The sequence below is a fragment of the Capnocytophaga sp. oral taxon 336 str. F0502 genome, assembly GCF_000411575.1.
GTDB classification, from domain to species: domain Bacteria; phylum Bacteroidota; class Bacteroidia; order Flavobacteriales; family Flavobacteriaceae; genus Capnocytophaga; species Capnocytophaga ochracea.
Window position 1 is genome coordinate 369,499 of record NZ_KE150491.1, and the last position, 57,671, is coordinate 427,169.

Below are 57,671 nucleotides of genomic sequence, written 5' to 3' on the forward strand. Positions count from 1 at the left end.
ACCCACTGTAGACCCACTGTAGACCCACTGTAGACCCACTGTAGACCCACTGTAGACCCACTGTAGACCCACTGTAGACCCACTGTAGACCCACTCATTGTTCGTCTATTCTATAAGTTTCCTATAAGCCCCACCTAATTAGCCATTAATCATTAACCATTCACCATTAATCTATTTTCAATGTCGATAAATCCAAGTGATTTTTAATATAATCTCTATCAATAGCTGAACTTATAAACTTCGATAAAACATCTTCTTTATGTCCGTATTTTTTAGATAAATCATCAATCTCAGCAATATAAGGCACAAACGAGATTTGTCCATTCTCCAAAACTTCCTTATAAAGAATACCTACATCATTACCACGATGGGTGTCGTCTCTTAAAATAATATCGTAAAAACATTTATCGTTTTCAGGTATACTGAAGTAATCTTTATGGTTCACATTTGTAACATCACAAGTGGCAATATATTGTAGAGCTCTAAATATAGCCATAGCAATATATACTCTCGTTTGTTCACGATTGTAATCATTAGAAAAGTGCCCTGCTTCAAAAAGAATAGTGGGTGTACCTAATTGTGTATACTTATCTCCCGTACAATTGATATTAAAACTATCGTCAAAACGCGCTACCTGATTAGGTATATGGTGCTGTAAAGTGTTATTCATTACTATAATCACTTCCATTGCCTTCTGCCGTACTTCATTAATACTGCGCTCTTCATTATAAGCAGGTGCTAAGAAAGAAACTGTAGCTGGCAAAGGTGTCTGTCCTACACTGAAAATAGTGCGCTGGTCGTGCAGATTAAAGCAATAATTGGGCTGTACAAGTTCATAAGCTTTCCGTAAACACTTACTCTCAGGTTGTGTAAGTTCATCGGCATCACGGTTAAGGTCTACGCCGTTATGATTTACACGTGTAAACACCTCAGCACCGTCGGGATTAAGCATAGGAATGCAATAAACACTTAATTCCGATAAGAAATCAGCTGTTTTAAGCTTGTTTAAAACATCAAAAAGCGCTTTGGTAGTAGTTGATTCATTACCGTGCATTTGCGACCACATAAGTATCTTTTTATTGCCTTTTCCTACTCTGTACAGGTCAATAGCTGTCCCTTTAACTGAAGTACCTAAGGATATTACCTCCTCAAAAGGGTATTTATCTAAAAGTGGGGCTATCATCGGATAAGTGATATAACGCCCAAAAAGCTGTTTTTTCATCTGTATATTAATATTTAAAAGCAAAAGTAATAAATATTCATTAAAGTACAACCTGTAATAAAGTAAAAGTTTCCTTATATTTAAGCGTTATATTTGTATCATTTAATATTCACAATTGTAAAACTATCAACTATACTAAATATACTAATCAACGATTATTATGCTCTATAAAAAGGCTTTCCCTCCTATTCTGAAATACCATTTTCACAATAATTATACCTATAGATTATTTTTATAGTAGTTTTATATAATACTATAAACGAATGATTTACGTTGTAATCATAAATAAACACTTTAATATGATTGAAAATATCCTTGTTTATACTTGTATATCTCAAAATATTGATTTACATTTGTGCATTCTTAGAAAAATAAACAAACGTTACAATGTTAAACACATCAGACTTTGCCATTCGCTTACAACAAGTGATGGATTATTACGGTTTAAATGCTGCAGCCTTTGCTGATAGCTTAGAGATTCAGCGTTCAGGAATTTCTCATCTCTTATCAGAACGCAACAAACCGAGCTTGGATTTTATCCTAAAGCTCATCGAAAAATTTCCTGAAGTAGATATGTATTGGATTACACAAGGAAAAGGAAGTTTCCCTCGTAAGGAAGATAAAGAACTTGCTAGCGCTAAAAAAACGCAACAACCTGACCTTTTCAGTGATATTCCTGAAATAGAAATGCAAGCCCCTACTCCTGCTCCACCTTCTGCTGCAATAGAAGAAAAGCAAGTAGAGACAAAAGCTTTACCATTATCCACTGATAAGCATATTAAACGAATTATTTTCTTTTATGAAGATAATCGCTTTGAGGTTTTTGAAAATTAGTAGATTGATAGTAATGAAAAAATCACTACATTTGCACCAATTTTCAATAACATAGAATGAAGAGAGATAATTCGTTATATATAAATGATACGATTGTAGCTTTGGCAACTGCTTCAGGGGTCGGTGCTATTGCTGTAATTCGCCTTTCGGGAAAAGAAGCCATTGCCATTGCCGACTCGGTGTTCAAACCTTATACTGGAAAATCTTTACTTGAAGCTCCGTCACATACAGTTCATTTAGGAACTCTCGAAAGTAAAGACCAAGTAATCGATGAGTGTTTGGCTACTATTTTCAAAGGAACTAAATCTTATACAGGTGAGCCCGTAGTTGAGTTTTCGTGTCACGGAAGTAATTATATCGTAGAAGAAGTTATCAAGCTGTGCTTGGCAAAAGGAGCTCGTTTAGCCGATGCTGGGGAGTTCACCAAACGTGCTTTTCTCAATGGTAAATTAGCGCTCAATCAAGCGGAAGCCGTTGCCGATTTGATTGCCTCCGATAGTAAGGCTTCTCATCAGGTAGCATTACAGCAAATGCGAGGTGGTTTTACTTCTGAGATAGAAGGATTACGACAAGAATTATTAAACTTTACCTCATTATTAGAACTTGAATTAGACTTTTCGGAAGAAGATGTAGAGTTCGCCGATAGAACTCAGTTTAAAGCGCTTTTGAGCACTATTAAAACCACTGTTTTATCTCTCTTACAATCATTTTCAGTAGGTAATGTACTAAAAAATGGTATTCCTGTGGCTATTGTAGGGAAGCCCAATGCGGGCAAATCTACTTTATTAAATGCCCTTCTGAACGAAGAACGCGCTATTGTATCGGATATTGCAGGTACTACCCGCGATACTATTGAAGAAACGCTTCATATAGGAGGCATTGCTTTTCGTTTTATTGATACCGCAGGAATTCGTGATACTCAAGACCAAATCGAGGCTATAGGTGTACAAAAAGCTAAAGAAAAGATAGAAAAAGCCTCTATTGTGCTCTACTTATTCGATGTAAAAGATAGCTCTGCCCAAGAGATTATTTCCTTTGTAAAAGAAAATTACCGCGAAGGAACCAAATTTGTACTATTACACAACAAAACTGACTTATCAACAGAAAGTAATATAACTCCTTTTGATAATGAGATTTTACAATCCTTGAAAGGCTATACTGATACACTACTAAGAATATCAGCTAAAGAAGGAAACAATATTTTAGCCCTTAAAGATTTTCTCTCTCACTATGCTCAAAGTCTTAATAATACAGGTAAAGCAACTATTATTACTAATATCCGCCACTACGAAGCTCTACACAATACCTTACAAAGTATTGAAAGAATAGAACAAGGATTACAATTACAACTTTCAGGTGACCTATTAGCTATCGATATCCGCGAAGCTCTCTATCATTTAGGTTCTATCACAGGAGCTGTAAGCAATGAAGAGGTCTTAGGAAACATCTTTTCCCGCTTCTGTATCGGCAAATAAGATATCTTGCTGAATATTATCCTCTTTTTTCTTCTTCTTGAACAACAAATAATAAAAGCAAGTGATAAACCACCCTACCCAAAAGAGATAAAACCCTAAATGAAAGCTCAACTTCATCATTTTATGTGAAGTAGTTGTGAAGTCAATATAGGTAAAGTAAGCTCCTATTCCTCCTAAAACAATAAGTAAAAAGGCTAATAATCTACTAAACGATACGCTTACTTTTGCTTTAAACAGTTGTAATACAGCAATAAGTACTAACTGTATTACCAATAATAAAAGAGCCGTTTTCCACCAAGTTTTGAAAATGGTATACTCACGGTACATTGTACTTATGCCTATTTTCCCTATAAACGACATTTTGGATATTAAAACCCCAGATATAAGGCTTAATAATGCTTGTACCAAACCAAGTATAGTTACGTTTTTCATAAGTTTATTTCTTTATAATCTTCCAGCCATTTTTCTCATTGTATTTCAGCTTAAATTTCTGAGTAATAAAGGTTGTATTAGGATACGGGTCTTTACCAAAATTATAAAAAGGTGTTTTCTCTTTATCTAATACTACATTACAAATAACCACCTTTTCTGAGTTCTTCTCAATAGTAATCCCTTTATCATTTAATTTATAAATGATTGTTTTAACATTAGCACTGTTCTTGTTCTGTTTCACAAGGTAAGGAAGTGCTTCTTTAGTAAGAGTAGGAGAGATTATATATACGCTATCCTTTGAAAACCATCTCTTCCTACTTTTCTCATTATTAATATCAATAAGCCCTTCATCTGCTAATTCCTGTATAGTAATTAGCAAATCTTTGTCTTTAGTACTGTCTAACTTCTGCTTATTGGTATTAAATTTCCCTGTCTCAAATAAAGGGTTCTCTTCTAAATAATCAGCAATAAGGTTAGATACCTCATCTTTACTTATTTGATTGCTCGAATTACAAGCTGTAAAAAAGCTTAAAGCTAAAACTATGAGTGAAAAATAAAACTTCATATATCTAAATTTTTAATTATTATCTTATTAAATACTTGCCATTGCCTCATAAAAGTCGGCTTCGTCTATGCCCATATTCTGGCATACCCATTTGGCTGCTTCTATATAGCTCAATTGTTCATCACTTGTTTCACCCAAGGGCAATTCGCCTTCGGGGGTAATGAGGTAAGTCTCACCATTATGAGTTTCAAACGCTGGAATACTATACTCCATCTTGCGAATAGGACTCTCATTATTCCCTACTAACTCATTTAATAGCAGGTCTTCTTCATTGTAAATGAGTATTCCTCCTTTGGTTATCCCCTCTATAAATTGTTTATAAATATCTTTATTTTCTTCTATCATATCGCTGATAAGAGCTACTGTGGGGTGCAACATAGCCCCCTCTTCATTACCTTCTATAAGCACAAATTCAGTATCAGCAAAATGCACTTGCTTCCCTTGGATAGGACTTTCAAAGTAGTAGCTCACTGGTTGATTACAAAAATCCATAGTGTGGAGCACCCTTGCCAATACTTCTTTTCTTCCTTTGTTACCTGTAATTACTACACGAGTTTTGTGTTTAAAGTATTCGTATAGAAAAGAGGTAGGCGATAGAATATTAAGTCCTAAGTGTTGCGCTTGTAATAAGTCTGGGTGTGTATGAGAAAGATGTGAGTCTACCACCACGTAATCAATTGTAGCCGTCATCTCTTCGGGGAGTGTAGTGATATGATGTCTTTTGTGTAGCTCAGCCATTAACGGACGCAAATGCGTACTGGGAGCTACTATAAAATGAATGTTCATAATTTACGAATCTACTAATTTGCTAATTTTGAATATTAAAGACTCCAAAGGCGCTATATCTACTCGCAATCTTCCTTTGCCGTTTACAATCTGTAAGGTAGTGTGTTTTTCATTGTAAAGAGCATCGGTAAGCGTATAAGTACCATCGTTTAAGAACCAACTACCCAACAAGTAAGCTGGCAACTGCAAGTCAAAACCAAAGTAGTCATGCTCACTAAAGTTGCTCACAATCACCCACTGTTCGTCCTCATTGCCTCTTGCAAAACTGTACACCCTATCGTTGTAATACTCTGTATGCTGCCGATTGTATTGGTGCAAATCAATATAAGCCCCATTCACTTTTAAGTTGAGCAATCGCTGGTAGAAATTGCGTAAAGAACGTTCTGCCTCTGATAACTGACCGCCGTCAAAGCACTTATTATTCACCCAGCGTTGGTGTGCAGGAACACCTATATAATCAAAAATAGACGTACGCGACGGACTACCAAATCCTGCTACTTCCGCTGCTTTCTCCCCTACTTCCTGACCAAAATACAGCATCACCGGCGACTCGCTAATAAACGTAGAGACTGTCATCGCTGGTTTAGCTTTTTCAGCATATCCCGCAAACTCAGGCGAAGCTATACGCTGTTCGTCGTGGTTCTCCAAGAAGTGTAACATACGATGTGCAATATCAGCAAGGTTGTGCTGTATAGGGGCAATGGCATCAGTGCTGTGTCCGTGAGTTACAATATTGCGCAAAGTGTCGTACAGTTGCACCTTGTCGTATAGATAGTCCATCTTGCCTAAATGCAGATAAGGACGATATTCATTAGGATTGTATACTTCAGCCAATAAAAATGCCTTTGGATTCTGGTGCTTGATAGCCGAATTGAGATAACTCCAGAACTCCACCGGCACCATTTCAGCCATATCATAACGGAAGCCGTCTACTCCTTTCCCGAGCCAATACAAGGCTATATCTTTAAATTTTCTCCAAGTGTCGGGTACTGTTTTATCAGCCCAAAAGTGGTAATGTGCTTCAGTATCTTCATTTTCAAAGCTTGCAGGTAGTTCAGCAAAATCTTTAGTACCGTTGGGACGTACCCCGTAGTTGAGTTTTACCGTTTCATACCAGTCATTGCGGTCGGGTTTAGAAGCACGTGCTCCATTGCCCGTCCATTTAGCAGGAAACTCGTGATACTCACCATAAATACCCTCAGGCAACTGAAAAGCTTCATTAGGATTGTAATAGAAATTGTTATTTACCGCATATTGTACAGTGGTATCATCGTCTTCACCAAAACCGCGTGTGCCTTCCGGCTTGGCTATACTCTCATACCGACGCGCCACGTGGTTAGGCACTATGTCCATTATTACTTTCAATCCGCATTGGTGGGTACGGGCGATGAGGGCTTCCCATTCCTCCAAGCGTTGTGTAGGGTCATCGGCAAGGTCGGGGTTTACAGTGTAGTAATCCTTAATAGCATAAGGCGAACCCGCACGACCTTTTACCACTGCGGGAAAGTCGTTGCTGATGCCATAAGCTGTATAGTCGGTAGTAAGAGCGTGGTGTAACACCCCCGTAAACCAAATATGTGTTACTCCTAATGCTTTGAGTTCTTCAAGAGCTTTTGTAGTAAAGTCAGCAAACTTACCTACACCGTTCTCTTCTATCGTCCCCCAAGGTTTATTAGTGGTATTAGTATTGCCAAAAAGCCTTGTAAGCACCTGATAAACTACTATTTTATTATCATTCATTACCCCCATATTCCAAAAGTATTAACCACTAACCATTAATTCGTTAACCATTACAAATCGCCCGTACGGCTCGTACCCATAAGCATTAGGTAGGCTTTGAGAAACTCATCTAATTCACCGTTCATTACGCTATCTACATCAGTAGATTCGTAATTGGTGCGTACGTCTTTCACAAGTTTGTAGGGGTGCATTACATAGTTGCGTATTTGTGAGCCCCATTCTATCTTCATCTTTCCTGCCTCTATCTCATCACGCTTGGCTTGACGCTTTTTGAGCTCTATCTCATACAACTGCGATTTGAGTAGTTGCAACGCCTTGTTCTTATTATCCAACTGACTGCGGGTTTCGGAATTCTCAATAATGATACCCGTAGGGTGGTGACGCAAACGTACAGCTGTCTCTACCTTGTTTACATTCTGCCCGCCAGCACCACTGGAGCGCATCGTCTCAAAGGTAATATCAGCGGGATTAATGTCTATTTCAATAGTATCATCTACCAAAGGATACACGTATACCGAGGCAAAAGAAGTATGGCGTTTAGCATTACTATCAAAAGGTGAGATACGTACCAATCGGTGTACGCCATTTTCACCTTTTAGGTAGCCAAAAGCGTATTCGCCTTCAATCTCTATGGTAACCGTTTTTACTCCTGCCACATCACCTTCTTGGAAGTTAAGTGTTTTTACCTTATATTTTTGGTTATTGCACCACATCGTGTACATACGTAGTAGCATCGATGCCCAGTCACAGCTTTCAGTACCACCTGCGCCTGCCGTAATTTGCAATACCGCACTCATCGTATCGCCCTCGTCCGAAAGCATATTGCGGAACTCCAATGCTTCAATAGCGTGTAAAGCTTGGGTGTATTGGTGGTCTACATCCTCCGCAGTAGCTTCGCCTTCTTTAAAAAAGTCAAGTAGTACTTCTATATCCGAGGTAAGATTTTCGGCTTCCTCATAGTCTTCCACCCATTTCTTTTTAGTGCGAAGCTCGCGCATCACTTTCTCAGCTTCTTTCGCATTATCCCAAAAGTCAGGTGCAAAAGTCTTTTCTTCTTCGTTGCTTATTTCAATACGTTTGGCATCTACGTCAAAGATACCTCCTTAACGCACCCAGGCGATTCACTAAATCCTTTACTTGTTCGTTATTTGTCATTTCTTATTACTTATTGTATTACTATACCCTCTTACCTCTTATCTCTTATCTCTTACCTAAACTAAACTTTTAGGATCTCAGCTTCTTTTACAGCTAATACTTCTTCTACTTTCTTAATGTATTTGTCGGTGAGCTTTTGCACACGTTCTTCAGCTTCTTTCTTCACATCGTCCGAAGCTTCTACCTTTTTAATCTCTTTATTAGCGTCTTGGCGGGCGTTACGCACACTTATTTTAGCGTCTTCACCTTCACCTTTGGCTTGTTTCACGAGCTCTCTACGGCGTTCTTCGGTAAGTGGTGGTACGGTAATAATCACCATTTCGCCATTGTTCATTGGGTTAAAGCCCAAATTAGCTATTTGGATAGCTTTCTCAATAGGCTGAATCATTTTCTTTTCCCAAGGTTGAATAGAGATAGTACGTGAGTCGGGAGCTGATACATTGGCTACCTGACTAAGAGGTGTTTGCGCCCCGTAATAGTCCACCATTACACTACTTACCATTTGCGGACTCGCCTTGCCAGCGCGGATATTGGCTAAAGCCTTATCTAAGTGTTGCAAAGCCTCTTGCATCGCTTCGCTTGTAGTTTCTAAGATAATATTAATTTCTTCGTTCATTGTATATTGTTTTTAATTATTTGTTAGTTGTTAGTCTTCAATTGTTAAAGAAGCATCGCAATATAACCATTAATCATTGACCGTCGTTCCTACATTTTCGCCTGCTACTACTTTAGCGAGGTTGCCTTTTTTGTTCATATCGAATACGATGATAGGCAAATGGTTTTCTTGGCTAAGGGTAAAAGCCGTCATATCCATCACTTTAAGGTTTTTATCAATACACTCATTAAAAGAGATATGGTCGAACTTCACCGCATTAGGGTCTTTTTCAGGGTCGGCATTGTAGATACCATCTACACGAGTACCTTTAAGGATTACATCAGCATTGATTTCGATAGCGCGAAGTACCGCTGCCGAATCGGTTGTAAAGTAAGGATTACCCGTTCCCGCTCCAAAAATCACTACGCGTCCTTTTTCTAAGTGGCGTACTGCACGGCGTTTGATAAAAGGTTCAGCTATAGCTTCCATCTTGATAGCTGTTTGCAAACGGCTAAAAAGTCCTTCGTCTTCTAAGGCACTTTGTAGGGCAAGCGAGTTGATAACGGTAGCCAGCATACCCATATAGTCGCCTTGCACTCTATCCATACCATTGCTAGCACCAGCTACCCCGCGGAAGATATTCCCCCCGCCAATTACTATAGCCACTTGCACGCCTTGGTTCACTACCTCCTTAATTTCGGCAGCGTATTCTTTTAAACGTGCGGGGTCAATGCCGTACTGGCGACTTCCCATAAGGGCTTCCCCGCTGAGTTTTAGTAAAATTCGTTTGTATTTCATATATGAAAAATGTATTTTATCTAAAGAGTCTGTTTTATAACAAATCGTATATACGTACTTATTTTGGGGGCAAAGATAATGATTAATTAACAATTAACAACATACCATTGAGAATTAAATTCGCAAAATGCGTTCTTTTTTTCTTTCATTTCCACTTTGTCCCCCTCTTATTCTTAATTTTTCTTTGTCTTTCCCCTATCTATCCGTGTGGCTTGCACCGTCATTTGTATAAACTTTGCCAAAGTTCCAAATCTTTGGAAAAGTTGAAATCCACTAATAACCTTCTTTTTATCTCTGCCTTAGCTTCAACTTTCCTTCTACTTAGGTTCGTTGTTCCTTCGTTCATCGTTCGTCTTTTGTTCGTTGTAGAGCCACTATAGACCCACTGTAGACCCACTCTTCCTTCGCCTGTTGTTCGTTTATCCTATAAGCCTTCTTAATTTCACCATTAATCATTAACCATTAACCATTAATCAATATTTGCTTATTTAATAATTACTTCGTACCTTTGCACTATCATTTAATGAAAATAAGAAATAAAGAAGTATAATGCAACAGTCTGTTTTCAGTACTGATATTACACATCAAAATGAGAATGTACTATTGAAAACCGTTACTAATGCTAAAGTTAGCTTTTTCGTGTAAACAAATAACTAAAATTTAAATACATATGAAAAGAATTTATGTTTTATTATTCGTAATGCTCTTGTTAGCTTGCAAGAATGATGACCAAGCACAACCTCTCCCTGTTGTACCTCCTGCTCCTAACCCTCCTACCACCACTACTCCCACTACTGAGGAGCCCATCCCTCCTGTAAAGATTACAGTACCCGAGGAGTTAAAAACTTACTATAAAGGGATTGATTTCACTAAAACGGGGACAGCTTTGTATGATGATTTAGCAGCTCTTACTATCACTAAGCATAAAAATCAATTAGGTTATGGTGAGCGCCATAAATATCTTTATAAAGCCGATGCAAGCCTTAAAAATCCCCAAAATGTTGTACTGGTTTACACAGGAGAAGAACGTTTCTGGAAGGAGTACGAAGGTAATAAAGGATATAGTCCCACTACTTTTAATACAGAGCATATCTACCCTCAGTCTAAAATAGAAAATAATGCCAAAGGAGACTTACATCACCTAAGGGTATGTGATAAGAGTGTCAATTCTCGCAGAGGAAACTACCCATTTAGCGAAGGAAAAGGCAATGCTAAACTTAGTAATAAAACGTGGTATCCTGGTGATGAATGGAAAGGCGATGTAGCGCGAATGGTATTGTATTTAAACTTACGCTATCACGAACCTTTAAATAATGAAATTAGTACCGGAGGTGTTGAAATGCTCCTAAAATGGAATGACGAAGATCCCGTTTCTGACCTTGAACGTCAGCGTAACAATGTGATTGAAAAGGCACAAGGTAACCGTAATCCGTTTATTGATTTTCCTCAATTGGTGCGTCCAGCATACAAAGGTTATAAGCAGTAGTATTTATGGAGAATGAACCTCTGTACATACTCAAAAAGTATTGGGGGTACGACGGTTTTCGCAACTCTCAAGAAGCTGTTATCAACTCGGTATTATCCGGAAAAGATACCTTAGCCTTATTGCCTACGGGTGGAGGAAAGTCTATTACTTTTCAAGTGCCTGCTATGATGAAAGAAGGCATCTGTATAGTTGTATCTCCCTTAGTAGCCCTAATGACAGACCAAGTAGAGGCACTTAAAAATAGAGAAATACGTGCACTATCGTTATCGGGAGGTCTCCCCTACTCTGAGCTCGAACGCTTGCTAAACAATGCTCTCTATGGGCAATACAAATTCTTATACCTATCCCCTGAACGTCTGCAACAGGAATTGGTGCGCTCCTATCTCAAAGCAATGTCTATTAACTTAATAGTGATAGACGAAGCACATTGTGTATCACATTGGGGTAAAGATTTTCGTCCTGCTTATTTACAGTGTAAATGGCTGAAAGAAGAATTCCCTAACGTCCCATTATTGGCACTCACAGCTTCGGCAACGCATCAAGTACAGCAAGATATCTTACATCATTTAGGTATAGAAAATGCTACTGTTATCAGTACTTCTTTAGCACGCCCTAATATTGCTTACAAAGTGTATAAGGTTTCCGATAAATGGCACGAGTTACTACAACTGTTAAGAAAGACCGAAGGGAGTACTATCGTATACTTGCGCAGCAGAAATGGTTGCATACAATTGGCTGAACTCTTGCAGAATCACGGTATCTCAGCAGCCTATTTTCACGGAGGTCTTCCTGCCGAAGAAAAGAATAAAAAGCTCAGTATGTGGTTGCTGAACGATGTGCGGGTAATGGCAGCTACTAATGCTTTCGGAATGGGGATAGACAAACCTGATGTGCGTTTCGTAATTCATTGGGATATACCTCAAACCTTAGAGGACTATTTTCAAGAGGCTGGACGTGCAGGTCGCGACGGTAATCCAGCCGAAGCTATCCTATTCTATGGTAAAATCGACGTTGAAAATGCTAATAAACTGCTAAAAGATTACTTGGTAGACATTCCCTTTCTCAAGCTACTTTATGCGAAACTTAATGCTTATTTTCAAATAGCGATAGGTGAAGGACAAGAAGGGATATTCAGTTTCTTTTTCCCCGACTTCTGGAAGCGTTATCAGCTATCACCCATAAAGTCCTATAATGGTTTGCAGGTGTTAGACCGAATGTCTATTATTTCACTCAGCCAGCAATTTTACAAGAAGGTTACTTTGCATATTACAGCTCCTGCCCCTCAACTTATTACTTATTTACAAACGCATCGTTATCTAAAAAATCTTGTTATCTATCTCATAAGGTCTTACCCTCTTATCTACAGTCAGCCTATAGCTTTGGAGATGGAAAAAATCACTGAACTCACAGAACTCGACTATCGTGATATCATCAAGAATTTAGAACATTTGCACAACGATGGAATGGCTATCTTAAAAAACGAAGCTTCTGATATTCAAATTGTCTTTAATGTGCCTCGTGATGATGATCGCACTATCAATAGTATTTCTAAAAACTTAAAAGAGTACAATCACACCAAGCTAACCTTGCAAGAAGCAGTATTCCGCTATCTTCAAAATGAGGATACTTGTCGCAACATCCAGCTCTTAGAATACTTCGGTGAAAAATCCGAAAAGCCTTGTGGAGTATGTTCAAATTGTATTGCCAAACTACCTCCTCCAAAAGTTGATAAAAAAGAGGTTAAAGAAGCAGTTTGGAGTCTATTGAAGTCCAAATCTATAACCCCCAATGAGCTCCTTATCGCATTGCCGTTCCCTGAAAAAGATATCAATAAGGTTTTGGAAGAACTTTTGTATATGCAAAAAATAGCTTATAACAACTGTAATGAATTAGTTGTTAATTCCTAATTTATGCGTACCTTTGCACTTTGTAATCATAATCCCTATTTGTGAAAGAGTTATTACAATTATTCGCAGAAAATAGTACTTATAAAAGTTTATTAACTGAAATTAAAGCACATCATAATATCGTTGCCAATGGTTTGGCAGGGGCTTCTCTGTCCTTACTCATCGCTAATGTTTATACTAATACCAAGCGTCCGCTATTGGTACTCTTGCCCGACAAAGAAGAAAGTGCCTATTTGTTAAACGACTTAGAGACCTTAGTAGGCGAACAAGTACTCTTCTTTCCTGATAGCTATCGCCGTCCGTATCAAATTGAAGATACCGATAATGCCAACGTGTTACTGCGTGCTGAAGTGCTCAATCAGCTGAGCAATAGTGGGCAACCTCTGATAGTAGTTTCCTACCCCGAAGCGCTCTTCGAGAAAGTTATCACTCGTAAGCAATTGGAGCAAAATACCTTAAAGATTAGCAAAGGAGACCAACTAACCATTGAACTCTTGAACGAAGTGCTTTTCTCCTATAATTTCAATCGTACTGATTTTGTAACCGAACCTGGCGAGTTTTCAGTACGCGGAGGGATTGTTGATGTTTTTTCTTTCTCAAATAACGAACCTTACCGCATTGAATTCTTTGGCAATGAAGTAGAGAGTATTCGCACCTTCGATGTCGAAACACAGCTATCAACAACACAGCTTTCTAAGATTACCATTATCCCTAACGTCGAAAACAAAGAAGGTAATGAGGTACGTCAATCATTTTTAGAGTATATCAGCGAACAAACCCTTTTAATATCTAAGGAAACATCTACTTTTGGAGCAAAAATCGACAAGCTCTTCACTAAAGCTACTGACATTTACGAAAAGCTCCCTAATGAAGTAAAACACAGTACACCCGATGTGCTATATTGTCAATCAGAAGATTTATTAAACCAAATGGGGAGATTTCAGCAAATAAATATAAATCTTCCCTCATCTTTCTCCAAAGGCGAAAAAGAGATTGTTTTCCGCACTACACCACAGCCCTCATTCAACAAGCAATTCGAACTTCTTATCAGTTATTTAAACGATAAACACACTGAGGGATACCAAAACTATATCCTCTGTGGCAGTGAGCAACAAGCCAAACGCTTCCACGACATCTTTGAGGAGATGGAACAAAAAGTGCATTACAAAACGCTACTGATTTCTCTACACGCAGGCTTTATAGATAATGAGCACAAGCTGAATGTCTTTACTGACCATCAAATATTTGAGCGTTACTACAAATTCCAGCTGAAGAACGGATATGCTAAAAAGCAAGCAATTACGCTCAAAGAGTTAATGCAATTAGAAGTAGGCGACTATGTAACCCATATCGACCACGGTATTGGCAAGTTTGCTGGATTACAGAAGATAGAGGTTGAAGGCAAGCAACAAGAGGCAATCAAACTGATTTACGGCGACCGCGATGTCCTATTCGTAAGCATTCACGCCCTACATAAAATCACTAAATACAACGGTAAGGACGGCAAGCCACCCAAGATATACAAATTAGGTTCTGGAGCCTGGAAGGCGCTCAAGCAGAAGACAAAAACAAGAGTGAAGGAAATAGCCTTCAACTTGATTCAGTTGTATGCTAAACGTAAAGAATCTAAAGGGTATGCATACTCTCACGACAGCTATATGCAGAACGAACTGGAAGCCTCTTTCCTATATGAAGATACACCCGACCAAAGCAAAGCTACTGCCGAAGTAAAAGCTGATATGGAGAGTCCAAAACCTATGGACAGATTGGTGTGTGGCGATGTTGGGTTTGGAAAAACCGAAGTAGCTATTCGCGCTGCCTTCAAAGCGGTAGACAACGGCAAGCAGGTAGCGGTATTGGTACCTACTACGGTACTCGCTTTTCAGCACTTTCAAACCTTTAGTCAGCGTATGAAAGACTTCCCTGTGCGCATCGATTATCTTAACCGATTCCGCACAGCTAAGGAAAAGAAAACTATCTTAGAAGAACTGGCAAATGGTCAATTAGATATCATCATCGGAACTCATCAGATAGTAGGCGAAAAGGTTGCTTATAAAGATTTAGGTCTACTGATAGTAGACGAAGAACAAAAGTTTGGTGTAGGCGTGAAGGATAAGCTCAAAACCCTCAAAGAAAACCTCGATGTGCTCACCCTCACTGCTACACCTATCCCCCGAACCTTACAGTTCAGCTTAATGGCAGCTCGCGACCTATCAGTAATCAATACGCCACCCCCTAACCGCTACCCTATCGACTCTCAGGTAGTACCTTTCAGCGAAGAGATAATACGCGATGGTATTCGTTATGAAATTCAGCGAGGCGGACAAGTGTTCTTTATGCACAACCGTGTAGAGAATATTCAGGAAGTAGCAGGTATGATTCAACGCCTATTACCTGATGCACGTATAGCCATTGGTCACGGACAAATGGACGGAAAAAAATTAGAAGAAACAATGTTAGCCTTTATGGATGGTGCTTACGATGTATTAGTAGCTACTACTATCATTGAAAATGGTTTAGATGTACCCAATGCTAATACCATCTTTATCAATAATGCACATAATTTTGGCTTATCCGATTTACACCAAATGCGTGGACGTGTAGGTAGAAGTAATAAAAAAGCATTTTGTTACTTCATCACCCCTCCGTTGGTAGCGATGAGTGATGATGCCCGCAAGCGTATTGAAGCTATAGCTCAGTTCTCCGATTTAGGAAGCGGGTTAAATATTGCTATGAAGGATTTGGAAATTCGTGGAGCTGGTGACCTCTTAGGCGGGGAACAAAGTGGATTTATCAATGAGTTAGGCTTCGAAACTTATCAGAAAATATTGCAAGAAGCTATAGTAGAGCTCAAAGAAAATGAGTTCTCAGAACTATATCACACTGCCGAAGAAGATAAAACTTACCTCACCGATACTCAAATAGACACCGATTTTGAATTGCTCTTTCCTGATACCTATGTCAATAGAGTGGCAGAACGACTCAATCTTTATAACGAACTGAGTAATTTACCCAATGAGGAAGCTTTACAGCAGTACCAACGCAATCTTACCGACCGTTTTGGCAAACTTCCTCCCCAAGCTATCGACTTGCTCAACAGCGTGCGAGTGAAATGGATAGCTACTCGTATGGGAATTGAAAAGCTCGTGATGAAAAACGGTAAGATGACAGGCTATTTTATCTCCGACCAAAACAGTCCATTTTACCAAAGTGAGCGTTTTCAAAAGGTGCTACTCTTTGTACAACGTTACCCTAACAAGTGTCGTATGCAAGAGAAAGAAACCCGTAACGGGTTGCGTTTGCTCCTTATTTTTGAAGGAATCAATACTGTGTATCAAGCCTTAAAAGTAATGCAGTTATTAGATGCATAGAAAGATTATTATCGTCTAATTATTTAATCATAGGCTACTTATGGTAGCCTCTATAACAGTCACTAAATGAAAAAGAAAACGAATAATGTAGCTCCCACTGATGTACTTGAAGTTCAAGGTGCACGGGTGCATAACCTCAAAAATATAGACCTTTCCATACCTCGCGAAAAGCTTGTAGTCTTCACAGGGCTTTCAGGTAGTGGCAAGTCTTCATTGGCTTTTGATACTATTTATGCCGAAGGACAACGCCGTTATATCGAGACTTTCTCGGCTTATGCTCGCCAGTTTCTCGGGGGATTAGAGCGCCCCGATGTAGATAAAATCGACGGACTCTCACCAGTAATTGCTATCGAACAGAAAACTACCTCCAAATCACCGCGCTCTACAGTAGGTACAATCACCGAAATCTACGACTTCTTGCGCCTGCTATTTGCCCGTGCTTCCGATGCTTATAGCTACGTAACGGGCGAAAAAATGGTAAGTTATACCGATAGCCAAATTCAGGAACTCATTACCAAGGAATACAAAGGCAAACGCATTAACCTATTAGCTCCTGTGGTACAATCGAGAAAAGGACATTACCGCGAGCTTTTTGAGCAGATTGCCAAACAAGGCTTTGTAAAAGTGCGTACCGATGGCGAAATTCGTGATATCGAAAAAGGTATGAAGCTCGACCGTTACAAAACACACGATATTGAAATCGTGATCGACCGTATGCAAATTGATGATACTGACGACACCCAAAAACGCCTACAAGAAAGTATCAAAATTGCAATGAACTACGGCGACGATGTGCTAATGGTTTTAGAACACGATCAAAAAAAAGCTCACTATTTCAGCAGACACTTGATGTGTCCTTCTTCGGGCATTTCATATCCTCTTCCTGAACCTAATACTTTCTCGTTTAACTCTCCCAAAGGAATGTGTCCGCACTGCAATGGGTTGGGTGAAGTACAAGAAATCAACCTATCTAAAATTATCCCCGACCCTTCTACCTCTATCAAGAATGGAGGAATTACAGCAGTGGGAGAGCAAAAGAACACTTGGATTTTCAAACAATTAGAGCTCATTGTACAAAAGTTCGGTCATAAACTCTCCGACCCTATTGAGGCACTTCCTAAAGAAGCGATGGATATTATTCTCTATGGTGGTAAAGATAAATACGCTATCAAATCGGATGTATTAGGCATTACGCGCAATTTTGAAATTGATTTCGAAGGTATCATCAACTTCATCAAAAGCCAGCACGAAAATGCCGATATGGCAGCTATCAAGCGCTGGGCTGAAGAGTTTATGGATACTATTCCTTGTGAGGAATGTCACGGTACTCGCTTGCGCAAAGAGGCGCTTTACTTTAAAATAGCTGATAAAAATATAGCTGAACTATCTGCCTTAGATATTACAGATTTATTGGCGTGGTTCAAATCTCTACCTGAGCATCTCTCTACCAAACAGCGCAAAATAGCAGAAGAAATTATCAAAGAAATTACCACCCGACTCCAATTCCTCATAGATGTAGGGCTTACTTATTTAGCCCTTAACCGAAGTTCTAAATCGTTATCTGGAGGAGAAGCTCAGCGTATCAGACTGGCAACGCAGATAGGTTCTCAACTCACAGGGGTACTCTATATACTCGATGAACCTAGCATTGGTTTGCATCAGCGAGATAACAAAAGGCTTATCAACTCGCTGAAATCGCTCAGAGATATTGGCAACTCAGTAATTGTGGTAGAACACGATGAAGAAATGATACAAGAAGCCGATTATGTAGTGGATATAGGACCTAAAGCGGGCGTAAATGGAGGGGATATCATCTTTCAAGGAACGCCTAAAGAGTTGCTAAAAGCAAATACCATCACCGCCGACTATATGAGTGGGAGAAAGAAGATTGAAATACCTACCCAAAGGCGCAAAGGCAATGGCAAAGAAATTATCTTAAAAGGCTGTACGGGCAACAACTTGAAGAACATAACCGTAAAATTCCCTTTAGGGGTAATGATAGGGGTAACAGGTGTATCGGGAAGTGGCAAATCAACACTTATTAACGAGACACTGTATCCTATCTTAAACGCTCACTTCTTTAATGGCGTAAAAAAACCGATGCCTTATAAAAGCATTGAGGGCTTAGAACATATTGATAAGGTAATCGATATCGATCAATCACCTATTGGGCGTACACCTCGTTCAAATCCTGCTACCTACACAGGTGTTTTCAGTGAAATACGCAACCTTTTCACCCAAGTACCCGAAGCGCAAATACGTGGCTATAAACCAGGTAGATTTAGTTTCAACGTGAAAGGCGGTAGATGTGAAACCTGTGAAGGCTCAGGCTTAAAGGTGATTGAAATGAACTTCCTCCCCGATGTCTATGTGCCCTGCGAAACTTGTAAAGGAAAACGCTTCAACCGCGAGACCCTTGAAGTGCGATACAAAGGGAAATCTATTGCCGATGTGCTGGATATGACTATAAGTGAGGCAGTAAAATTCTTTGAACCTATCCCTAAAATATACCGCAAACTAAAAACTATTGAAGAGGTAGGTTTAGGCTACATCACTTTAGGACAACAATCTACTACACTTTCAGGAGGAGAAGCCCAACGGGTGAAGTTAGCTACAGAACTTTCTAAAATAGACACGGGCAATACTTTTTATATATTAGATGAACCCACCACAGGACTCCATTTTGACGATGTAAAGGTACTCCTCGAAGTACTCGACCGTTTGGTAGATAAGGGCAATACTGTTTTAGTGATAGAGCACAACCTCGATGTTATCAGAAAAGTAGACTATATCATAGATATAGGGCACGATGGAGGAAAGGCAGGTGGCGAAGTAATAGCCTTTGGTACTCCTGAAGAGGTAGCTAAAAACAAGAAGAGTTTCACTGCTGAGTATCTGATTAGTTTTCTTACTCTCTTACTTTCTTTATTCTATCTCTGAAAATCGTATTTAGTAATAGAACTTATATGTAAGTTCCACTAATAATAGCAATTTTAAGTAGTAAATTTTAGTAAAACTTTTATTTTTCAGAGGGTTGCCCCTTAGAGGCAAAACCCTCTGAAAAATAAAAAAAGAGAAAAAACTATAAAAGTCTTTTCTCTTTCAAAATAAATGCTTTTCTTTGTAAATGACAATGAAAGAATATAAGCATTTAAATTTGGTGCAAAGGTCAGTAATTTCTGCTTTAAAAGCAAGCGGAATCAAACAAAAAGATATTGCTCTTTATGCAGAGTGTAATCCCTCTACCGTCAGTCGAGAGCTGTCAAGAAACAAAACAAAGACAGGAAAATACAGTCCAAAAGTAGCTCAAGAAATCTCAGAAGAGCGTAAAGAACGTTTTAGAAAAGAACGTAAATTTACTAAAGAAATGAAAGTTTTTGTTATTAAGCATATCTCTGAAGAACAGTGGTCTGTTGAGCAAATTGTAGGGTATTGTAAAAAAAATAGAATACCAATGGTTGGAAAAACAACTATCTATAATTTCATTCACCAAGACAAAGAAAACGGAGGCGAACTATACAAACACACTCGTCATCAGCTTAAGCATAGAAGTAGAGCATTGTACACTTGTAAAAAGAAAGTAGAAGATAAAAAGTCTATTGGAACGTCCTGAGGTTATAAGTCAGAAAACAGAGTTTGGACACTGGAAAATAGATTTAATTGTAGGAGCAGGAAATAAAGGAGCGATACTTACATTGGTTGAAATGACTACTAAAATGTTATTTATGAAAAAGTTAAAAGAAGGAAAGAAAGCTAAATCATTAGCAGATGAACTTATAGATATGACCTTGCCTTACAAAAACTATATAAAGACAATTACTGCTGACAATGGTAATGAATTTTATGACTTTAAGCGAGTTGAAAAGAAATTGAACCTACAATTTTTCTTTGCTCATCCTTATAGTTCTTGGGAGCGAGGTCTTAGTGAACACACCAATGGTCTTGTACGGCAATACATACCAAAAAACACTGATTTTAAAGATATTACAGATAAAGAAATTAAAGAATATCAATATAAAATTAATAATAGACCAAGAAAAGTATTAGATTTTGAAAAACCTAAAGATTTATTCTATCGGAAAGTAATCTGAAAAATTGCACTTGATGGTGGAATGGGAGATATTTAAAAAAATGTGTAAAAATTTTGTATAAGTGAATAAAAGTTGTACCTTTGCGGGGTATATTTATATGTAAACGCTATGAAACAGAAAATACAACTTGTGTTAGTCTTGCTATTCTTATTTGCAGGAGTGGTTCAAGCACAGATGAAAAACATTACTGGGGAAGTTCTCGATGAGAACAATCAACCTATGCCATCGGTTGCAGTAATTATTAAAAACACACGTTCAACAAAAGCTACTAAAGGTGTTTCAACGAATACTGATGGTAAGTTTGAACTCAAAGCCAAAGTAGGTGATGTACTTGAGTTTAGTTTTTTAGGATATGAACCCCAGCAAAGAAAAGTAGAGGGTAAAAATAAGAATATTAACTTTAAGATAGTCTTAAGACCCCAAATAATAGAGCATATTGATCATATTCTAATAGGTAAGCCAAAATATTCTACTGCTCTAGGAATTTATCAAGAAGGGGAAGTTTTACCCTATCAACAACAAAAAGTTTCAGACAAGGACCTCACTCAAGTCAAGCAAGCAAATTTTGTGAATAGCCTTGATGGTAGAGTTGCAGGTTTGCATATCCAGCGAAGTGCTACGGGTATTGGTGGGGCTACAAAAGCTACTATGCGTGGAGTTCGCTCACTCTTTGGTGATAATAATGTACTGTACGTGATAGATGGAATGCCCATCGCTAACCAAGCTGAAAGAGGTATTGGAGGCGATGGTAGAGATACCAGCGAAGGTATTTCTGACCTCAATCCTGAGGATATTGAAGAAGTAGTTGTATTACAAGGAGCGCAAGCAACGGCACTCTATGGAGCTTCAGCTGCCAATGGTGTGGTACTCATTCGCACTAAAAAAGCTGAAAGTAACCAATTTAAAATTAACCTTTCTTCTTCAATAGAGTTTGTAAATAAACTCACAAAGCCTGAGTTTCAAGAAACATATGGCAATGAGTTAGGACAATACACTTCACTGTCCACTCGTGCTTTACCTAAGGGTACTTCTTTTAATATAAATGATTTTTATAAAACTGGACACGTGTACCAGAATGCAGTAAGCATTTCAGGAGGTATAGATTTTAAAGAAGGTAAAAATAAAACTTACGCTTCATTAGCTTCTTTACAATCAGGTGGTATAGTGCCCAACAGCATATATAACCGTTATAATGCTTATTTGCACAATACTACTTCTCTGTTAAATGATGCTTTACAAATAGACCTTTCGGGGAACTATATCCGTCAGTATGAACGCAATCAAGTAGCCTCTGGTATTGCTTTCAATCCTATAGTGGGCTTGTACTTATACCCAAGAGGGGAACAATTTGGTCAAGAACGTTATTTTGAACGTTATGATGCTATCGCAGGTTATGCTAAGCAATATTGGATTGCAGGTTCAGGTACGCCCGATACACCGGCTAACTTAGGTGAAAATGTCCAAAATCCTTATTGGATAGCGTACAGAAATTTACGTCCTACTACTAAAGACCGTTATATGTTTTCAGGTAAAGTAAGCTATAAAATTATAGGAGATTTAGACGTAGTAGCACGCTTCCGTATAGATAATACAGCCTCTACAATGGACGATAAGCGTTATGCTTCTACACTTCCTGCTTATGCAGGCATTAATGGTTATTATGCTCATTGGAAAGAGACTTTCAAACAACAATATGCCGATGTACTCTTACATTACAATAAAAATCTATCGAATGACTTCAGTTTAGATGCTCATTTAGGAGTTTCGTATGAAGGGTACAATACTCAAGTAGAAGGTTACAAAGGTAATCTACATAACGTAAATAATTTTACTCAAAGCAATATCAAAACTCCTACAGCTATAACCCACCCATTGTGGGGAAAACGGAGTAACACGGCCTTCTTTGCAATGGCTGAAGTAGGTTGGCAATCTAAGATTTATCTTACCCTCACAGGTCGTACTGATAAACCGTCCGATTATCCTTCTACAAATAAAAATATGGTCTTCAGTCCATCAGTAGGTGTTTCAGCTTTGTTACATCAATTTATAGGTATAGATAAAGATATATTAAGTTATGCAAAATTGCGTGGAGGCTATAGTCAAGTAGCAACTCCTATGAGTTATGCAGGCTTAGGGGTAGCTGAAACGTCTCGCGCTTGGTTAGGTGATGCGTATAGTTTGCCTAATTACCCTACTGATTTACAGTTAGAGCGTACCACTTCTTATGAAGTAGGCTTAGATACCCAATGGTTTAACAATCTTTCTTTTAACGCTACTTTCTATCATACTCGTACTAATAATCAATTAGTACCTATTGTATGGCAACAAGCAGGTGAAGTGCAAAATCAAGGAGCAGAAGTTGCTTTAAGGTATACTTATCCTAATACTTCTAAAGGGGTAAATTGGGAAACTCAGCTTGTTGCTTCTACTAATAAGAACAAAATTGTGAGTTTACCTCACGAGATAGCCAACGGTATGTATACCTTACGTGAAGGTGGTGAAATAAGTGATATATACGATGCAAATGGCAACAAATTAGGCTCTACCAATCCTGATTGGCTATTAGGGTGGCAAGGAAAGATTAGCTATAAGAATTTCGATTTGAATTTCTTGTTTAAAGCGCGTTTGGGAGGAATAGTTTTTTCAGAAACAGAACGTTATTTCGATCGCTATGGGGTGTCTAAAGCCTCTGCCGATAACCGAGCTAACTATGCTACTTTCATAGCTAATAGAACGGCTTCTGATTATCAATATTCGGCTACCAATATTCGTCTACAAGAAGCTGCCCTTACCTATCATTTTAGAGAAGGATTCATTGTAAAAGGCTTAAAAGACCTCAGTGTATCATTAGTAGGCAACAACCTGCTAATGCTCTATAACAAAGCACCTTTTGACCCCGAAATAGTGCCTTCTGTAGGTACTTATGGCAGTGGATACGACAAATTTATGTTGCCTTCCATAAGAAGCTATGGACTTAATGTGAAAATGCAATTCTAAAATTCTACAAAGATGAAAAAGATATTTTTAATACTTGGCTTACTAAGTGTAATAGCTTGTCAAGACGAAACTACCGACAAAACGCCTCAAGCTCCCAATGTATATCAGGGAGTATTTCTCGATGGTAATAATGTCGTTGAAGTGTACGTACAAGAATACCAAGATAACAAGATTCAAAACTTAAAGGTGAAACTGATAAGAGCTGCAGGTAGGATAGTATCAGCTCAGCTTATCACAGGTGATGCTCAAACCTTAACTGACTATAATGCACAATATGGTACAGATTACAAACTCTTACCTACTGATAAATATAGTATTGATGAAAATGCCATCTTCAATACTTATGAAACAGAAACTCCTATTGATATTACCATTAGTGAACTAACGTTTCCTAACAACGAAGTGTATGCGCTACCCATACAAATAAGAGGTAGAAATAATATTGAAGCTATTGCAGGACAAGACCGTTTGCTTTTAGTAGTCCATAAAGAAACAAGAACAAAGGTATTGAGTATGGCAACTACAAAAGCTATTACAGAAGAAGCTCTATCTAATAACGAGCTCCCTCAATGGACTTTTGAAGCTACAATTAATTGCTCAAATCTTATAGGAAGCAACCCAATAGTAGGAGTAACATCTAATACTCATCAAGTTGAGATAGGCTTTACAAACAATCAATTAGACGTAAAAGCTTCGGATATTTCAATATTAATACCTACTGAGGTATTTAAGGCACAAACTAATAAATGGTATCCTATTGCAGTAACCTGTGACGGCAATACCCTGCGTGTATATGTTGAAGGAAAAGAGGTAGGTTCTAAAACAGCAAATACTAATAGTAGAATTTATATAAAAGATTTATGGTTTGCGGGAGCTAATGAGCTTCTCAGAGAGGTGCGTTTGTGGAAACGAGCCTTAACCCAAAAAGAAATACAATTACAGTTGTGGAGAACTCTTAAGCCTACAAATGATTTACTGCTTTATTATCCTCTCAATGGTAAGAAATATAATAAAACTTCTAATACCATTACAGATGATGAAACAAAACTATGGGATTGGTCTCCCACAGGCACCTCAATGGAACTTCCCTCAGGAGCAACTTTTAATAACGGTACAGGTTATGGTATTATTTTTCCTCCTAGATAGACGGATATAAAGAAGATTTTACTATTTTTAAGTATTTGATAATTATTAGATTGATAAAAAATGTACAAAAAAGTTTCTAAAATATTTGTGCAGAATAAAAAGTTGTTATACATTTGCAACCGCAAAAGCAAAGGAGCTTTCAAAATTGGAGAGGTGCCGGAGTGGTAACGGAGCAGATTGCTAATCTGTCGGCGGGTAACCGTCGCCTGGGTTCGAGTCCCAGTCTCTCCGCATCTAATACAAATTGTTAGATATAATTTCGGGGCGTAGCGTAGTCCGGTCATCGCGCCTGGTTTGGGACCAGGAGGTCGCAGGTTCGAATCCTGCCGCCCCGACAAAATAAGATATTTCATAAATGTTTCCTTTTGTGTGGCATTTTTGAAATATTTTTTTTGGAATAGAGGTCACGTAGCTCAGCTGGATAGAGCATCTGCCTTCTAAGCAGACGGTCACAGGTTCGAATCCTGTCGTGATCACGAGAATTTGTTTCATTTTGTATTAAAATTTATGTTCGGAATAACGCAGGATTTACGTCCTGCGTTATTTTGTTTATATACTTACTTAACGTCAGCTCGAAACAACAAAATACTATTTTTCAATCTCCTTTGCGTTGCTACAATTTTTATCTAAGAAATCTTCCTTCATCTCTTCTTTGCTTTTATTTCGTTTTATTACTCTAAAATCACCCCTAATTCTTCACTCTTAACTATTCATTTTTAGTCACTTACATAGTCTTTTTGTACCAATCTTCCAAGATTCGTATAAGCTTCCTATAAGCTCTCTATAAGCTAACCATAAGATTCCCTCAACCAAAAAGTATCTTTCTTTGTTATTTATAATTTCGTCTTCTTATCTTTGGTAAAAGTTCTAATCTACCTTGTAATTCCTTGCCGTGCTACGGCTTCCTGTAGTGCAAGAGCTATACTCTCACTTATCTCGAACTTTTGTTAACTATATTGCAGATTATTTTTTGAAATAAAATTGCTCATTTACAAAGAATGTTTTACCTTTGTACAAAAATTAACCACAGAAATGTTAGTAAAAATTTACGGAAGTGCTGTATTTGGTGTAGAAGCCAGCACAATTACTATTGAAGTAAATATCGATAAAGGTATTGGCTATCATTTGGTTGGATTACCCGATATAGCTATTAAAGAAAGTAATTATCGTATAGCAGCTGCTCTGCAAAACAATGGATATAAAATTCCAGGTAAAAAGATAACCATCAATATGGCTCCTGCCGATATGCGTAAGGAAGGTTCTGCCTATGATTTAAGTTTTGCAATTGGTATTTTAGCAGCTAACGGGCAAATACAAAGTGAAGAATTAGAAAAATATATCATTATGGGCGAACTGTCCTTAGATGGCGGTTTGCAACCCATTAAAGGGGCGCTACCTATTGCTATTCAAGCACGCAAAGAAGGATTCAAAGGATTTATTCTTCCTAAGCAGAATGCTAGAGAAGCTGCTATAGTAGATAATTTGGACGTTTATGGTGTAGAAAATATAAAAGAAGTCATAGATTTTTTTAATGGAGAAAAAGAATTACAACCTATCGAAATAGATACACGCAAAGAGTTTTACAGAGATTTAGAATCTCCTGAATTTGACTTTGCTGATGTAAAAGGACAAGAAACTGTAAAACGTTGTATGGAAATAGCTGCTGCTGGTGGACATAATGTTATTTTAATAGGCCCTCCTGGTTCAGGAAAAACAATGCTCGCTAAGCGTTTACCCAGTATTCTTCCTCCGATGACACTTCACGAAGCTCTTGAAACTACTAAAATACACAGTGTAGTAGGACGCATTAAGGATACAGGCTTAATGAGCCATCGTCCTTTCCGTAGTCCTCATCACACTATTTCTGACGTAGCTCTTGTAGGAGGAGGTACTTACCCTCAACCAGGTGAAATATCTCTCGCACATAATGGAGTACTTTTTCTTGATGAGTTACCAGAGTTCAAAAGAGCTGTTCTCGAGGTAATGCGACAACCTTTAGAAGATAGAGAAGTTACTATTTCTAGAGCAAAGTTTTCAGTTACTTACCCCGCTTCATTTATGTTGGTAGCAAGTATGAATCCAAGTCCAAGCGGGTATTTTAACGACCCCGATGCTCCTGTTACTTCTACACCTGCTGAAATGCAACGCTATTTAAGTAAAATTTCAGGACCTCTATTAGATAGAATAGATATTCATATAGAAGTAAATCCTGTATCCTTTGAAAAACTTTCAGATGATAGAAAAGGTGAAAGTAGTCGTGATATCCGTAAACGGGTGATAGATGCTCGAAATATCCAAACTGAGCGTTTTAAAGAATATGAACATATTCATTATAACGCTCAAATGAATACTAAACAAATACAGAAATTCTGTAAAGTAAATACAGATTCTTTAACCCTACTAAAAGATGCTATGACGCATCTCAACCTTTCTGCACGTGCCTACGACCGTATTTTAAAAGTAGCGCGTACAATAGCCGATTTAGAAAAGTCCGAAGAAGTACGACCTCATCATATAGGCGAAGCTATTCAATATCGCAGTTTAGACCGTGAAGGTTGGTTTGGAGGATAAAAGTAGATATTATAAAAAAACAAAAAAGCAGGTTATTGTAACCTGCTTTTTTATTACTTCAATCCTCGTGCTTTGAGTAGTGGTTTAATAGCAGGAGCTTTCCCTCTGAAGGCTAAATACATTTTTTCGTAATCCATTGTATTTCCTTTGGAGAGTATCAAATCTCTGAAACGTTGTCCATTAGCACGAGTGAGTCCGCCGTTTCCTTCAAACCATTGGTAGGCATCGTGGCAAAGCATTTCTGCCCATTGGTAAGAGTAATAGCCCGCTCCATAGCCTCCGCCAAAAATATGTGCAAAGTAAGACGAACGATATCTTGGGGGTACTTCTTTCACCCATAAGCCTGTTCTTTCAAGGGCTTTTTTCTCAAAATCACTTACATTATTGATGATAGTATCCGAAGGAATAGTATGCCATTGCAAGTCTAAATTGGCAGCAGCCAAAACTTCAGTAAAGGCATAGCCCTCATTGAAGGTGCTCGCTTTTTTTATCTTATCAATAAGTGCTTGTGGAATAGGTTGTTTAGTCTCGTAATGTATTGCATAGTTTTTAAGAATATCAGGATACAAAGCCCAATGCTCATTGAATTGTGAAGGAAACTCCACAAAATCGCGCGCTACTGCTGTTCCTGATAAACTTGCATACTGTTGGTTAGCAAAGAAACCGTGTAATGCGTGACCAAACTCGTGGAAGAGCGTAGTAAGTTCATCGTAAGTAAGTAAAGCAGGTTTACCTTCGGCAGGTTTCACATAGTTGCACACATTGTAAATAACAGGTTTAGTGCCTAATAACTTCGATTGGTTTACAAAGTTGCTCATCCACGCACCACCGCGTTTGCTTTCACGAGCAAAGAAATCACCATAGAAAAGTCCTAATGGCGTACCATCTTCTTCAAAAAGCTCATACACCAATACATCGGGGTGATATACGGGTATATCTTTGCGTTCTTTAAAGGTAATGCCATAAAGTTTGGTAGCTGCATAGAATACACCATTTTCAAGAGCATTTTTCAATTCAAAATAAGGTTTGATTTCGTTCTCATCGAGGTCGTATTTAGCTTTGCGAACTTGTTCGGCATAGAAGTTCCAATCGTAAGGCTCTAAAGTAAAATTACCTCCCGTTTTGGCTATTTGCGCTTGTATTTCTTTAGCTTCTGCTTTGGCTTTACCTACTGAAGCAGGCACTAAATCTTTAAAGAATTGAGCAATAGCAGCAGGTGTTTTAGCCATAGTGCGTTGCAAGCTCCATTCGGCATAGTTTTTAAAGCCCAAGAGTTCGGTTTTTTTAGCGCGCAGTAAAGCAATGCGTTTTAGGATATCATTGGTATTATGAGCTCCCCCATCGGTACGATTCCAGCTTGCTTCAAACAATTGTTTACGAGCATTGCGGTCGGCTAATTCACTAAGGAGCGGTTGCTGAGTAGTATTCACAATTGCTACTTTCTGACCATTGATAATTTGAGCGGCTGCCAATGAACCTTCTAAAAGCGTTTGGTTGAAATCAGTTTCTAAAGAAGCTAACTCACTATTGTACTTTTTAAGAGTTTCTTTATCAGTAGCCGATAGGTTAGCACCTGCTACTACAAAATCTTCGTAGTAATTTTCCAACAATTTAAGCGATTCAGCATCTAATTTCAAGCTCTCACGTTTATCGTATAAGGCTTTGATACGCGCAAAGAGTTTTTTGTTCAGGTGAATGCCATCAGCATGTTCGGCAAACTTAGGTGATAGTTCTTTTTGCAATACTTTTAAAGTATCATTAGTATTTGCCTCAGTTAAGGCATTGAATACCGCTGAAGCACGTTCTAATTCTACCCCACTTTTTTCTAAAGCGATAATCGTATTCTCAAAAGTAGGCGCTTCGTTACTATTAGCAATAGCAGCAATACGTTCGTTTTGCAAAGCCATTCCCTTGAGCAAGGCAGGACGGTAATACTCGTCTTTAATTTTTGAGAAGTCGGGAGCACCATAAGGCAAAGTGCTTTCTACCAATAGCGGATTGTTCTCTGTGTTTTCTGTCATTTTTGAAGTCTTTGAATCGTTGCAGCCTACCAAAGCAGTGAGTAATATAGCTGCTGAAAATAAAGGTAATTTCATAGTTTTTAGGTGATTATAAAAAGGGTGTTCAAGGAAAAAACTTCCTCAAACACCCCTTTTGAGGTTATATAGTAACTAAAATTTTTTGCTATTTAGCAGTCAAACGTATATCGATACGTCTGTTTTTAGCTTTGCACTCATCGGTGTCGTTAGCTTCGCAAATAGGGTGTTCTTGACCATAACCTTGAGCGCTCAATTGTGCTTTGTTAGCACCCAATGCTACCAATTTGTTTAACACTGAATTAGCACGTCTTTCTGAAAGTTTCAAGTTACCTTCAGCACTACCTGTGTTATCAGTGTACCCTCCTAAACGAATAGCTGCTTTAGGATAGGCTTTCAAAATAGCTACAATGTTCTTTAATTGTTGTTCAGAACCTTCAGTAAGTTCATCACTACCTGTTTTGAAGTAAGTTCTATCTAAAGTAATCCAGTTATCTTTGAATTGTTCTGGAGTAGTAAGACTTTTATCTTCTATCAATTTCACGAGGTGAGCTTCAGATGAATTTTTACCTACTTCTAACATTGTATTATCAAAAAGGCTCAATTGGAATAAATCACCTACATTGTACTCGAAGTTACCATCGGCGTTAAGCATACCATCTATTACTACTACTTCGTCTACAGGCATCATTTCCTCACCTTCACCTTGGCTGATTTGAGCTTCTATAGGAGTACCTGAAGCATCAGCAGTATGTCCGCCCAAGATAGGAGCGATTACTAAACCTACCAAGCAAGTGAGTTTGATAAGGATATTCATTGAAGGACCTGAAGTATCTTTGAATGGGTCACCTACAGTATCACCAGTAACGGCAGCTTTGTGAGCGTCAGAACCTTTGTAAGTCATTTGTCCGTTGATTTCAACACCTGCTTCAAATGATTTTTTAGCGTTATCCCAAGCACCACCAGCGTTGTTTTGGAAGATAGCCCATACAACCCCTGATACAGCTACACCAGCCATATAAGCGCCAAGAGCTTCAGCACCCATCACAAAACCGATAACAATAGGAGTGATGATAGTAATTGCACCAGGTAACATCATTTCGCGCAAAGCAGCTTTAGTAGAAATATCTACACATCTGCCGTACTCTGGAGTACCTTTACCTTCCATAATACCAGGGATTTCGCGGAATTGGCGACGTACTTCATTCACCATATCCATAGCAGCTTTTCCTACTGATTGCATTGCCAAGGCTGAGAAGATTACTGGAATCATACCTCCGATAAACAAGGCAGCTAATACATTCGCTTTGAAGATATTGATACCAGAAATACCTGTAAAGGTCACATAAGCAGCGAACAAAGCTAAGGCGGTAAGAGCTGCCGAAGCAATTGCAAATCCTTTACCTACAGCTGCAGTAGTATTCCCTACTGAGTCTAAAATATCAGTACGCTGACGTACTTCTTTTGGCAATTCACTCATTTCGGCTACTCCACCTGCGTTATCGGCAATAGGACCAAAAGCATCAATAGCCAATTGCATAGCTGTAGTTGCCATCATTGCTGATGCTGCAATCGCTACACCATAGAAACCTGCTAAGGCATAAGAACCCCAGATAGCTACGGCAAAAAGCAGTACAGAACCAAAAGTTGATTTCATACCTGTAGCCAAACCTGCAATAATGTTAGTAGCAGCTCCAGTAGATGAATTGCGTACGATATTCAATACCGGTTTTTTACCCAAAGCGGTAAAGTGTTCAGTAATAGCTGAAATGAGCAAGCCTACTGCCAAACCTACGATAGTTGCGTAAAATACATTGATACTTGCAATCTCTTTCACTCCTTCTCCAAAGAAACTCATTTGGATAGTTTCTGGTAACATATATTTAATAAGGAAGAAGCAAGCTACTAAAGTAAGACCTAAAGCTACATAGTTACCTGTATTTAGTGAACTTTGTACTTGTTTTTCTTTAGCATCGTTGTTTTTAATGCCTACACAGAAAGTACCGATGATAGAAGCAATGATACCTACACCGGCAATTACTAACGGCAATAAGATAGGACCTAAACCACCAAAGGCATCAGTAAATGTACCACCATTTGCGATTGCCATATCTTTAATCACATAGTTACCCAATACCATTGAAGCGAGTACAGTTGCCACATACGAACCGAACAAGTCAGCACCCATACCAGCTACGTCACCTACGTTATCACCTACGTTATCGGCAATAGTAGCAGGGTTACGAGGGTCGTCTTCAGGGATACCAGCTTCTACTTTTCCTACGAGGTCAGCCCCTACGTCGGCAGCTTTGGTGTAAATACCACCACCCACACGAGCAAAGAGTGCGATAGACTCAGCACCGAGTGAGAAACCTGCTAAGGCTTCGAGTACAAGAGTCATTTCGTCATAAAACGATTTGCCTCCTACTACAAAAGTGTTTACAAAGAGGATGAAGAATAAACTCAAGCCTAATACTGCCAAACCTGCCACTCCTAACCCCATCACAGTACCACCTCCAAAAGATACTTTCAAAGCTTTTGGCAAGCTAGTACGAGCCGCTTCGGTAGTGCGTACGTTAGCATTGGTAGCAATACGCATTCCTATATTTCCCGCTAAGGCAGAGAAGAAAGCTCCACACATAAAAGCTACTACAATAAGCCAGTGAGAAGTTTCTACCATACGAGAAACGATAAATAAAGCAATAGAAGCAATAATCACAAAGAGTGCCAAAATACGGTACTCAGCATTGAGGAATGCCATTGCCCCTTCTTTGATACTTTTGGAAATACTTTGCATTCGATCGTTGCCTGTGGTTTGTTTGTTCACCCACGAAGCTTTCGCAATCATAAAGATAAGTCCAAGAATAGCAAGGACTAACGGTAAATATAACATCATTTTATCCATACAAATATTAGTAATTAGTTAAATTTAGGGCGTAAAAGTACGAAAGATAATTGTAATGAAGAAATAAAATGTTAAAAAAATATTAGAAACAGTAATTGATATCGGCTTTAAATACTTTTATCCCAATATTAAGTGTTTTAATTATTTTTACCTTTGCTTTTATGGGGTCACCTTTGATAATTCCCTTATTGATACACTCCTGTAACCCAAACTTTCTTTGCAGTAAATCCTGAATGACAATAATGATACTCGACAATATTTCTTCCGCTGTCTCTTTTACCACGGCTCGGTATAAATTTATTTGAAAAACGCACCGTAAATAAGAATACCGCCGATAACGGTAAAGAAAATACCGCCAATAAAGCCTATTATGCGAGCATTACCACGACCTAAATAACGACTTATCTGTCCCATTCCCCAATTATTTTGATAATGCTTATCGGCAGCATACAGCCAATCCCAATCTCTCACGGCGCCTACAATGAGGCAAACGCCGAAAACAAAAATAACAACTGCTACTATTTTTCCGAAAATAGTAGGATTATTTTTCACCCATTTTTCAGTACTCTCGTCCATAGTTTATTTCCTTCATTTAAAATTTAATTTTCTTGCTCGTAGGTGGATATCAAATAATTTTTCTTTTAACTCATAAAAAGTATTATGATATTCAAGTGTATAAGCCGTTTCCGATTTTCTTTCAACTACTATATTCTCGTATCTATCTATCAATTTTTGCAACTCCTCTTCTTGCAGTTTTGCATTTTTAGCAACAAAATAAAATTTTTCTATACGAGTAGCATAAGTAACGGCAAATCCTGCGGATTCAATTTCTCTATTTATTATATTATGTAGTTTTTTAGGATCTAAACAATCTTTGAAAAAAGGGTTCATTATACTTTCATAATATTCAAGCCACTTTTTTATAACACAATTAGGGTCTTCATTAAGCATAAATATTAGATTATTATATTTTTCAGGAAATTTTTTGTTAAAATAGCTTTCCGAAATATAATCGATATTACCGCCGCATAATTCTTCATTATAGGGTTTTATACCCAGAGCTTTTAACTTTTCATTCATTGATTTATCCCCATAATATATGCTGGTTTGTATCTCTATGAAAGTACTTCGCCTATACATATACACAAAGATAAAAAATTGATGATTTCCTTCGGTTTTTATAAACAGTTCTCGACTTGATTTGTATAAAAAGCCTTCACTACCAATTTGCTCCAATACCTTTTCAGCAAATAACTTACGAAATGTTTTGATGTCCATATTGCTCAGCGGTTAAATCTTATGCCTTTGGAATGGGGCATATTATTTTACTTACTTCCCTTTTTTAAAATGATAATGTTCTAAATATGCAGAATTAAAATTTTCAATTGCCTTTGCATTTCTTTGCAATTCATTTTTAGGAGTAAAGTAGTCATTTTCTATAGCCCATTCAAATAAAGGAATATCAATGGGATATTTTGTCAATACTCCTGTTAATTCATTTTCTGCAATCCATTTTATAGCATTACTTTTTTTACTGAATACAGCACTTGGAAACTCAGTCTTCCCGCTGCCTTTAAATATCCATATATAATCCATATTTTGACGACACTTCTAATATTTATTGTTTATCAATCTTTCAAGAGTTTGTTCAGCTGATTTCCGTAAATCCAATTCTGTTAAATCTCCTTCTTCAAACAATTCACTGTCAAAACAAAACATATCGACATCTCCAAATAAAGAATCTAATGCAAGATAATCTTTTTCTGATATTTTTTCTTGTTCTGTTTAAACATCTCAAGAAAAGACTGTTCAAATTCTTTTGCGTCAATAGTATTGTCAGTAAACTTTGTAATTAGCTCAATATATTTATCTACTCCCATTTATCCTCTTCCTAAATTACTAAATGTTGTTACGTGCACTTGTTCTTTTTTATTTTTATTTAACCTTGTATCCATAGTGTCTCCTTTCAATGTTTTTATGATGTTTTCTATCTGTATCATAATCGTTACCTGTCTTGAGGTTGTTTATTCGGCAGCGCAAAGCTCATCCAGCTTTGCGATCAATATTTTATCCATCCATTTACAGATAATGGTATAAGCAGTATCTATTTTTTCTTCATTCGCTATATCAAGATACACTCCCTTGTTCCATAATGAATGATATAAAACTTGGCTATCGGCATCGGGGCTTGGATCATAGGGACGACGATTGATAATGTAGCATACATCTACATCAATTTTTTCATTTGTGTTCCCACTAAATGAAAAAAAGGCAATCATATAAGTGAAATTTTTGCTGTGCATTGTTAATGTTCTGTCAGACTTTTTATATTTAAAACCTAAAGCCCTATATTTTTCTTCCAGTTTATAGCCAAGTATTTGTACCGCCTCTTTAAATTTCATAAAAATTTTCCTTAATTTTTCTCTGATACATTAAACTTGTCCTGAAACTTTAGTTTCAGAACAGGTTACCTTGAAATGCGATGTTCTAAATCGTGCTATTTGCACGATTTAAAACTCGTCAACGTTCGATAACTCCGTTGTCGAACAGGTCTATTATTTAATTTATCAAAATATTTCTCCAACATAATTTGTATAAATTTTATTTTATTTAGCATTATTTCTTTATACATTTTTTAGCTATAATGATTAGCTGTTTAATAGTGCTATTAATCCATATTTATCTAATAATAACGCTTTTAATTTCCTCTTAAGTATCAAGGTTACCCTCCGAACTTCAATTCTACCCCTCCAGACTTCAATTTTACTTCTCCAGACTTCAATTTTACTTCTCCGGACTTCAATTTTACTCCTTCGGACTTCAATTTTACTCCTCCGAACCTCAATTTTACTCCTCTGAACCTCGAATACACCGCAACGGAGCACTACAAGACTGCAACGGAGCACTACAAGACTGCAACGGAGGGCTTCTGAAGTGATAATTTGGTGTAAAATTATCCTATGGAGGACTAAAAAACACCTACGAAGGGCTAAAAGAAAACAAATATTTTATATTTGAACTCTATCTTTTTGGCCGTCGGGGCGATTACACTCTTTAAACTTCCGTTGTCGTTCCACTCGTAGCTGTAGTAATAGAGGACATTATTTCTTTTCTAATACATCTATTAATTTTAACTTCCAATCCGTGTTCCATTCATTTTCAATTGCTTTTGAGTAATTCTTTATACGATAATAATCATCAACGTCTTTATGGTAAATAAAGCAATTATCGACACAGTTAATTATCCATTTTAAAATCCCAATTTCCTTGATATCTAATTTATTGAATAAAGCATAATTGATAAGTTCCTTTAATTTATCAGTATCAAAATACTGCTCTTCAAACAATTTATAACAAAAAGTATCTTCTATATCATCATTTTTATTCTTTATAATCAGATTATTGTCCTTGATATTCTGTTCCATTTTTTTGCTTTTTTGTTTTTTTCACTTAAATTCCCATCAAGATTTATTACTGCTTTTGATTTATTACTACTATTAAACTCCTCATAATAGTCTTTGTGAAAATTATCCAAATAAAAATAGTCTCCTTTATTGTACTTAATTCCTTCTCCTGACTATAATACCGCTTGTAGTTATACACCAGTGCCGTTTCAGTGCCAAGGTTACCTTCCAAACTTCAAATGCACCACAACGGAGCATTGCAAGACTGCAACGGAGGGCTTCTGAAGTGGTAATTTGGTGTAAAATTATCCTATGGAGGACTAAAAAACACCTACAAAGGGCTAGAAAAGAAGTTCGTACTACTAAAAAACTCCATCGGAGTTGTTTTATAGCGGTTCTGATGGAGAATAAAAAAGAAAACAACTACTTTATGCTTCTTTAGACGATTCTTTACCTCTATTTTTAGCAAAAACTACTTATGGACATAGCCATATTTATTTATGCCACAAAGGTAAAGAATTATTTTTAACTCGCCAAAAAAAGTATAAAAATATATATTTTTTCATCTTATTCTAATAGTTTGTGTTAGGACAAATTTTCTTTATAAATAGTTACTATAAAAACATCGTAACTATCCATTTCCTCTTTTACAAACTCTTCTGCTAATCTATTATTATATTCTAAGGAAGGATTGGAATTACTTTTAGGGTTAAAACAGCTGTCCCAAATACAATCAATTCGAGCCTCAAAACCAGGATTATGCCAAATGCCTCCTTCTATTCTCCAAACATACATCTCTCTACGAGTACATTCTTTACAAACATCAATAGCAGCTGAAGAGGATAGTTTCATAACACTATTCCCGTCTAACTCAAAAAACAGTATAAAATTCTCATATCGCTTATTTCTATCAACTCTTGTATTCATATTATTTTATTAAGATTTATCAAGCCAATTTATTCGCTGTTAGCAGCAATCTAATTTGTATCATTTCCAAAAACTGAGGTAGTATTATTTCTTTCTAATCCATTGGAAGTTCTATTAAGCAGAATATCATTAAGAAAGTTAATCATCATACTCTTTCGTAACTACTTGAATGGCACGATTTTTGAGCCCGCCCCTATCGAGTGGTAACATCATTATTAGCATTGTAAATTCAGGGCTTAGTGTAGAGACTTTTGTTTTTCAGAGCATTTTCGTTTCTTAATTTTCACTAAATTATTCAGACATAAAAAAACGAGTGATTTATAAATATAAACCACTCATTTTCTTTCGTTTAATCTTAGTAGCGAAGACGGGATTTGAACCCGTGACCTTTGGGTTATGAATCCAACGCTCTAACCACCTGAGCTACCTCGCCATCTATTTTGTTATGCCTTATTTTGACTTTGCGGGTGCAAATGTACTACATTTTTTTATACTACCAAATTTTTATAACTATTTTTTACTTTTTATGAACATCATTACCTTAAAAAGCATTGATTCTACTAATCAGTACTTAAAAAATTTAATACATATTCAGGATTATCTTCCTAATTTTTTAGTGGTTTGGACACCTCAGCAAACTGCAGGTGTAGGACAATACGGAACAAAATGGACAAGTGAACCCTATCAGAATCTTACTTTTAGTGTTTTATTCCTTCCTGAGCATTTAGATTTAAAAGATGCTTTTTTGCTCAATATGCTTGTACCTATTGCAATAATGAAAGTATTAGAGAAATTAAATATTCTTAATATAAATATTAAATGGCCTAATGATATCCTTTCTCAACGTTACAAAATAGGCGGAATATTAATAGAAAATACCATTCAAAAAACTAAAATTGAGAAATGTGTAATCGGTATTGGGCTCAATCTTAACCAAACAAATTTCGATGGCTTACCTAAAGCCTCTTCTTTAAAAAATTTAACTGGTAAAGATTTTGAAATAGAACAAGTGATGAAACTAATCCTTTCTGAATTAGAATCAAACCTTTCTACACTTCCTCAACAGTCTTTCGAAAGCGTTTATACTATTTACCAGAAATATCTATTCCAACTAAATAGAGTATCCGTTTTCCGTTCTTGCCAAGAAAAGAACTTTTCAGGCATTATAAGAGGTGTGGAACCTTCTGGAAAATTAATTGTAGAAACAGAACAAGGGATTATAAAGACTTTTTCTCTTAAAGAAATAACTTTATTATACTAAATTCTTTCTGCACCTAACAAATAAAATATATGAGAGTGACAATAGCTTTACTTGATTTAACATTAATTTTATCATAGTTTAGCAGTTTTTCCCTTTTTGTTATCCTCTTCTCTCCTATTTTTTGCTTTTCTTAAAATAATTTGTACCTTTGCCCCCGTAAATGAAAAACCAATCAGTTGCAAATTTACTAAAACAAGATAAGCGAAAATAGCTCAGTTGGTAGAGCGCAACCTTCCCAAGGTTGAGGTCGCGGGTTCGAGACCCGTTTTTCGCTCTTTTTAATTTTCAATTATTAATTGTTAAATGAATATCACGCCACAAGCCCTCCCTTGTACCCCTTTAAGCAGTACTCTCAAGAGATACGGTGGGATATTCTTTTCTAATAATACAATAGCTATGTTTTTCTTTTGAAAAATGTAGCTATTTTTTTAATAAAACACACAATTTCTATATAAAAATGCCAAAAAGAAACGACCTACATTGTGTTCTGCTGATTGGGTCAGGACCTATCATCATTGGGCAAGCCTGCGAGTTTGACTACTCAGGCTCGCAATCGTTGCGCTCTTTGCGCGAAGATGGTATTAAAACCATCCTTATTAACTCTAACCCTGCTACCATTATGACAGACCCGTCTATGGCGGATGTGGTTTATCTGAAACCTCTCACCACTAAATCATTAGTGGAAATTCTAAAAGCACACCCCGAAATAGATGCTGTACTCCCTACTATGGGCGGACAAACAGCACTCAACCTCTGTATTGAGGCTGACGAAAAAGGCATCTGGAAGGACTTTGGGGTCGAAATCATTGGGGTAGATATCGATGCAATACAAATCACTGAAGACCGCGAAAAATTCCGCGTGTTGCTCGATGAAATCGGTATCCCTATGGCACCGTCTGAAACAGCTACTTCTTTCCTCAAAGGGAAAGAAATCGCGCAACGCTTCGGATTTCCACTCGTAATACGTCCGTCCTTTACTTTGGGCGGTACAGGAGCTTCTATCGTCTATAAAAAAGAAGATTTCGATATGCTCCTCAATCGCGGTTTGGAAGCCTCGCCTATCCACGAGGTGCTTATCGATAAGGCGCTTTTAGGTTGGAAGGAATACGAACTTGAGCTTTTGCGCGACAAAAACGACAATGTGGCGATTATCTGTACCATTGAAAATATGGATCCTATGGGTATCCACACTGGAGATTCTATTACGGTAGCCCCTGCGATGACTCTATCTGACCGCACTTTCCAACGTATGCGCGATATGGCTATTAAGATGATGCGCAGTATAGGCGATTTTGCGGGTGGTTGCAATGTGCAGTTTGCCGTGTCTCCTGATGAAAAGGAAGATATTATCGCTATTGAAATCAACCCACGTGTATCGCGTTCTTCAGCTTTGGCGTCTAAGGCTACAGGTTATCCTATTGCTAAGATTGCCACTAAACTAGCTATCGGTTACCATTTAGATGAACTGCAAAACCAAATCACCAAATCCACTTCGGCTTTCTTTGAGCCTACGTTAGATTATGTGATTGTGAAAATACCGCGTTGGAACTTCGACAAGTTTGAAGGATCTGACCGCACTATAGGCTTGCAAATGAAGTCAGTAGGTGAAGTAATGGGTATAGGGCGTTCTTTCCAAGAGGCATTGCAGAAAGCAACCCAATCGCTCGAAATCAAACGCAATGGTTTGGGGGCAGATGGCAAAGGCTATAAGAACTATGAACAGATTATTGAGAAACTTACCTACCCCAGCTGGGATAGGGTATTCGTGCTCTACGATGCGGTACAGATGGGTATTCCGCTGAGCCGTATACACGAAATCACCAAGATAGATATGTGGTTCCTCAAGCAATACGAAGAACTATGTGCGCTCGAAAAAGAAATATCGCACTACAAAATAGATACCCTACCTAAGGAACTCCTCTTTGAAGCTAAACAAAAAGGCTTTGCCGACCGACAAATTGCTTATATGGTGGGCTGTTGGGAGAGTGAGGTGCACAAAAAGCGTGAAGAGCTCAACATACATCGTGTGTTTAAAATAGTAGACACTTGTGCTGCTGAGTTTAAGGCACAAACTCCTTACTATTATTCTACTTTTGAAGCGCCTATCCGTACCGCTGATGGCAAGGAATATGTAGCCAACGACAGTGTAGTAACCGACCGCAAAAAGGTGGTAGTACTTGGTTCAGGACCTAACCGCATAGGACAGGGTATTGAGTTCGACTATTGCTGTGTGCACGGGGTATTAGCTGCTGAAGAGTGTGGTTATGAAACCATAATGATTAATTGCAATCCTGAGACTGTTTCCACCGACTTTGATACGGCTAACAAACTCTATTTCGAGCCTGTGTTCTGGGAATATATCTATGATATCATTCAGCACGAAAAGCCAGAGGGAGTCATCGTACAGCTCGGTGGACAAACAGCACTGAAATTAGCTGAGAAATTAGATAAATACGGTATCAAAATTATAGGTACCAGCTTCCAGTCGCTCGACTTGGCAGAAGATAGAGGTAGCTTTTCAACTCTGCTGAAAGAGAATAATATCCCTTATCCACGTTTTGGAGTAGCCGAAACTGCTGATGAGGCACTCAAACTCGCTGATGAACTCGACTTCCCGCTATTGGTACGTCCTTCGTACGTTTTGGGCGGACAAGGAATGAAGATTGTTATTAATAAAGAAGAATTGGAAGCCCACGTGGTAGATCTCTTGCGCAAGATACCTAACAACAAACTCCTACTCGACCATTATCTTGATGGTGCTATAGAAGCTGAAGCTGATGCGATATGCGATGGCGAGAATGTGTATATCATTGGTATTATGGAACATATAGAGCCTTGCGGTATCCACTCAGGCGACAGTAATGCTACCTTGCCACCGTTCAACTTGGGTGAGTTTGTACTCCAACAAATCAAAGATCATACTCATAAAATAGCCTTGGCACTGAATACGGTAGGGCTTATCAATGTCCAGTTTGCCATAAAGGACGATGTAGTGTATATCATTGAGGCAAACCCACGAGCATCTCGTACGGTACCGTTTATCTCTAAAGCTTACCAAGAGCCGTATGTAAACTATGCTACCAAGGTAATGCTTGGAGAGAAAAAGCTCACTGATTTCCATTTCAATCCGCACTTAGAGGGCTTTGCTATCAAGCAACCTGTGTTCTCGTTCAATAAATTCCCGAATGTAGATAAAAAACTCGGTCCTGAAATGAAATCTACCGGCGAAAGCATCTTGTTTATAGATAGCCTTAAAGATGATGCTTTCTACGATATTTATACAAGGAGGAAGATGTATTTGAGTAAGTAGTTGAGAGGCTTAACAGACAATTGTTTTATCATCATACACTTATCCTATTCTTGTTCTATCTTATAGAGATGAGTAAGAGTAATGAAGAAAGAGAAATTAAGTAAGGTGTTTTTCGGTAAATGAAAAATATTGTACTTTTGTCTTGTTAAAAACAAAAATATGAATAATAGTATACCAGATAACAATCGAACTCGAGCACAATTCAATGCTTATATTGGAACATATTTAAGTTTTGGAGGGTATTTAGAATCTTACTCAAATGCTTTTGAGGTATTAATCAAAGAAGTTCATAAGACAGGTTTTCATGTTGACCACTTAGCTTAGCTTATCCTATTCTATTTATAGCAAGACATTGTTTGGAATTAGGGTTCAAAAGTAATATTCGTTATTTTTCTAAATATTCTCAGAAAGATAATTCTACGAAGAAAGCGGGACATCATTTGGAAGGTCTTTTTAACGATTTTAAACTACACGTTAGAGAAACTATAAGAGTACTCAAAACAAATTATGGGATAGAAATTGATAAAGAAGATATAAAGGATTTTGAAATGTATTGTAAAGATGTTGAAAAACTAACTAATATTTTTCATTCATTGGATAAAAGCTCAGATAGTTTTAGATACCCTGTTGATAGAAATAACAACAATTCTTTTGATTATAAAGAAACTATCAATATTCTTGATATAAAAGAACTCTTCGATAGAAGTATAATACTTTTAAAGTTTACAACATCTCTATTTGAAAAGTACATTATTCTTGTTGATGAAGTAGAAGATTCTTACATACATTCAGAAATGATAAACATATAAACACTATAATATGTTTCGTCTTATTTATTTTCTTTAGAAAAGTTTCTAATAACCTACAAACTCCTTTTAGAAGATTTCTATAGCGTAAGCCACATTATTCTCTTACTTCGAATTATATAATTTCTTTTATTCTTTCAGTAGGTCGCCCTATCACAGCTTTGTCACCAACTATTACGATAGGTCGCTCAATGAGCTGAGGGTATTGTATCATTGCCTCTATGACTTCATCATCAGTAAGCGTTTTTCCTTTGAACTGCTCTTTCCAAATATTTTCTTTAGTACGCACTAATTCAATAGGAGACATCTGTAACTTAGTGAGGAGATTTTTTAGTTCTTCTTTAGAAATACCTTTTTTAAGATAATCTACTATCTGATATTCTTTCCCCGAATCTTTTAAAAGCTCCAAACCACAACGTGATTTGGAGCATTTAGGATTGTGATATATAGTTATCATTCTTATATGTGTATCATTTTGATAATTAACAAATAATTACTTCTACACCGCGTTTTTCAAGTTCTTCTACAAACTCAGGGTCAGCACCTGTATCAGTGATAAGCATATCTATTTTCTCTACATAACAGATAAAACCAAAGCCTCGTTTGTGAATCTTAGAGGAGTCGGCTAAAACAATAGTTTTGTCTACACGTTCCATCATCTTCCGATTTAGATGAGCTTCTCCTACATTGGTAGAACTCAATCCATAATCAAGGTCAATACCTTCAACTCCTAAGAATAAAGTAGTACAAGAGAAGTTACTAAGAGTTTCTTCAGCAAGTACGCCAATAGTGGAGGTAGAGTTTTTACGAACCTCTCCTCCTAAGTGAATGGTATTTACACTAGGATTTTTGCAGACCTCTAAAGCTACTCTAAGGGAAGGAGTGAGTACTGTAAGGTTGCGTATGCCATAAATTTTTTGAGCTAAAAGATTAGCTGTAGTTCCTGATGAAAGTATGATAAACTCATTTTCTTTAATAAAGTCCAACGCTTTAGTAATAATACGCGTTTTCTCTTCTACATTTTGAGTTTCTTTCTCAGTTATTGTTTGCTCAAACACATAGCGCATTTGTTTACTAGCTCCACCGTGAGTACGATGCAAATAGCCTTCCTGTTCCAAGAGATTAAGGTCTTTACGTATAGTAACTACCGAAACTTTAAGCTTATCACTCAATTCATTTACACTGACGTACTTTTTAGTTTCTAAGCTCTCTAAAATCTTTGATTGTCGTTCATTAAGTACTTTCATATTTTATTAATTTTATTAATATTCAACTGTTTAATGTACCTCTTGTCTATATAGACAAAACATCTTATTAAGATTATTTTCGGCAAAATTAGGCATTATATTGAAAAAAACAAAAGAATTAGAAAATAAAAAACACTACTAACTATAAATTATGTAGCACTGAGTTTTAAAAATACTGTTTTTCTATCCTTTTAAATTTAGTTCAAAAGCTCTTCTAAACTCTTGTAAGATAGGATTTTCTTCTAATAATTTCTCGTACTTATCTTCGGGAGTTACTACTATTCTTTTAGCTATTTCTTCATTTACACTTATCTCAATAGTAAGATCATAATTCTGCAAAGATTTGTGCAAATAATTTAAGAGTTTATGCTCCATCTGAACAATATCATTTTTAGCTGTATTACTTGATACTTCCAAATGAATAGTAGTTCCTTCTAATCTTAATATTGCAATTTTAAGAATAGAAGCTTGTATACGTTCACCTTTAACAAGTAATTCATCTATATAACGTTCCCAAAACTGATTAAAGGTCTCTTCTGAAAAACTCTCACGAGGTAGCGTATTAGGATCTATTACCACCTCTTTGAAATTCCTTTGATGTTCTGTTTTTAGATGTACACTTTTAATTGAAAAATTAGAAACAGCTTCCGTACGTTCCGTTTTACTAATAATAGGTATATTAGGATTAAGTGTAGTTTTCGTAGTATTTGTATAATTTATAGGAGGGGCAACGATAGGTGTTTGTGGGTTGAGCTGTACTTCTGTTGTATGACTTTGCCCATTGAACACATAAGCAGGAATTATGAAGCGTCCATCATTTTTTTTTTATCCCCCTCATAGGTCAGAGAGGCGAGTTGTATTAGGGCAACCTCCACTAACAAACGCTGATTTTTGCTGGTGCGATATTTTAGGTCGCAGTCATTGGCAATAGCAATAGCTTCCATTAAAAAAGGTACAGTAGCACGAACGCTCTGCTCAGTATATTTCTTCTGGGTCTCCTCCCCTACTTCCATTAAGGAAATGGTTGTAGGATTCTTGCATACCATTAAATCACGAAAATGACTTGCCAAACCTGCAATAAAATGATTACCGTCAAAACCTTGTGCAATACTATTATTGAATGCGATCAATAGTTCAGGGAGTTTATTGTCTAAGATAAGATCAGTTACTTTAAAATAGACCTCATAGTCTAAAACATTCAGTATTTCGGAAGTAGCTTGTCGTGTTATTTTTTCTCCTGAAAAGCTTACTACACGATCGAAGATAGAAAGGGCATCACGCATCGCACCATCGGCTTTTTGTGCTATGATTTGCAAAGCTTCATCTTCTGCTTCAATTCCTTGTTGTTCTGCAATATATTTTAGGTATTCTCGAATGTCATTGATAGTAATACGCTTGAAATCGAATATCTGGCAACGTGACAATATGGTAGGAATAATCTTATGTTTTTCAGTAGTTGCTAAGATAAAGATAGCGTGTTTAGGAGGTTCTTCTAATGTTTTGAGAAAAGCATTAAAAGCCGCAGTAGACAGCATATGCACCTCATCGATGATATACACTTTATATTTGCCTACTTGAGGCGGAATACGCACTTGTTCAATCAGTTTGCGAATATCATCTACACTGTTATTAGAGGCAGCATCTAACTCAAAGACGTTAAAAGCAAAATCGTTTTCATCTTCTACCCCAGAAGTTTGTTCATTTATCTTTTTCGCTAAAATACGGGCACAAGTAGTTTTTCCTACCCCACGAGGACCAGTGAAGAGAAGTGCCTGTGCCAAGTGATTATTTTCAATGGCATTGAGTAGGGTATTAGTAATAGCTTGCTGTCCCACTACATCACGAAATGATTGTGGGCGATATTTGCGTGCTGATACTATAAAGTGGTTCATTTCTACTGTTTGTTAGTTTTATAAGTCCCAAAAACAAAATTAGAATCTACTATTTTATTGCCTTCTTGATTTACGAGTACCAAATCAGTGATGCTTATTTGATGGTCATAACGCAACAAAGCACCTGTTGTTTCATTATAAATGGGACGTGAGACAATTGTAACAGTTCCTCCTGTCGCTTCAATTTGCGAAGTCACATTAGGGGTAGCAGGAGGATAAACATTACAAAAATAATTGGTAGTTACCGCATCGCTGAAAGTACGGTAATAAAGTTTAAAATTAGTGGGTATAGTGCCTGAAACAGTCTTTTCTTTATTTTCTAAAATATTAGCAGGTAAATTAAGAATAAGTGCTTGCTTTTGACTATATTTGAATAAAAAAGTAGCCGTAGTATCATTGGTCGTACAGGATAGCAGATCAGAATTTTCAAATGAAATGGTATCTACTTTCAAATTACCATCATTGCAAGCTATTGCAAATAGCCCTATCACAAAGGCAAAATAAAGTGTCTTTTTACTCATCAAGTATAAATGTTTTTGCAAATGTACGAAAAAAATATGAACCTACAACAAGAGGTAATACATTTTGCTATTTAGGAGCCCAATAGAGATACAACCTTTTCTTTGCATAATCTATCACAGCTTTTCTCTTTTGGAGTACTTCAGCTCCTATAATACCGTGAACAGGAGGTGTTTGAAACTCTGCTAATGCTTCGTTTACGTGAGTTAAATCAAAAAGCACTAAAGGAAGTTTGTGCATACTCATTCCTCCTATCTCTAAGTGATTTTTTGCGGCAACTTGTGTTTCCATACCACTTGCCCCTGCTCCTGCTGCTTTTATTTCGGAGGCTTCGGCTTGCAGATTAAAATAAGTTATCCACTCTACTCCTACACAGGTGTTAGAAGCCCCCGTATCCAAAATAAAACGTCCTTCTACTCCATTGATTTTAGCTTGTAGAACAAAGTGCTTGGTAAGCGTAAATTCAAGAGGAACAGAGGTGTATCCCTTCTCGGTGAGTAACTTCTTTAATGTAATCCCCATTTATTCTTTACTTCGTTTACTATCTCTTTAATGTTTTGCTCTTTTGCTTTGGGATAAATCAACAATACATCGTCTCTATCTACCACTATGTAGTTCTTGAGCCCGTCTATTACCACACATTTATCACCTTCGGTGCGGATAATATTGTTTTCGGCATCTTTAAGTAATACTCTTGCATTAATTACAGCATTTTGGGCACTATCCTTAGGGGTCTTGTCGTGTAGAGAGCCCCAAGAACCTAAGTCGTTCCAATCGAAATTAGCGGGCAGTACATAAATGTTAGTAGACGGCTCTAAAATAGCGTAATCTACCGATATATTTTCAGCTTTCGGATAGGCTTTGGCTATAAAATCGACTTCGTTTTCAGTATTATAAGTAGCTTTACCTTTCTCAAAGAGTTCATACATCACCGGTTGATAGGTTTTATAAGCAGTAAGTACCGTTTGTGTACTCCATATAAAGATACCCGCATTCCACAAAAAATTACCTTGTTTTAAAAACTCTTTGGCGGTATCGTAATCAGGTTTTTCACGAAACTGATTTACTTTTTTGATATTAGTATTATCGTCTTTGTCATACTGAATGTAGCCATAACCGGTATTAGGGAAAGTAGGTACTATACCCAAAGTGAGGATATTGTCGGCTTTCTGTGCAGCATTAAAACAAGTAATCACATTGTGCATAAAAGCTTTTTCGTCTTCAATCCACGCATCGCTGGGGGCTACTATCATTACGCCATTGGGGTTGCGTTTGTTCACTTTCATTGCGGCATAGAGTATACACGGAGCTGTATTTCGCATACAGGGCTCTAATACCAAGTTTTTAGGCAATATATTAGGAATTTGTTCCTCTACAATCTCTTTGTAACGTTCGTTAGTAAGAATGAGAATATTCTCTTGCGGAATAAACTTCTGCAAGCGAGAATAAGTGCGCTGTAAAAGCGTTTGCCCTGTACCGAGCATATCGTGAAATTGTTTAGGATATTCAGTTGTACTTACAGGCCAAAAGCGCGAACCTATGCCTCCTGCCATAATCACTGCATAATAATTGTTCACCATATATTTGTAATATTTTAATTCAAGATTTTAAGCCTTTATGAGCTCTACTTCGGCGTGAGGTTGAAAGATATACTTCTTGCCTGAGCCGAGTTCCACACAATCATAACATTTCACACGGCGTTGTCCTTTGCGAAATACGCGTCCGTCTTTGATACGAAACGTACTACCTAAAGGAATCTCATAAATAAAGCTCATATTTTCATTGATATCAAACTGTTTTAGGGCGATTGTCAATGCGGGGTCTACATCACTACTGGACATAGGGTTGAGAAAGTGCCGTTGTAATACCCCTAATAATTGCTGAGGAAATATCTCAGGAATGATAAAAGGTTTCATCAGTTGTTGGAAAGTGTATTTCCATTCGTTACCGTGAGGTTTGATAAGCCGTCCGAAGCGTTCAAAAGCTACCAGATGAGCCACTTCGTGAATAAAAGTTATCAAGAAACGATACTTATTAGCAGTAGCATTCATTGTGATGAGATGTTGCCCGTTAGGAAGTTGCCGATAGTCGCCGTGCCTTGTTTTTCGTTCGTTTACAATTCTCAAATAGATGTTGTTTACTTTTATCAGTTCGAAACAAGGTGTTACTGCGTTATCAGGTAAATATTTAACAAGAATTTCTCTCATAGCCTGCAAATGTACAAATAATATTTTATACCCACAAATAAAATTTGCCAATTTACTAATTTTCTCTACCTTTGCCGTGTTTGTTTGAAGAAAAGAAAAAATGCAATTTAAGAGTTATTTAAAATTCCTTCTAAAATCTACCAATGAGCACGGGGTGCACTCTCCTTTTGTCTACAACTTTGTAACTCGTTGCTTGTACAATAAACAATTAGTAAATCGTCAAGAAATCAAGGGTTTTCCTCCTACCCTATCCAAAAGACAATTGGTGTTATTATTGAAGATTATTCGCTATTTAGAGGTAAAAACTATTTTCACTGATGAAGATATGCTAAATAGTATAACTGCTATAAAAGAAACCTGTAACATTAGCCTTCAGTTGCAACCTTCTGTTACATACGACTTGCTTTTTATCAATTACCCAAAAGAAGATTTAAGTATTTATCTAAATTATATGCACAACGATAGTATTCTTATCATCAACAATATTTACCAAAAAGAAAAAGCCTCTCTATGGCAAGCTCTTACTGCTAATGAAAGGGTTACGGTGTATATAGATGTCTACTCCCAAGGCTATATTTTCATAAGAAGAGAACAAGGAAAAGAAAGGTTCTATATAAGGTAAAAGGTAAAAGGTAAAGCCAGCGAGGGCTCACAGCTGGATATGTGAGTAAAAGGTAAAAGGGAACGAGTATAGTGGTACTTGTTCCCTTTTATCTTTTAGTTTAAATTACTTACCTAAAAGATAAGCAAAAATAAGAGGTGCTACAATGGTAGCATCGGATTCTACTATAAATTTAGGGGTATGAATATCTAATTTACCCCAAGTAATCTTCTCATTAGGCACTGCTCCTGAATAAGAACCGTAGCTGGTGGTAGAATCGGAAATCTGACAGAAATACGACCAGAAAGGTACGCCTTCCCATTCCAAATCTTGATACATCATAGGTACCACGCAGATAGGGAAATCACCAGCAATACCGCCTCCTATTTGGAAGAAACCTACGCCCTTACCCGCTGAATTGGCACGATACCATTCGGTGAGATAAATCATATACTCAATACCTGTTTTCACAGTAGAGGCTTTCAAGTTTCCTTTGATTACATTGGCAGCGAAGATGTTACCGGTAGTTGAATCTTCCCAACCTGGACATACGATAGGCAAGTTCTTTTCGGCTGCTGCCAATATCCAAGAGTTTTTAGGGTCGATTTCATAATATTGCTCCAATACTCCCGATTTCACTACTTGATATAGATATTCGTGAGGAAAATAGCGTTCACCTTTACTTTCGGCTGCGTGCCATACGTCTTCTAAGTGTTTTTGCAAACGACGGAAAGCTTCTTCCTCAGGAATACAAGTGTCGGTTACACGGTTGTAATGACCGTCGAGGAGTTCTCTTTCTTGCTCAGGAGTGAGGTCGCGGTAATGAGGAACACGCTTGTAATGAGAGTGCGCTACAAGATTCATCACATCTTCTTCGAGGTTCGCCCCTGTACAAGAGATAATATCTATTTTTCCTGCGCGAATCATCTCGGCAAGCGAAATGCCTAATTCTGCCGTACTCATTGCTCCAGCAAGTGCTACGAGCATTTTTCCGCCTTCAGTGATATGGGTTTCATATCCTTTGGCAGCATCAACTAAAGCTGCTGCATTAAAGTGTAAAAAGTTTTTCTCGATAAATTGAGAAATAGGTCCTTTACTCATTTCTTTACTTTAAAATCTAAATTGTTGGTGCAAAGATAATACATTTAAATTTACTGACAAATTATCACGGACAAAAATATTATAATGATGAAAACGAGCTTAATAGTATAGAGCAAAATTAGGTATAAGAAATAAGAAAAGAAAACGAAATTATAAATAACAAGGAAATGTACTTTTGGAAGAAAAAATCTTATACTTAGCTTATAGGAAGCTTATAGGAAGCTTATACGAATCTTGGACGATTGGTATAGAAAGGGTATGTAAATAATTGAGAATAAGAGGTTAAGAGTGAAGAAAAAGGGTAATTTTGATGGTAATAAAACGAAAGAAAAACAAAGGAGCAACGAGCTAAGATACACGGACAAGAAAGAGCCAAATAAAGAGATGTGAGGTACAGAAACTTTCTTGTTTGATTAATTATTAAAAAATTCCTTATCTTTGTACTTTCAACTGATATTCTTATAAGAACGATGAAACGACTACTTTTTATCTTTACTTTATTATTTTGCTCTTATGTGGTAAAAGCTCAAGAGAACGCACAAGCTTACAATCAAGTTATCAAGACTTTGGGAATTCCTAAAAACAAGATTGATAAAGACTTGTATACCGAAAAGGTATTGCCTTACGACACTCATAAATTGGTAATGGTATTTCCTATAAGAAAAGGGAACGACGAAAACGAGGCAACATTTGACCTTTATGTGGTGGTGTATGACTTCTTACAAAAACGAATAACACAGTCGTATAAGGGAATTGATGAGTATTATTCGGATGCTGTTGAATTACAAGAGCTTTCTATTGATACGGCTAAGTTTATACTTACCGAAGGAATACGTGCTTTTGGCATTCGGGCTTTCTATAAAAATGGTAGCAAAGTAAATCCTTATTCTGAAGAAACATTTAGTTTGTTTTTACCAGAAAATACCTCTCTTAAAAAAATACTGCATCAATATCAATTAAGTACATATAACGGGGAATGGAACTATAACTGTGAAGGAAGTTGGTCGGATGAGCGTAATTCTATGTTTATAATGGATAGTAAAAAAACAAATGGCTATTTCAACATTAAGGATAAACAGACTTTTATTAAAAAAGCTACAGATAAAAATTGCGATGATAAAGTAGTGGAAAAAAGCACTAAAACTGTATTCTTGAAATATAACGGCAAGGAGTATAAAGAAGAATAGATATTGATTATTGAGGTATTAAAAATAAAAATATCTTTTTTATGTTGCTTTCTTAAATTATATTGTTACCTTTGCAACTTAATATATAAACACTAAAAAGTAAATAAAAAAATGAATAAATCTGTTTATATCATCGCTACCAATGCACACAGCGGTAAGTCGGTGGTGAGTTTGGGTGTGTTGCAAATGATTATGCGCAACACTGCCAAAGTAGGTTATTTTAGACCTATTGTAGAAAGTAAATCTAAAAAAGATACTTTCATCGAGACTGTCTTGGAGCACTTTCAGCTCGATATGAGTTACGATGAAGCCTATGCCTACACACGTCAGGAGGTTATCGCTCTTAAAAACGAAGGCAATATAGGGGAAGTATATGACACTATCATCAAAAAATATAAAGCCTTAGAAAGCAAATTCGACTTTGTTTTAGTGGATAGTTCAAGTACTATAGACGATAGCTATTTCGACACAAACTTCAACGCTTCGGTAGCACAAAGCCTCAACATTCCTGCTTTGATAGTGCTTAAAGACAACTTTTCATCAGAAGATGAATTGGTGAACCAAGTACAGGCAGATCTTAACAACTTCTTGGAAAAAGATTTGCGCGTACTTAGCGTATTTGTAAACAAGGCTACTAATGCCACTGCTGATACGCTCAGCAAATTAGAACAACGCTTTAAAGATATAACCTTCACTTTGATTCCGCGTAAAGAAGAGCTTTCACGCCCTACTATCCGCGAGATAGCCAATGCACTCAACGTTGAATTTCTTTACAAAGGCGACAATATAGACGTTACCACCAAACGTACCATTGTGGGAGCTATGCAACTTTCTAACTATTTAGCCAAACTAAACGAAGATACTTTGGCTGTACTCCCTACCGACCGTATTGACCTCATAGCAGGTTCTTTGGTGGCTAACTATTCCAATTTCTCTAATATCAAAGGGGTAGTACTATACGGCGACTTAACCCCCGACCCTTCAATGAGTAAGATTTTAGATGGTATCCAAAAGAACATTCCTATAATGATAGCTAAAACAGATACTTTTGAAACTGCTAATATCATTGGGAATACAAAATCAAGCATCTATCCTGAAAATACTGAAAAGGTAAAAATGCTTCTTCAACTATTTGATGAAAATGTAGATGCTACGAAACTCAACAGCAGTATAGCTTCTTTCAAATCGGAAACTATTACCCCTCGTATGTTTCAATACAATATGGTACAAAAAGCACGTGCAGGACAAAAACGCATTGTGTTACCAGAAGGTACTGACGACCGTATTCTTACTGCGGCTTCTCAATTGGCAGAGGACGAACTCGTTTACCTCACTATCTTGGGAGAACCCGAAGCGATTAAAACACGAGCTAAGAACATTTTGGGCTTGAAATGGAACGAAGAACGTATCAGTATTATCAATCCCGCTGAGAGTGATAAATATGAGGCTTATGCTGAAAAACTATACGAATTGCGCAAGAGCAAAGGATTGGAGCTTTCGCAAGCCAAAGACTTAATGCTCGATTCGTCTTATTTTGGTACAATGATGGTATTCTTAGGCGATGCCGATGGTATGGTATCAGGAGCAGTGAATACTACTGCTCACACTATCCGTCCGTCTTTGCAATTTGTAAAAACTAAACCAGGGGTAAACACCGTTTCCTCTGTATTCTTTATGCTTTTGCACGACCGCGTACTAGTATATGGTGACTGCGCCGTAGTGCCTAACCCTACTGCTGAACAATTAGCCGATATAGCTATTAGCTCTGCCGACTCAGCTATTGCTTTCGGTATTGAACCTAAGGTAGCACTCCTCTCCTACTCTTCTGGTAATTCTGGTAGTGGTGCCGACGTAGACAAAGTGCGTGAAGCAACAGCACTTGTAAAAGAGCGTCGCCCTGAGTTACTCGTAGAAGGGCCTATACAATATGACGCTGCGGTAGACCCAAAAGTAGGGAAACAAAAGATGCCAAATTCACCTGTGGCAGGACAAGCCAATGTGCTTATTTTCCCTGACCTTAACACTGGTAATAACACCTATAAGGCGGTGCAACGTGAAACAGGAGGTTTAGCCATAGGGCCTATGTTACAAGGATTAAAGAAACCCGTAAATGACCTCAGTCGTGGGGCTCTTATCCCTGATATTTACAACACTGTACTTATCACTGCGATACAATCAGAGTTTTAGTATCCTCCCCTGCCCCCTCTCCAAAGGAGGGGAAAACTAACGACTAATAACAAAAGACTAAAATGGAAATATTAATCATTAATTCAGGGAGTTCATCTCTCAAATATCAGCTTATCGACTCTAAAACAGGAGAATCGAAAGCAAAAGGAATTGTAGACCGCATCAATATTGACGGTAGCTACGTGAAATATGTGGCTGTAAAAAACGGCAAAGAGATAGAAGTGAAGAAAGAACAACCTATTCCTACTCACGAAGTGGGTATGAATTTGGTAGCTGAACTTCTCACAGACCCTGAAGTGGGCGTTATCCACAACCCTAGCGATATTAAAGGGGTAGGACACCGCGTAGTACACGGAGGTGAGAAGTTTGTACAACCTACTGTAATTACTGATGAGGTAGTAGCCGAAATCAAACGCCTTATTCCTCTATCGCCTTTGCACAACCCAGGACATTTAGAAGGGATACGCGTAGCACAAAAACTCTTTAATAAAGCTACTCACGTAGCCGTTTTTGACACTGCTTTCCACCAAACAATGCCTGCTAAAGCCTTCCGTTATGCCATTCCTAATGAATACTATGAAAAATACGGATTGCGCGCTTATGGATTCCACGGCACGAGTCATAAGTATGTAGATGCACAGGCTCGTAAACACCTTAATAATCAACATATCAAGAACATTACCATTCACTTGGGCAATGGGGCAAGTATGGCTGCTGTAAACGAAAAAGGACAATGTGTAGACACTTCAATGGGACTTACACCACTCGATGGACTCATTATGGGAACGCGCACTGGGCAGATAGATGCCTCAGTAGTTTTCTTTTTGGGGCAAGAACTGGGTATGAGTTATGAAGAAGTGAAAACACTCTTTAACAAGAAGAGTGGTATGCTTGGGCTCACAGGACATTCTGATGCTCGTGATGTAGCAGCTCTATATCGTTCAGGTGATGCCAACGCAGCCCTTTGCTACGAGATGTACGGCTACCGCATTCAGAAGTTTATAGGAGCTTATACAGCAGCACTTAATGGTTTGAATAGCATTGTATTTACCGCAGGTTTGGGCGAAAACGATGCTCTTACACGTTCATTTGCTTGTAAGCACTTAGATTTCTTTGGTATCAAGCTCGATGAGAAGAAAAACGAAGAGCTCAATCATCCTACTAAACCCGTAGAGATTCAAGCTAGCGATAGCCGTGTGAAGATACTTATCATCCCTACTAATGAAGAATTGCAAATAGTAAATGAGATAGTAGATTTGGTAAAATAATTCTCATAAAACTACTTTTTACAAACTTTGCCAAAGATATGTATTTATTTTTGGCAAAGTTTTTTATATAATATATATTGTAATTCAAAAATAATAATTACTTTTGCATTCTGATAAGTAATGATACACTATCTCTAAACTATAAAATAATTTAATTACTAAAAACCTTTGGTTGCTGAAAATGAACATCTTATTTTTAAGTTATTTTCACTCTGCACGTACTCATTCCTTGCAAATTAAGTTTAAGGCTAAGAGCCTTTCACCGCTTCGTATTTGAATCAGGTGTAATTAGGTAATATGAATAGATAGCCAAGATGTTATCTGAATATTTTTTTACTAAAAAATTACTCATTATTTAAATTACACTGTACAAATGAAAAATAAATATATCGACCTAATTGACCAAACCTATTACTTCCCACAAGACGAATTTACCTTAGATGGCGATGAACTTCGCTTTCACAATATCGATTTAATGGAGCTCGTACGCAAGTATGGAGCACCCCTCAAATTTATGTATCTCCCTAGAATATCTGAAAATATTCAGCGTGCTAAAAGATGGTTTGAAAAGGCTATCAAGAAGCACAAGTACAAAGGAGCGTACAACTATTGTTATTGCACCAAAAGCTCGCATTTCAAACACGTAATGGTAGAAGCATTGAAGAACGATATTCATATGGAAACCTCTTCAGCTTTTGATATCAATATCATCAATAATCTTATCAATGACGGACTTATTAGTAAAGAGACTCACATTCTATGCAACGGTTTCAAGCGCGATGCTTATATCGATGGCATTGCTGACCTTATCAATCGTGACTACCACAACTGTATTCCTATCATTGATAACTATGAGGAAATTAATTTATTTGAAGAAAAAATAAAAGGTTCATACAGTATAGGTATTCGTATTGCTTCTGAAGAAGACCCTCGTTCAGAGTTTTATACCAGTCGTTTAGGAATTGGTTATAAAAATATTGTTCCTTTCTACAACCGTGAGATTAAGGACAACCCTAAAGTACAACTCAAAATGTTGCACTTTTTTATCAATACGGGGATTAAAGACAATGCCTACTATTGGAATGAGCTCCTCAAGTGTTTGCGTGTGTATATCCAACTCAAAAAGGTTGCACCTGAACTCGACAGCCTTAATATAGGCGGTGGTTTTCCTATCAAGAGCTCGTTGGCTTTTGAATTCGATTATGCTTATATGGTAGATGAGATTATCCGTCAGATAAAAATCACTTGTGATCAAGAAAAAGTGCCTGTACCAAATATCTTTACTGAATTTGGTAGTTTCACAGTAGGCGAAGCTGGGGGGGCTATTTATGAGATAATGTATCAAAAGCAGCAAAACGACCGTGAAAAATGGGATATGATAAACTCCTCTTTCATTACTACCTTACCTGACTCTTGGGCTATCAACAAGCGTTTTGTACTATTGCCTATTAACCGCTGGAACGATGAATACGAACGCGTACTGCTCGGTGGACTCACTTGTGATGGTGACGATTATTACAACAGCGAACAGAATATGAACGCTATCTATTTGCCCAAGTACAACAAAAATAAGCCATTGTATATAGGTTTCTTCAACACAGGGGCTTATCAAGATAGTATTGGAGGAGTAGGAGGCTTACAACACTGTTTGATTCCACAACCTAAAATAGTACTTATTGATAAAGATAAAAATGGGAACCTAACCTCTCGTCTCTTTATGGAGCAACAAAAAGCTGACGAAATGCTGAAGATTTTAGGCTACTAAATGCAGTATATACTTTGCAAAGTCTTACGACTTTGACAAAGTATTTCTAATAATACCTAAACATTTAATTCCTAGTTCTTAAAATCTAATATCTAACAAAATGAAATACATAATATTATTTTTCTTATCAATCACTACTCTATGGGCACAAGATACCACTTCCACTAAGAAGCATTACTATAAAATGTGGATAAAACCTTCTTTAAGTATCAATTATCTATCAATAGATATAGAAGATGAACCATTAAATCCTGCTTTGAAAAATAAGTCGTTATTGCCCAACTACCCACTTACAGTTGGGTTAGGATTTGGTATCCACAATACTTATATTAACCTTGATTATGCTCAGAGTGTTGCCCCTTTGCGCAATGAGAGCAAATACGGAAAAACAAGATATTTTGATTTTCAGTTACATTCATTTGTAAGTCAAAAGATTTTACTTGATTTCTATTATCAAAGTTATAAGGGTTTTTACTATGAAGAAGGCAAGAATAATATTCAGATATTGGCAGATACTCGTATACAACAAATAGGTTCTGAAATGTTATATTTCTTCAACTTGAAAAACTTTTCAGTAAAGAATATTTTTAACCCCGATGGAGACCCTTTGCAACCTACTTTTACTTGGTACGCAGGAGCTGGAATCTATTATCACAAAGTAGCAATTCCTGCTATTTCACTTGATGAGGATACTTTTAGACATATACAAGGAGGCTTCAGTGGAGGCGTTTCGGGAGGTATCGAAATATTGCCTCGCCTTACCTTTACAGCTTTAGCGGGTATGGGATTCTATTTTGGAGGTGAAGTTAATCCACTAAGCAAAATGAAGTTTAATCAGTACGTAAACTTTAGGCTTAATACTTCGTTGTCTTATACACAAAAAGACTGGTCACTTGCCTTTTCAATTCTTTACAACAACAAGAATTTGTACTTTAAAGATGTTGATTTACTGGGTATCAATACTGCGAATTTTAAACTTACTTACATAAAACAAATCAGATTCTCTACTCGCCGTAGTAACAAAGTAACTCGTTATTTAGGAATGTAAAATTTAAGTAGAAGGTTATCTTCTCTTCACATTTTTTATAGTATCATCTATCACTCGGTCATAGATTTTACTCTTACCCGAATGTTTCTTTTGATAAGTAGTCAAATGTTGTATTAGAGCTTCTCTCTCTTGTTTATTATTAGAAGATTTTAAAAACAATCTATATTCTGACATAACCTTATAATACGCCAATTCATAAGAAGGTATATAACCATTTTCACTATATATTGCTACTAAGTTTAGTACCTTTTCAAATTGTAATCCGTCAAAAGCTTGCTTCAAAGTAGTTAACTGATGTTGTTTTGCTTTTTGAGAGCGAATACTTAAAAATATCTCTTCAGTATCAGGATATGATTTCAATGAATCACTCAATAATTTTATCTTACTTAAATCTGCCCTTTTATCAATATGAGAGAGATAATAAGCTATTTGTTCTCTTATTCTCATCACTCTATTGAAGTCGAACTCAGCAATGTGTTCTTCATAATCTTTGGTAATTAAATCATACTCTGTTTGAATTAACAAATATAATGAATCTAAGTCCTTATAAATCTCTCTTGTCTTTTGTGCGTTTACTTCCCAAAAGTAAAATATACATAAATATAATAAAACTCGTTTCATAATCTTTATTGTTGTTTGATTAATGTCCTTGAATAATATCTGCATATTTATCCCAAGCTCTAGCTATCCTATATTTTTCTACAAATTCAATAGGCACATAAATAGCTTTCAATTTCTCATCATTATATGCCAAATAACCATCCAACATAGGAGGTTCTTTAGTCTCAAGTGTTATACTTTCTGGACAATTCTTACCAAAAATACAATT

48 protein-coding genes, 5 tRNA genes and 1 pseudogene (1 of these 54 running past the window's edge) are annotated in these 57,671 nt (G+C 37.1%); 25 read left to right on the forward strand and 29 right to left on the reverse strand.

From position 1 onward, the window contains the following. Window positions 1-166: 166 nt before the first annotated feature. Window positions 167-1,222: a M14 metallopeptidase family protein gene (locus HMPREF1528_RS09625; protein WP_016479594.1), complete on the reverse strand. Its 1,056-nt coding sequence runs from the start codon at window positions 1,220-1,222 to the stop codon at window positions 167-169. 387 nt (window positions 1,223-1,609) lie between these two features. Here HMPREF1528_RS09625 and HMPREF1528_RS09630 point away from each other — a divergent pair, with 387 nt between their 5' ends. Further along, on the forward strand, window positions 1,610-2,056 hold the full coding sequence (locus tag HMPREF1528_RS09630) for a helix-turn-helix domain-containing protein (RefSeq protein ID WP_016479595.1): 447 nt from the start codon (window positions 1,610-1,612) through the stop codon (window positions 2,054-2,056). A 56-nt stretch (window positions 2,057-2,112) separates the two neighbouring features. Further along, window positions 2,113-3,531, forward strand: coding sequence for a tRNA uridine-5-carboxymethylaminomethyl(34) synthesis GTPase MnmE (gene mnmE, locus HMPREF1528_RS09635; RefSeq protein ID WP_016479596.1), 1,419 nt, complete (start codon window positions 2,113-2,115; stop codon window positions 3,529-3,531). Here the strand turns inward: mnmE and HMPREF1528_RS09640 are convergent. The 7 genes from HMPREF1528_RS09640 to pyrH form a co-directional block, all read right to left on the reverse strand. Next, on the reverse strand, window positions 3,493-3,963 hold the full coding sequence (locus HMPREF1528_RS09640) for a hypothetical protein (protein WP_016479597.1): 471 nt from the start codon (window positions 3,961-3,963) through the stop codon (window positions 3,493-3,495). The two genes, mnmE and HMPREF1528_RS09640, sit on opposite strands and share 39 nt — an antisense overlap. Window positions 3,964-3,967: 4 nt before the next feature. Continuing rightward, complete coding sequence (locus tag HMPREF1528_RS09645; RefSeq protein ID WP_009750472.1) at window positions 3,968-4,528, reverse strand: hypothetical protein; 561 nt, start codon at window positions 4,526-4,528, stop codon at window positions 3,968-3,970. Between the two features lie 27 nt (window positions 4,529-4,555). Continuing rightward, entirely contained in the window at window positions 4,556-5,314 is a 759-nt protein-coding gene (locus HMPREF1528_RS09650) for a hypothetical protein (protein WP_016479598.1), read from the reverse strand. A gap of 3 nt (window positions 5,315-5,317) precedes the next feature. Continuing rightward, entirely contained in the window at window positions 5,318-7,063 is a 1,746-nt protein-coding gene (locus tag HMPREF1528_RS09655) for an alpha-amylase family glycosyl hydrolase (RefSeq protein WP_016479599.1), read from the reverse strand. Between the two features lie 41 nt (window positions 7,064-7,104). Then, window positions 7,105-8,209 (reverse strand): peptide chain release factor 2 gene (gene prfB, locus HMPREF1528_RS09660; protein ID WP_015782918.1). Its coding sequence is split into 2 segments (ribosomal slippage): window positions 7,105-8,148 and window positions 8,150-8,209, totalling 1,104 coding nucleotides; the frame shifts between segments, so codons are not numbered across the junction. 61 nt (window positions 8,210-8,270) lie between these two features. Continuing rightward, window positions 8,271-8,825: a ribosome recycling factor gene (frr, locus tag HMPREF1528_RS09665; RefSeq protein WP_009750469.1), complete on the reverse strand. Its 555-nt coding sequence runs from the start codon at window positions 8,823-8,825 to the stop codon at window positions 8,271-8,273. A 69-nt stretch (window positions 8,826-8,894) separates the two neighbouring features. Further along, on the reverse strand, window positions 8,895-9,602 hold the full coding sequence (gene pyrH, locus HMPREF1528_RS09670; protein WP_002671891.1) for a UMP kinase: 708 nt from the start codon (window positions 9,600-9,602) through the stop codon (window positions 8,895-8,897). Window positions 9,603-10,272: 670 nt separating this feature from the next. Between pyrH and HMPREF1528_RS09675 the strand changes: the two genes are divergently transcribed. The 12 genes from HMPREF1528_RS09675 (at window position 10,273) to HMPREF1528_RS09730 (ending at window position 27,171) form a co-directional block, all read left to right on the forward strand. Continuing rightward, a complete protein-coding gene (locus HMPREF1528_RS09675; protein WP_016479602.1) occupies window positions 10,273-11,088 on the forward strand; it encodes an endonuclease I family protein in 816 nt (271 codons plus the stop codon). Window positions 11,089-11,093: 5 nt separating this feature from the next. After that, window positions 11,094-12,995: an ATP-dependent DNA helicase RecQ gene (locus HMPREF1528_RS09680; protein WP_016479603.1), complete on the forward strand. Its 1,902-nt coding sequence runs from the start codon at window positions 11,094-11,096 to the stop codon at window positions 12,993-12,995. Between the two features lie 41 nt (window positions 12,996-13,036). Continuing rightward, entirely contained in the window at window positions 13,037-16,366 is a 3,330-nt protein-coding gene (mfd, locus tag HMPREF1528_RS09685; RefSeq protein WP_016479604.1) for a transcription-repair coupling factor, read from the forward strand. 66 nt (window positions 16,367-16,432) lie between these two features. After that, complete coding sequence (gene uvrA, locus HMPREF1528_RS09690) at window positions 16,433-19,306, forward strand: excinuclease ABC subunit UvrA (protein ID WP_016479605.1); 2,874 nt, start codon at window positions 16,433-16,435, stop codon at window positions 19,304-19,306. A gap of 193 nt (window positions 19,307-19,499) precedes the next feature. Then, window positions 19,500-19,979, forward strand: coding sequence for a helix-turn-helix domain-containing protein (locus HMPREF1528_RS12990; protein WP_016479606.1), 480 nt, complete (start codon window positions 19,500-19,502; stop codon window positions 19,977-19,979). Then, on the forward strand, window positions 19,966-20,457 hold the full coding sequence (locus HMPREF1528_RS12995) for an IS30 family transposase (protein ID WP_016479607.1): 492 nt from the start codon (window positions 19,966-19,968) through the stop codon (window positions 20,455-20,457). The genes HMPREF1528_RS12990 and HMPREF1528_RS12995 overlap by 14 nt, the downstream gene beginning before the upstream one ends. Window positions 20,458-20,565: 108 nt before the next feature. Then, window positions 20,566-23,454 (forward strand): SusC/RagA family TonB-linked outer membrane protein, encoded by a 2,889-nt coding sequence (locus HMPREF1528_RS09705; RefSeq protein ID WP_034568013.1) that lies wholly within the window; start codon window positions 20,566-20,568, stop codon window positions 23,452-23,454. A gap of 12 nt (window positions 23,455-23,466) precedes the next feature. Next, window positions 23,467-24,600 (forward strand): DUF1735 and LamG domain-containing protein, encoded by a 1,134-nt coding sequence (locus HMPREF1528_RS09710; protein WP_016479609.1) that lies wholly within the window; start codon window positions 23,467-23,469, stop codon window positions 24,598-24,600. A gap of 147 nt (window positions 24,601-24,747) precedes the next feature. Next, window positions 24,748-24,831 (forward strand) — tRNA-Ser (locus tag HMPREF1528_RS09715). Between the two features lie 29 nt (window positions 24,832-24,860). Next, a tRNA-Pro gene (locus tag HMPREF1528_RS09720) sits at window positions 24,861-24,935 on the forward strand. Between the two features lie 67 nt (window positions 24,936-25,002). Continuing rightward, window positions 25,003-25,076: transfer RNA gene (locus tag HMPREF1528_RS09725), tRNA-Arg, on the forward strand. Between the two features lie 556 nt (window positions 25,077-25,632). Next, window positions 25,633-27,171, forward strand: a complete 1,539-nt coding sequence (locus HMPREF1528_RS09730) for a YifB family Mg chelatase-like AAA ATPase (protein ID WP_016479610.1) — start codon at window positions 25,633-25,635, stop codon at window positions 27,169-27,171. Between the two features lie 53 nt (window positions 27,172-27,224). On the opposite strand, the gene HMPREF1528_RS09735 is transcribed toward HMPREF1528_RS09730, so the two are convergent. The 10 genes and pseudogenes from HMPREF1528_RS09735 to HMPREF1528_RS09780 form a co-directional block, all read right to left on the reverse strand. Further along, window positions 27,225-29,267, reverse strand: a complete 2,043-nt coding sequence (locus tag HMPREF1528_RS09735; RefSeq protein ID WP_016479611.1) for a M3 family metallopeptidase — start codon at window positions 29,265-29,267, stop codon at window positions 27,225-27,227. An 88-nt stretch (window positions 29,268-29,355) separates the two neighbouring features. Beyond that, window positions 29,356-32,112 carry a sodium-translocating pyrophosphatase gene (locus HMPREF1528_RS09740; protein ID WP_016479612.1) on the reverse strand — a complete coding sequence of 919 codons (2,757 nt, stop codon included), beginning with the start codon at window positions 32,110-32,112 and terminating at the stop codon, window positions 29,356-29,358. A 297-nt stretch (window positions 32,113-32,409) separates the two neighbouring features. Continuing rightward, complete coding sequence (locus tag HMPREF1528_RS09750) at window positions 32,410-32,688, reverse strand: hypothetical protein (RefSeq protein ID WP_002671878.1); 279 nt, start codon at window positions 32,686-32,688, stop codon at window positions 32,410-32,412. A 12-nt stretch (window positions 32,689-32,700) separates the two neighbouring features. Continuing rightward, entirely contained in the window at window positions 32,701-33,390 is a 690-nt protein-coding gene (locus HMPREF1528_RS09755) for a hypothetical protein (protein WP_016479613.1), read from the reverse strand. Between the two features lie 51 nt (window positions 33,391-33,441). Further along, window positions 33,442-33,708, reverse strand: coding sequence for a hypothetical protein (locus tag HMPREF1528_RS09760; protein WP_002671876.1), 267 nt, complete (start codon window positions 33,706-33,708; stop codon window positions 33,442-33,444). Window positions 33,709-33,723: 15 nt separating this feature from the next. Next, a pseudogene (locus tag HMPREF1528_RS13210) lies at window positions 33,724-33,992 on the reverse strand (colicin immunity domain-containing protein). A gap of 144 nt (window positions 33,993-34,136) precedes the next feature. Further along, complete coding sequence (locus HMPREF1528_RS09765) at window positions 34,137-34,514, reverse strand: hypothetical protein (protein ID WP_016479616.1); 378 nt, start codon at window positions 34,512-34,514, stop codon at window positions 34,137-34,139. A 699-nt stretch (window positions 34,515-35,213) separates the two neighbouring features. Then, window positions 35,214-35,537, reverse strand: a complete 324-nt coding sequence (locus HMPREF1528_RS09770) for a hypothetical protein (RefSeq protein WP_016479617.1) — start codon at window positions 35,535-35,537, stop codon at window positions 35,214-35,216. 564 nt (window positions 35,538-36,101) lie between these two features. Continuing rightward, complete coding sequence (locus HMPREF1528_RS09775) at window positions 36,102-36,443, reverse strand: colicin transporter (protein WP_002671873.1); 342 nt, start codon at window positions 36,441-36,443, stop codon at window positions 36,102-36,104. Window positions 36,444-36,802: 359 nt separating this feature from the next. Further along, a tRNA-Met gene (locus HMPREF1528_RS09780) sits at window positions 36,803-36,876 on the reverse strand. A gap of 93 nt (window positions 36,877-36,969) precedes the next feature. On the opposite strand from HMPREF1528_RS09780, the gene HMPREF1528_RS09785 reads away from it, so the two are divergent. The 5 genes from HMPREF1528_RS09785 (at window position 36,970) to HMPREF1528_RS09805 (ending at window position 41,823) form a co-directional block, all read left to right on the forward strand. Beyond that, window positions 36,970-37,704, forward strand: a complete 735-nt coding sequence (locus HMPREF1528_RS09785) for a biotin--[acetyl-CoA-carboxylase] ligase (protein WP_016479618.1) — start codon at window positions 36,970-36,972, stop codon at window positions 37,702-37,704. A gap of 201 nt (window positions 37,705-37,905) precedes the next feature. Beyond that, window positions 37,906-37,978: transfer RNA gene (locus HMPREF1528_RS09790), tRNA-Gly, on the forward strand. 183 nt (window positions 37,979-38,161) lie between these two features. After that, complete coding sequence (gene carB, locus HMPREF1528_RS09795) at window positions 38,162-41,014, forward strand: carbamoyl-phosphate synthase large subunit (protein WP_016479619.1); 2,853 nt, start codon at window positions 38,162-38,164, stop codon at window positions 41,012-41,014. Window positions 41,015-41,173: 159 nt separating this feature from the next. Next, window positions 41,174-41,338, forward strand: coding sequence for a hypothetical protein (locus tag HMPREF1528_RS09800; RefSeq protein WP_016479620.1), 165 nt, complete (start codon window positions 41,174-41,176; stop codon window positions 41,336-41,338). A 32-nt stretch (window positions 41,339-41,370) separates the two neighbouring features. Beyond that, entirely contained in the window at window positions 41,371-41,823 is a 453-nt protein-coding gene (locus tag HMPREF1528_RS09805) for a hypothetical protein (protein ID WP_016479621.1), read from the forward strand. 112 nt (window positions 41,824-41,935) lie between these two features. Here the strand turns inward: HMPREF1528_RS09805 and arsC are convergent, their stop codons facing one another. The 8 genes from arsC to HMPREF1528_RS09845 form a co-directional block, all read right to left on the reverse strand. Next, entirely contained in the window at window positions 41,936-42,277 is a 342-nt protein-coding gene (arsC, locus tag HMPREF1528_RS09810; RefSeq protein ID WP_016479622.1) for an arsenate reductase (glutaredoxin), read from the reverse strand. Window positions 42,278-42,302: 25 nt separating this feature from the next. Then, window positions 42,303-43,067 (reverse strand): DeoR/GlpR family DNA-binding transcription regulator, encoded by a 765-nt coding sequence (locus HMPREF1528_RS09815; RefSeq protein WP_016479623.1) that lies wholly within the window; start codon window positions 43,065-43,067, stop codon window positions 42,303-42,305. A 183-nt stretch (window positions 43,068-43,250) separates the two neighbouring features. After that, on the reverse strand, window positions 43,251-43,856 hold the full coding sequence (locus HMPREF1528_RS09820; protein ID WP_016479624.1) for a hypothetical protein: 606 nt from the start codon (window positions 43,854-43,856) through the stop codon (window positions 43,251-43,253). A gap of 11 nt (window positions 43,857-43,867) precedes the next feature. Continuing rightward, complete coding sequence (gene dnaX / locus HMPREF1528_RS09825; protein ID WP_016479625.1) at window positions 43,868-44,959, reverse strand: DNA polymerase III subunit gamma/tau; 1,092 nt, start codon at window positions 44,957-44,959, stop codon at window positions 43,868-43,870. Between the two features lie 2 nt (window positions 44,960-44,961). After that, window positions 44,962-45,480, reverse strand: a complete 519-nt coding sequence (locus tag HMPREF1528_RS09830) for a hypothetical protein (RefSeq protein WP_016479626.1) — start codon at window positions 45,478-45,480, stop codon at window positions 44,962-44,964. 67 nt (window positions 45,481-45,547) lie between these two features. Then, window positions 45,548-46,000 carry a retropepsin-like aspartic protease gene (locus HMPREF1528_RS09835; RefSeq protein WP_009418247.1) on the reverse strand — a complete coding sequence of 151 codons (453 nt, stop codon included), beginning with the start codon at window positions 45,998-46,000 and terminating at the stop codon, window positions 45,548-45,550. After that, on the reverse strand, window positions 45,985-47,058 hold the full coding sequence (locus HMPREF1528_RS09840) for a mannose-1-phosphate guanylyltransferase (RefSeq protein ID WP_002671844.1): 1,074 nt from the start codon (window positions 47,056-47,058) through the stop codon (window positions 45,985-45,987). The genes HMPREF1528_RS09835 and HMPREF1528_RS09840 overlap by 16 nt, the downstream gene beginning before the upstream one ends. Window positions 47,059-47,085: 27 nt before the next feature. Next, a complete protein-coding gene (locus HMPREF1528_RS09845; RefSeq protein WP_009750443.1) occupies window positions 47,086-47,685 on the reverse strand; it encodes a SprT-like domain-containing protein in 600 nt (199 codons plus the stop codon). Between the two features lie 100 nt (window positions 47,686-47,785). Between HMPREF1528_RS09845 and HMPREF1528_RS09850 the strand changes: the two genes are divergently transcribed. After that, window positions 47,786-48,307, forward strand: a complete 522-nt coding sequence (locus HMPREF1528_RS09850; protein WP_016479627.1) for a hypothetical protein — start codon at window positions 47,786-47,788, stop codon at window positions 48,305-48,307. Between the two features lie 105 nt (window positions 48,308-48,412). Here HMPREF1528_RS09850 and HMPREF1528_RS09855 read toward each other — a convergent pair whose 3' ends face one another. Next, the gene (locus HMPREF1528_RS09855) at window positions 48,413-49,387 is read right to left on the reverse strand and encodes a deoxyhypusine synthase family protein (RefSeq protein ID WP_016479628.1); all 975 of its coding nucleotides are present in this window, start codon (window positions 49,385-49,387) and stop codon (window positions 48,413-48,415) included. 470 nt (window positions 49,388-49,857) lie between these two features. On the opposite strand from HMPREF1528_RS09855, the gene HMPREF1528_RS09860 reads away from it, so the two are divergent. From HMPREF1528_RS09860 to HMPREF1528_RS09880, 5 genes are all read left to right on the forward strand, one after another. Then, complete coding sequence (locus HMPREF1528_RS09860) at window positions 49,858-50,574, forward strand: hypothetical protein (RefSeq protein WP_016479629.1); 717 nt, start codon at window positions 49,858-49,860, stop codon at window positions 50,572-50,574. 111 nt (window positions 50,575-50,685) lie between these two features. Then, complete coding sequence (gene pta, locus HMPREF1528_RS09865) at window positions 50,686-52,761, forward strand: phosphate acetyltransferase (protein WP_016479630.1); 2,076 nt, start codon at window positions 50,686-50,688, stop codon at window positions 52,759-52,761. A 62-nt stretch (window positions 52,762-52,823) separates the two neighbouring features. Then, a complete protein-coding gene (locus tag HMPREF1528_RS09870) occupies window positions 52,824-54,029 on the forward strand; it encodes an acetate/propionate family kinase (RefSeq protein WP_016479631.1) in 1,206 nt (401 codons plus the stop codon). Between the two features lie 373 nt (window positions 54,030-54,402). Beyond that, a complete protein-coding gene (locus HMPREF1528_RS09875; RefSeq protein ID WP_016479632.1) occupies window positions 54,403-55,794 on the forward strand; it encodes an arginine decarboxylase in 1,392 nt (463 codons plus the stop codon). 100 nt (window positions 55,795-55,894) lie between these two features. Continuing rightward, window positions 55,895-56,842, forward strand: coding sequence for a DUF4421 family protein (locus tag HMPREF1528_RS09880; protein ID WP_016479633.1), 948 nt, complete (start codon window positions 55,895-55,897; stop codon window positions 56,840-56,842). 15 nt (window positions 56,843-56,857) lie between these two features. Here HMPREF1528_RS09880 and HMPREF1528_RS09885 read toward each other — a convergent pair whose 3' ends face one another. Further along, entirely contained in the window at window positions 56,858-57,508 is a 651-nt protein-coding gene (locus tag HMPREF1528_RS09885; RefSeq protein ID WP_034568017.1) for a hypothetical protein, read from the reverse strand. Further along, window positions 57,483-57,671, reverse strand: partial view of a DUF805 domain-containing protein gene (locus HMPREF1528_RS09890; protein WP_009410937.1) — the final stretch only. The gene runs 672 nt beyond the window's last position; only the last 189 of its 861 coding nucleotides appear in the window; its start codon lies beyond the right edge, outside the window; it ends in the stop codon at window positions 57,483-57,485. The genes HMPREF1528_RS09885 and HMPREF1528_RS09890 overlap by 26 nt, the downstream gene beginning before the upstream one ends.

Bases quoted from the DNA above. Each gene is read 5' to 3' on its own strand.
- HMPREF1528_RS09740 (WP_016479612.1), bottom strand. From the start codon at position 32,112: ATGGATAAAATGATGTTATATTTACCGTTAGTCCTTGCTATTCTTGGA.
- HMPREF1528_RS09705 (WP_034568013.1), top strand. From the start codon at position 20,566: ATGAAACAGAAAATACAACTTGTGTTAGTCTTGCTATTCTTATTTGCA.
- HMPREF1528_RS09885 (WP_034568017.1), bottom strand. From the start codon at position 57,508: ATGCAGATATTATTCAAGGACATTAATCAAACAACAATAAAGATTATG.
- pyrH (WP_002671891.1), bottom strand. From the start codon at position 9,602: ATGAAATACAAACGAATTTTACTAAAACTCAGCGGGGAAGCCCTTATG.
- HMPREF1528_RS09855 (WP_016479628.1), bottom strand. From the start codon at position 49,387: ATGAGTAAAGGACCTATTTCTCAATTTATCGAGAAAAACTTTTTACAC.
- HMPREF1528_RS09735 (WP_016479611.1), bottom strand. From the start codon at position 29,267: ATGAAATTACCTTTATTTTCAGCAGCTATATTACTCACTGCTTTGGTA.
- HMPREF1528_RS09880 (WP_016479633.1), top strand. From the start codon at position 55,895: ATGAAATACATAATATTATTTTTCTTATCAATCACTACTCTATGGGCA.
- HMPREF1528_RS09875 (WP_016479632.1), top strand. From the start codon at position 54,403: ATGAAAAATAAATATATCGACCTAATTGACCAAACCTATTACTTCCCA.
- HMPREF1528_RS09655 (WP_016479599.1), bottom strand. From the start codon at position 7,063: ATGGGGGTAATGAATGATAATAAAATAGTAGTTTATCAGGTGCTTACA.
- HMPREF1528_RS09860 (WP_016479629.1), top strand. From the start codon at position 49,858: ATGAAACGACTACTTTTTATCTTTACTTTATTATTTTGCTCTTATGTG.
- HMPREF1528_RS09750 (WP_002671878.1), bottom strand. From the start codon at position 32,688: ATGGACGAGAGTACTGAAAAATGGGTGAAAAATAATCCTACTATTTTC.
- HMPREF1528_RS09870 (WP_016479631.1), top strand. From the start codon at position 52,824: ATGGAAATATTAATCATTAATTCAGGGAGTTCATCTCTCAAATATCAG.
- dnaX (WP_016479625.1), bottom strand. From the start codon at position 44,959: ATGAACCACTTTATAGTATCAGCACGCAAATATCGCCCACAATCATTT.
- HMPREF1528_RS09710 (WP_016479609.1), top strand. From the start codon at position 23,467: ATGAAAAAGATATTTTTAATACTTGGCTTACTAAGTGTAATAGCTTGT.
- HMPREF1528_RS09755 (WP_016479613.1), bottom strand. From the start codon at position 33,390: ATGGACATCAAAACATTTCGTAAGTTATTTGCTGAAAAGGTATTGGAG.
- HMPREF1528_RS09770 (WP_016479617.1), bottom strand. From the start codon at position 35,537: ATGGAACAGAATATCAAGGACAATAATCTGATTATAAAGAATAAAAAT.
- HMPREF1528_RS09765 (WP_016479616.1), bottom strand. From the start codon at position 34,514: ATGAAATTTAAAGAGGCGGTACAAATACTTGGCTATAAACTGGAAGAA.
- HMPREF1528_RS12990 (WP_016479606.1), top strand. From the start codon at position 19,500: ATGAAAGAATATAAGCATTTAAATTTGGTGCAAAGGTCAGTAATTTCT.
- HMPREF1528_RS09850 (WP_016479627.1), top strand. From the start codon at position 47,786: ATGCAATTTAAGAGTTATTTAAAATTCCTTCTAAAATCTACCAATGAG.
- HMPREF1528_RS09840 (WP_002671844.1), bottom strand. From the start codon at position 47,058: ATGGTGAACAATTATTATGCAGTGATTATGGCAGGAGGCATAGGTTCG.
- HMPREF1528_RS09630 (WP_016479595.1), top strand. From the start codon at position 1,610: ATGTTAAACACATCAGACTTTGCCATTCGCTTACAACAAGTGATGGAT.
- HMPREF1528_RS09785 (WP_016479618.1), top strand. From the start codon at position 36,970: ATGAACATCATTACCTTAAAAAGCATTGATTCTACTAATCAGTACTTA.
- uvrA (WP_016479605.1), top strand. From the start codon at position 16,433: ATGAAAAAGAAAACGAATAATGTAGCTCCCACTGATGTACTTGAAGTT.
- HMPREF1528_RS09830 (WP_016479626.1), bottom strand. From the start codon at position 45,480: ATGAGTAAAAAGACACTTTATTTTGCCTTTGTGATAGGGCTATTTGCA.
- HMPREF1528_RS09800 (WP_016479620.1), top strand. From the start codon at position 41,174: ATGAATAATAGTATACCAGATAACAATCGAACTCGAGCACAATTCAAT.
- HMPREF1528_RS09675 (WP_016479602.1), top strand. From the start codon at position 10,273: ATGAAAAGAATTTATGTTTTATTATTCGTAATGCTCTTGTTAGCTTGC.
- HMPREF1528_RS09680 (WP_016479603.1), top strand. From the start codon at position 11,094: ATGGAGAATGAACCTCTGTACATACTCAAAAAGTATTGGGGGTACGAC.
- HMPREF1528_RS09835 (WP_009418247.1), bottom strand. From the start codon at position 46,000: ATGGGGATTACATTAAAGAAGTTACTCACCGAGAAGGGATACACCTCT.
- frr (WP_009750469.1), bottom strand. From the start codon at position 8,825: ATGAACGAAGAAATTAATATTATCTTAGAAACTACAAGCGAAGCGATG.
- HMPREF1528_RS09730 (WP_016479610.1), top strand. From the start codon at position 25,633: ATGTTAGTAAAAATTTACGGAAGTGCTGTATTTGGTGTAGAAGCCAGC.
- mnmE (WP_016479596.1), top strand. From the start codon at position 2,113: ATGAAGAGAGATAATTCGTTATATATAAATGATACGATTGTAGCTTTG.
- HMPREF1528_RS09645 (WP_009750472.1), bottom strand. From the start codon at position 4,528: ATGAAGTTTTATTTTTCACTCATAGTTTTAGCTTTAAGCTTTTTTACA.
- HMPREF1528_RS09760 (WP_002671876.1), bottom strand. From the start codon at position 33,708: ATGGATTATATATGGATATTTAAAGGCAGCGGGAAGACTGAGTTTCCA.
- HMPREF1528_RS09775 (WP_002671873.1), bottom strand. From the start codon at position 36,443: ATGAATACAAGAGTTGATAGAAATAAGCGATATGAGAATTTTATACTG.
- HMPREF1528_RS09815 (WP_016479623.1), bottom strand. From the start codon at position 43,067: ATGAAAGTACTTAATGAACGACAATCAAAGATTTTAGAGAGCTTAGAA.
- HMPREF1528_RS09650 (WP_016479598.1), bottom strand. From the start codon at position 5,314: ATGAACATTCATTTTATAGTAGCTCCCAGTACGCATTTGCGTCCGTTA.
- carB (WP_016479619.1), top strand. From the start codon at position 38,162: ATGCCAAAAAGAAACGACCTACATTGTGTTCTGCTGATTGGGTCAGGA.
- pta (WP_016479630.1), top strand. From the start codon at position 50,686: ATGAATAAATCTGTTTATATCATCGCTACCAATGCACACAGCGGTAAG.
- arsC (WP_016479622.1), bottom strand. From the start codon at position 42,277: ATGATAACTATATATCACAATCCTAAATGCTCCAAATCACGTTGTGGT.
- HMPREF1528_RS09640 (WP_016479597.1), bottom strand. From the start codon at position 3,963: ATGAAAAACGTAACTATACTTGGTTTGGTACAAGCATTATTAAGCCTT.
- HMPREF1528_RS09625 (WP_016479594.1), bottom strand. From the start codon at position 1,222: ATGAAAAAACAGCTTTTTGGGCGTTATATCACTTATCCGATGATAGCC.
- HMPREF1528_RS09845 (WP_009750443.1), bottom strand. From the start codon at position 47,685: ATGAGAGAAATTCTTGTTAAATATTTACCTGATAACGCAGTAACACCT.